Here is a 56,807-nt window from a genome sequence, read left to right on the forward strand (position 1 = left end):
CCGTGCGCCGCACCGGCGCTCGCCGCCGCTCGCGCGAGCCAGCGGTCCGCCGCCGCCTCCGCGGCCCCCAGCGCCCGCTCCCACGCCGCCAGCCACGCCTCCGCCGCGCCGTCCCCGCCGGCGGCCCCGCCCGCGCGCAGCGCCGCCGCTTGCTCTCGGCCGCGGCGCATCGCTTTCCGCGCCTCCGCCGCCAATCTTCTCCGGGCTGCATCCTCCGCAACCGCTCGAATCAATGCAAAAACCTCCCGTCAATCCCGTAATCTGCAGGCTACAGATAACGTATTCGACGGGAGGTCGGCCTATGTCGCTAGTTAGGGGAGCGCCCGCTGCAGGAACGCGCTCGCCCGGTCGACGTAATCCGTTTTCACCTTGCGGTACACGAGCTCGTGGGTCGCGTTCGGCACGAGCCAAAACTCGGATTTCGGATGCGCCGCGGTCTGATTCATCGCGATGTCGCGTATGATTTCGTACGGCGAGCGCTCGTCTAGCGTGCCGTGAATGAACAGCGTCGGAATTTCGTATGCGGTGTTCTTGATTTCTTGGTAAGGCACTTCGTTCATGCCGGAGCCGTTGACCAGCGGGTACAGCCAGCGCAGCATCGTCAAGGACGGCTCCCGCGGCAAATCGGCGTATTGCTTCAAGTTATGATACAGCGTATCCGGCTCGAGGACGAACGTGCTGTCCAAAATCATCGCGTCGATCTCCTCGCTCCGCAGGGCGGCTTGGAGCGCGGTGCCCGCGCCCATCGAGAAGCCCCATACGACGACGTCTTCGGCGCCGCGGGAGCGCGCATATCGGACGGCGCCGAGCAGGTCGTCCGACTCCCTCGCGCCGCCGGTCACGACGCGGTCGTCGTTATATACATACCCGTAATCGAACATAAGGGCGTTATAGCCGAGGTCGTGAGCGAGGCGCGCGAGCTCGTAAATCGGCACCCAAATTTCTTCCCGGTTGCCGCCGTATCCGTGCGAGAATACGATCGTTCGGTCGGACGATGCGGCGGCGGGTATGTACCAGCCTTCCAAGATGTCGCGACCGTTCTCCGCGAAGAACGAAACGTCCTCGTACGGCAATTGAAGGGTGAGCGTCGGATTGGATTGGATCGGCGCGACGTCGGGACGGGCCAAGATCCACGCGATATAGGCGTACAGTACGACGACCCCGGTGAAAGCGATCAACAGGATTGCGAGCGCGAGGCCCGCGAGCGAGGAGGCGAGATTGCGGCGGCGTTTCCCTCGTTCGAGCGCAAGGGAGCCGGCGACGTTCGTCAATGGACTGGAAGCGCTTTCGTAGGAAGCGGAAGAAAGAGACGACGACGTTGTTGCGATCGGTTCCATGTGCCGACCCTCCTCTTAACGTTAATACGGTTAAATTTATAGTACGCACGAGCAAACCGGCGGTCAATGGCTTTGTCTGAATTGTAAGACTGTTGTAAAACGGCTGTAACATAGGACTGGAAGATCATGGCCAAAGGCGCAAGATTCAAGTCTTTACGCCCGAGATTCTCGTGGTATACTTAAAATATGAAAAAGAGTTTCACTCCACGGAACGATAGCCGACGACGGGGGATCTGTGATGGAGGACGGGAAATTAACGGTTCGCGCGGTCGAGCGCGCGTTGGATATATTGTTGGTGTTTACCGAGCACACGAGCCTCGGTTTGACGGAAATCGCCGATAAGGTAGGCTTGCATAAGAGCACTGTGCACCGGCTGCTGGCTTCGCTGGAAGGGAAGGGGTTTCTCATCCGAGACGCCGGAACGGAGAAGTACCGGCTCGGATTTCGGGTTTGGGAGCTGTCCGCGCAGCTGGCGGGGCAATCGGACGATCCGGGCGCGCTGGTGCTCCCGGAGATGGAGCGGCTGCGCGATTTGGTAGGCGAGACGATCAGTTTGTATATTCGCGAGGGCAACGAGCGCATTCGCATCCAGGCGGTGCAGAGCCACCACGCGATTCGCCGGGTCGCTCCGGTCGGGGCGAGAATGCCGCTGTATGTCGGGGCGTCGAGCAAGGTGTTGCTCGCGTTCGAGGACGAGCGCGTGCGCGACGCGCTGCTCCGCTCGCCGGACTGGCCGGCGTCGATCGACCAGGCGTCTTTCCTGCGGGGGCTGGAGGATATCCGCGCTCAAGGCTATGCGACCAGCGTCGAGGAACGGGAGCCGGGAGCGGCGGCCGTGGCGGCGCCCATCCTGACGGGGAAGGGGCGGCTGGCGGCCGCGCTGGCGGTGTCCGGTCCCTCGAACCGGCTGACGCTGGAGATGATGCGCGAAATCGCGCCGCAGGTCATGGAAGCGGCAAGACGCATGGGCACGATGATGAAATAGCGATCACGGGAGCGAGCGGCGTCCATTGGGACGCCGCTTTTATTATGTGGTTTAGTTGCGCATTGCAACTAAGTAGTTGTATAATTCAACTATCACGATGACTCGGAGATGATCTTCATGAGCGATACACTGCAGCAGCTGGTGGCCGAATTCGTCCGCAGCTTCGGGCTGCACGACGGCGAGACAACGCCCTGCGGCAAACCGATCCCGGTGTCCGAGGCGCATGCGCTCGCGGAGCTGTCGGGCGGCGAAGGCCTCAGCCAGAACGAACTCGCGCGCCGCTTGCAGCTCGAGAAGAGCACCGTCAGCCGGCTTGTCGCCTCGATGGAGCGCCGCGGCTGGCTGGAGCGGCGGACGGACGGCGCCGATTCCCGCGTTCGCCGGCTGTACTTGTCCCCGGCGGGCCGAAGGGTGGCGGGCGAAGTCGAGGCGGCGCGGCGGGACAAGTTCCGGAGGCTCGCCGGTTATCTCGGAGCCGATGAAATGCAGTCCGTCGAAACAGGGCTGCGAAGCCTGCTGACGGCGCTGCGGAAAGAGAAGGAGGAAGGAAACGATGATCGGAACGAAGATGAAAGTTGATGTGCGCATGGCCGTCTTGGCCGCCGCGCTGAGCGCGCTGCTGGCCGGCTGCGCCTCCGCAGGGGGGACGGAGCCGGCTGCGAGCGGGGCGGACGCTGCGGCTCCGTACGCCGGCTACGAGACCCGCGAAATCGCGGCGTTGGCGCCAGAGCGAGTAGAATCGCTGCTCGCCGGCGGCGGGGCGGGCTACGCGCTCGCGGCTGAGGTGAACGGCTATCCGGGCCCGAAGCACGTGCTCGACTTCGCCGAGAAGCTCGAGCTGACGGCGGAGCAGCGGGCCGCGACGGAAGCGATGTACGGCGAGATGAAGGAGCGGGCGACGGAGCTCGGACGCCGCATCGTTGAGCTGGAGCGGGAGCTCGACCGCGCGTTCAAGAGCGGCGAGGCGAGCGAGGAGGAGCTGGCGAGGCTGACGGCGGACATCGCCGAGACGGAGGGACGGCTCCGGTACGTGCATCTCGAGACGCATCTGCGGATGCGGGAGGCGTTAACGGCGGAGCAGACGACGACGTACAACGAGCTGCGCGGCTACGCCGGCGATGGCGCAGGCCATGAAGGACATGGCGGCGAGCACCAAGCGCATTAGCCCTTGGCGCGGCGGTCGGCGGGGAACAGCACAAATGTCGAGCGGTCGGCCGGCAAGAGCGCAAAAAGTGTGCAATCATGGCGGTCGGCTGCGTCGGCGCGGGGAACAGCGCTCGATCGTCCCAATGACGGCCGGCGGGAACGCGCTCTCTCGGCAGCATCTATTCATTTCTGCGCACAAAAAACGCCCGGCTTCGAGTCTTAAGCTCGAAGTCGGGCGTTGTTCGTTTTACAAAATTCGTTACGCCATCAGCTGACGGAGAACCGTCTGCAGGATGCCGCCGTTGCGATAGTAGTCAACATCGACCATGGAGTCGAGGCGCACGATCGCGTCGAAGGAGAACTGCGAACCGTCGGTGCGAGTCGCCGTCACTTTTACCGTTTGACCCGGCTTCACGTCGTTGCTGAGGCCCTCGATGTCGAACGTTTCCGTGCCGTCGATGCCGAGCGTCTTCCAGCTTTGGCCTTCGACGAATTGCAGCGGGAGAACGCCCATGCCGACGAGGTTGGAGCGGTGAATCCGCTCGAAGCTCTCCGCGATGACCGCTTTCGCGCCGAGCAGGAACGTGCCCTTCGCCGCCCAGTCGCGGGAGGAGCCTGTGCCGTACTCTTTGCCTGCGATGACGACGGTCGGCGTGCCGTCCGCTTGGTACTTCATCGCCGCGTCGTAGATCGGCATTACTTCGTCCGTCGGCAGATACTTCGTTACGCCGCCTTCCGTGCCCGGAGCGACTTGGTTCCGGATGCGGATGTTCGCGAACGTGCCGCGCATCATGACTTCGTGGTTGCCGCGGCGCGAGCCGTACGAGTTGAAGTCTTCCTTCTTCACGCCGTGCTCGATCAGATACTTGCCCGCCGGCGAGTCAGCCTTAATGCTGCCCGCAGGCGAGATGTGGTCCGTCGTGACGGAGTCGCCGAGCAGCGCCAGCGTCTTCGCGCCGCGGACGTCGACGATGTCGTCCAGCTGCTCGCCGAGGTTCGTGAAGAACGGCGGGTTCTGGATGTACGTCGACTTGTCGTCCCACTCGTACAGTTCGCCTTCGGCGACCGGGATCTCGTTCCAGCGCGGGTTCGCGCGGAATACGTCGCTGTACTTCGCGGCGTAGATGCCCGGATTCATCGCGGCGTTGATCGTGTCCATGATTTCCTGGGACGACGGCCAAATGTCTTTCAGGTATACCGGCTGACCGTCCTTATCCGTGCCGATCGGCTCGGAGGAGAGGTCGATGTCGACCGTGCCCGCGAGCGCGTATGCGACGACGAGCGGCGGCGAAGCGAGGTAGTTCGCTTTGACGGCCGGGTGGACGCGGCCTTCGAAGTTCCGGTTGCCGGACAGGACGGATGCGACCGTCAGATCGTTATCCGTAATCGCGGCTTGGACTTCGTCCGGCAGCGGGCCGGAGTTGCCGATACACGTCGCGCAGCCGTAACCTGCGACGTGGAAGCCGAGCGCCTCGAGCGGCTCGACGAGACCGGCGTTCTTCAGGTACTCCGTAACGACCAGGGAACCCGGCGTCAGGGAGCTCTTCACGTAGCCCGGCTTCGTGAGGCCGCGCTCGACGGCTTTCTTCGCGAGCAAGCCCGCGCCGACCATAACGCTCGGGTTGGACGTGTTCGTGCAGGACGTGATCGCCGCGATGACGACCGCGCCGTTCTTCATTTGGGAAACGGAGCCGTCCGGATGCTTCACGTCGACGACTTCGGCGAGCTTCTCTTCGGAGAGGCCGTAGCCGCCTTTGTCGACCGGCGTGCGCACGATCGTGTTGTACGTTTCCTTCATCGCCGTCAGCTCGATGCGGTCCTGCGGACGCTTCGGGCCGGCGAGCGACGGAACGACGGTGCCGAGGTCGAGCTCGATCGTGTCGGTGAACACCGGATCCGGCGTGTCGTCCGTACGGAACATGCCTTGAGCTTTGTAGTACGCTTCGACGAGCGCGACTTGCTCTTCCGAGCGCGCCGTGCCGCGGAGGTAGTTCAGCGTTTCTGCGTCGACCGGGAAGAAGCCGATCGTCGCGCCGTATTCCGGCGCCATGTTAGCGACCGTTGCGCGGTCCGCAAGCGTAATGGAGCTGAGGCCGGAACCGTAGAATTCTACGAATTTGCCGACGACGCCTTTTTTACGCAGCATTTGGGTAACAGTCAGCGCGAGGTCGGTCGCCGTAGCGCCTTCCGCGAGCTTGCCCGTCAGCTTGAAGCCGATGACGTCCGGCGTGACGAAGTAGAGCGGTTGGCCGAGCATGCCGGCTTCCGCCTCGATGCCGCCGACGCCCCAGCCGACGACGCCGAGACCGTTGATCATCGTCGTGTGGGAGTCCGTGCCGACCAGGGAATCCGGGAATACTTCGACTTCGCCGTCGACGTTCTTCGTCGCCGCTACGGAAGCGAGGTACTCGAGGTTAACCTGGTGGACGATCCCTGTGCCCGGAGGCACCGCGCGGAAGTTATCGAACGCGGTTTGCGCCCAGCGCAGGAAGCGGTAGCGCTCTTCGTTGCGCTCGAATTCGACCTTCTGGTTGTATTCGAGAGCGTTCGTCGTGCCGAAAGCGTCGACCATGACCGAGTGGTCGATGACGAGGTCTACCGGTACGAGCGGGTTGATTTTCTTCGGGTCGCCGCCCTTTTTCTTCACGGTGTCGCGCATCGCCGCGAGGTCGACGACGACCGGAACGCCGGTGAAGTCCTGCAGTACGATACGGGACGGAATGAACGGAATTTCTTTGTTGTTGTCTTTGTTCGAAGCCCAGTTCGCGATTTGAGCGACATGCTCTTCCGTAATCGCGCGGCCGTCGAATTGACGAATCGCCGCTTCGAGCAACACCTTGATCGAGAACGGCAGCTTGGAGACGTCGCCGAATTTCGCTTCCAGATCGCTCAGCGAGTAGTACTGATATTGGCTGGAGCCGACGGAAAGCGTTTTGCGTACGCCGTAATGGTCGCGTTTCGCCATAATGTACAACCCATCCTCTCTGCACAAAATATTCTGCCCTCACGAAACCCAGTCGCATTTGCGGAACCTTTTCCCGACGGAAGAAACGATGTACATTCGCTTGTTTGTTCCACTAGATGAAACTCGATTTCATTATTGCATCTATAGTTAGTATAGCCTCTCGGGGCTTGTTGGTAAAGGGTTAAATTTCCCTCATGAAGCGCCTTCCCGGCGCATATACATGTCGATACAGCATGGTGCGTCCCGGCAGCCGAACTATATTTTTTTCACGTTGGAGGCACATTCATGAGTTGGAAACCTATATTGTATGAATATGTAAACGGCGCGAACGTTCGAGAGGCGGAAGGGGCGGCGACCGGCGCTTTGCTGCCCTCAGGCGAAAGGAGCAGGCTGAAGCGGGTGCAGGCCGCTTACGCCGAACGCGGCGCCAGGCTGCTGGATTGCGAAACGAGACTAACTCTCCGCCGGGTCCGGGAGGGCGAACGGGAAACGGTGGCCGACATCGACATGCGGCGGACGCTGCGTTTTCGCACGCGCGGCGTCGAGCACTGCGAGGAGCGCGTCGACCGGGAGCGGGTGACGCTGCAGCGCGGACCGGACAACGCGTGGGCCGTCGTGCGGGCGGAGCCGATTCTGCAAGAGCGGCGGACGGGCGGCGCCCCCGCTGCGGTCTTCGGGAGCGATGGCGCCGCACCTTCGCTGCGCGCCGCGCCGCTGCTGAACGAGCGGGTGCTCGTGCGCGGGTCGGCGGCGCCCTTCGAGCGAGCCGGGGCGTACGACCGCGAAGCGGCGCGCGCTTACGCGGAGCGGCACTGGAACGATCCGAATCCGGCGTTCATTCACTTCGACGTCGATTGCACGAACTACGTCTCCCAGTGCCTCTATGCAGGGGGAGCGCCAATGAACTATACTGGGGTGAGGGAGTCGGGCTGGTGGTACCGGGGCCGTTCCGGCGGCCGCGAGCTGTGGAGCTACAGCTGGAGCGTGGCGCACGCGCTTCATTGGTATTTGTCGGCGAGCCGGCGGGATGGGCTTGCCGCGGAGACGGTTTCCTCGGCCGCGGAGCTGACGATCGGCGATGTGATTTGCTACGATTTCGACGGCGACGGCCGGTTCGAGCACAGCGTTATCGTGACCGGCGCGGACGGCGCGGGCATGCCGCTCGTCAACGCGCATACGACGAACAGCCGCGCCCGGTATTGGGATTACCGGGACTCCTACGCTTGGACGGATCGAACCGCGTATCGGTTTTTCCGCATCCGGGATGCGTTTTAGCAAGCTATCAAGAGAAACGACGGAGGTTTCCATGAACAAGAAGATTCGAGTCGGCATCATCTACGGGGGGAAATCGGGAGAACACGACGTATCGCTCTCCACCGCCAAAGCGGTGATCGGCGAATTCGATTTCGATAAATACGAGGTGTTTCCTTTTTATATTACGAAGCAAGGCGAATGGCGGGCGGGCGCCCAGCTGCTCGCGCCGGTCGACGATAAGAAGCGCCTGACGTTCGAGAACGGCGCCGTCGTGGGCGAAAATTCGAGCGCGCTGACGCCGCTGTTCGGTGCTCTGACCGGCTCGACCGCCGCCGCTTCGGCGCCGGCCGTCTCCGCCGCGGCCGCAGCCCCCAAAGAGGTCCTTGTCGCCGCGGCCGGCGGCGCCGTCGACGCGCATGAGGTGGACGTCGTGTTCCCGCTGCTGCACGGCACGTTCGGCGAGGACGGCACGATCCAAGGGATGCTGGAAATGCTCAACATCCCGTACGTCGGCGCGGGCGTGCTCGCCTCCGCGGTCGGCATGGATAAAGTCGCGATGAAAAAAATGTTCGCCTCCGAAGGGCTGCCGCAGTGCGTGTACCGCTATTTCACCCGCAGCCAGTGGGAGCGCGACCGCTCTTATTACTTAATGGAAATCGAAATGTCGCTCGGCTACCCGTGCTTCGTAAAGCCTGCGAATCTCGGCTCGTCGGTCGGCGTGTCCAAGGCGCGCAACCGCGAGGAGCTGATCGAGGCGGTGCGCGAGGCGCTCCAGTTCGATCGCAAGGTGATCGTGGAGGAATTCGTCGACGCCCGCGAAATCGAGGTGAGCGTGCTCGGCAACGATCAGCCTCGTGCGTCCGTTCCGGGGGAAATCGCTTCCTCGAGCGAGTTCTACGATTATAAAGCGAAGTACATCGACGGGAAGTCGGTCATGACGATTCCGGCGGACATTCCGCTCGAGACGGCGCAGGAAGCGCAGGAGCTCGCCATTCGCGCGTTCCAGGCGATCGACGGCACCGGGCTGTCGCGCGTCGACTTCTTCCTGAAGAAGGACGACGGGAAGCTCCTGCTCAACGAGATCAACACGCTTCCGGGCTTCACGCCGTTCTCGATGTATCCGCTGTTGTGGAAAGAGAGCGGGCTTACGTACCGCGAGCTGCTCGACGAGCTGATCCGGCTCGCGATCGAGCGCCATCAGGAGAAGCAGAGCATCAAATACGGTCTGGACGACTAAGCGCGTCCGCCTTCGGGCGGCGCGTTTTTATTTTGTTTCGGGAGAGCGGTCGGCAGGGGCGGATGGCGGGCAGTAGGCGCAAAAATGCGGCTATTTGGCGTTTGGTGGGGCGGCTGGCGGGCAGTAGGCGCAAAAATGCGGCTATTTGGTGTTTGATGGGGCGGCTGGCGGGCAGTAGGCGCAAAAATGCGGCTATTTGGCGTTTGATGAGGCGGGTTGCGGGCAGTAGGCGCAAAAATGCGGCGAATTCACGGCAGGCAGGCTAGTTCGTGGTCCGTTTGGGAACAATACCCTTCAACGAAATCCGGCAAACAGGAGGTACCCCGTCGTATGATCGTCCGTTTCGGCTATGTCGCGATGTCCGTCCATATCAAAAACGCGTCGCCGTCCAAAACGATGACCGCCACGCTGTTCCAGACGATTCCCGACCGCGAAGCCGCCGTCCGCAAGCTCGAGCGCATCGCCGCCGAAAACCTGCACAACACGCTCCGCCTGCTGAAGCACAACAGGGCGGAAGGCATCAAGCTTTACCGCCTCTCCTCGAAGCTGATCCCGCTGCTGACGCACGAGATGCTGGAAGGGTGGGACCCGCTCGACGCGCTCGAGGAAGACTTCCGGCGGCTCGGCGACTACGCCAAGACGAACGGCATGCGCCTCAGCTTCCATCCCGATCACTTCACGGTGCTGAGCACCCCGCGCAAGGACGTGCTCCAGAAATCGGAGAAAGACCTCGATTGGCACGTCTCAATGCTCGAGCGCATGGGGCTCGACGAGCGATACAAGTGCAACATCCATATCGGAGGCACCTACGGCAACAAAGAGAAAGCGTACGAGCGCTTCCTCCGCCAATTCGCGGCGATGCCGGATCGGCTGCGGCATCGGATCACGCTGGAGAACGACGACAAGACGTTCACCGCCAAGGAAACGTTGGCAGCGTGCCAAGCGGTCGGCGTGCCCATGGTGCTCGACGTGCACCACCATGCCGTCAACAACGAGGGGGAGCGGATCGTCGAGCTGTGGGAGGACATTCAGCGCACGTGGCTGACGGAGAAGGCGCGCGCGGAAGCGGCGCTGCGGACGGCCGGGGGAGCGGCGGACAGAAGCGAAGGGGCGGCGCTCGTGCCGGAGCGGGAGCCGGTCGGCGCCTACGCAGCCGCAGCTTCCTCCGGCGGCGATGCGCATGCCGCCGCAATCGCAGCGCCCGCGTTCGCCGCGGAGGCCGCAGGCGAGCCGACGCTGACGGACGAGCTGCTCGCGCCGAAAATCCACGTATCCAGTCCGAAAAGCGACAAAGACCCGAGAGGCCACGCCGATTACGTCGATGCGGACGGCTTCTTCGCCTTCTTGCGCGACATCGCGCCGATGACGCCTCGTCTCGACGTCATGATCGAAGCGAAAATGAAAGACGACGCCTTGTTCCGCCTCGTCGAAGAGATCGCCGCGAAGCCCGGCGTGCGCCGCCTCGGAGGCGCGATCGTCGAACTGTAACCGGGGGCGAAAAATTAGCGAGATTCGACATGTTTCATTCTTGCTTTTCCCGAGAAGTTGGGGTACGTTGGAAGACAGGTGAAAAGCTTGTACATGAAAGGGAGTCGAACCGAATGGAACCGTTGTTGCAAGGAAAAACTATACTCGTTATGGGCGTCGCCAACGATCGGAGCATCGCTTGGGCGATCGCGCAATCGCTGGCCGGCCAAGGGGCTCGGCTCATTTTCACATATGAGAACGAACGCGTCGAAGAGCGCGTGAAGAAGCTGGCGGATACGATCCCGAACTCTACGGTGCTCCCGTGCAATGTGGCGGTGGACGAAGAGATCGACAATCTCGCTTCGCTCATCAAAGACCAGTTCGGCGTCATCCACGGCCTCGTGCACAGCATCGCGTTCGCGAAGACGGAAGAGCTCGAGGGCATGTACGTCGACACGTCCCGCGCCGGATTCGCGCTCGCGCATGACATCAGCGCGTATTCGCTCGTCGCGGTCGCCCAGCGCATCCATCCGCTCATGACCGAAGGCGGCAGCATCATGACGATGACGTACCTCGGCGCGGAGCGCGCGATGAAAAACTACAACGTCATGGGCGTGGCGAAAGCGGCGCTCGAAGCGAGCGTTCGCTACCTCGCGGCGGATCTCGGCCCGTCGAACATCCGGGTCAACGCGATCTCCGCAGGTCCGATCCGCACGCTCGCGGCGAAGGGCATCAGCGGCTTCAACTCGATCCTGAAGCAGGTCGAGGAGAAGGCGCCGCTGCGCCGCACGACCGAGCAAGCCGAAGTAGGCGACACGGCGCTGTTCCTGATGAGCCATTTGTCGCGCGGCATTACCGGCGAAGTCATCTACGTGGACAACGGTTATCATATCGTAGGGGTATAATCTACGGCCGGCGTCGGCTCCAGGCCGGTGTCCCGAAGGCCCGTCGTCGATTAGGCGACGGCCTTTTTTTTTCGTTTAAGGGGCATCCGTGCGAAACTGTCGGCCCGGCCCATACGTATAATTTGGATAAGCAATCGAAGGGGAGAGAACAGGAGCCGATGAGCAATCACGAACGGGAGACGTACACCGTCACCGGGAAATCGTTCACTGCGGTCGCCGTGAACATGGCGGCGAAAGCGGGCGAATATATGAAAAGCAAGCTCGGCCAAGCGACGGACGTGCGCGTGAAAACGTCGCCGCACGATCTCGTGACCGAAGTGGACAAGGGAACGGAAATTTTGATCCGCAAAATCATTCATACGTATTTTCCGACGCACGACATACTGGGGGAAGAAGGCGTAGAGCCCGGCGCGGAAGCGTCGAGGCTGGCGCTGGAAGCGGTGAAAGACCGCGAGTACGTTTGGATCGTCGATCCGATCGACGGGACGACGAATTTCATTCACGGCCTGCCGTTCTATTCGGTATCGATCGCGCTGGCGCATCGCGGCGAAGTCATCGTCGGCGTCGTGTACGACCCGTCTCGAGACGAATTGTTCGTCGCCGAGAAAGGGAAGGGCGCGTACGTGCACGGCAAGCGCATTCAGGTGTCGCCGGAGGAAGAGCTGGCGGGCAGCCTCGTCGCGACGGGCTTCCCGACCGACCGCCAACACGTGCTGCCGCTCGCGCTGAAGCAGATCGAGTCCGTAGCGCCGCGGGTGCGCAACATCCGGGCCGGCGGCTCGGCGGCGCTGCATCTCGCGTACGTCGCCGCGGGACGCCTCACCGGGTTCTGGGAGGCGAACTTGAACGCATGGGACATCGCCGCGGGCATGCTGCTCGTGCAGGAGGCCGGCGGGAAAGTGACGGACATGAACGGGGAGCCGTACGGCCTGCACGTGCGGGACGTCGCCGCGACGAACGGCCGCATTCACGACGATCTGATCGCCGCCATTCGGTAATGGGCCATAGGAGCGAGGAGGTCGGCTCGAACGGCCGCAGCCCGAATCGCTTCGCCCGAACGCAAAGCGAACGAAACGAAAGCCCTAGCTTCCATCGGAAGCCAGGGCTTTCTGTATTCAGGATGAAACGCCGCCGCCTCTGCAGCGGTATTAAGTATAAACAAACTTTATCGGAGGGAATTCAAGAGATGAAGAAACGATCGATTCTCGGAGCGATGTTGCTGGCGTTCGCGCTGCTTACGGGATGCTCCGTGCTGGAGGGCGCGAATACGGCGTTGGAACAGGCGAATACGACGCTGTCGTACGCGGCCGAGGCGGGAGCGTTCATCAACGACGCCAACCGGTTCGCGGAGCAGGTGCCGCAGCTCGCCGAGCAGGCGCTGGCAAACCCGGAGACGCTCGAGCAACTGCGCGGCGAAATGCAGTCGATGCAAGAACGCATCGCCGCGTTCGCCTCGCTGCAGGCGCCCGAGTTCGCCGCAGACATCCACCGGCAGCTGACCGAGACGAACGAGATCGTACGCGCGCAGCTCGAGCAGTACGTGCAGCAGATCGACGCACAGACGATCGATCTCGCGGCGCTGGCGAACGCGCCGGTGCTGGAGACGATCCGGGGCATGACGGATCTGCTTAACGCGCTGGAGCAGCTGGGGCAATGACGGGCCGGGTCAGGCGACGGGGCTCCGGCGTACGGAACGAAGCGGCTTCGGTCCTCCGAAACCGACTGGTTATAAAAACGTTTGCTGTTCCGGCGGAGATTCGGTAAATTAAATAAATACACTTATAACAGTCGTCGGAGGAACGTTGAAGATGGAACGAACATTTGCCAAAACGATTTCGCGGGCGAAGTCGTCCGCCGTGCGGGAGATTTTGAAATTAACGCAAAATTCGAAGGTGCTCTCTTTCGCAGGCGGCTTGCCGGCGGAAGACTCGTTCCCGGCGGAGGCGATTCGCGAAGCGTACGAGCGCGTATTCGCTCGGGGAGCGGGCGCGCTGCAGTACGGGTTGACCGAAGGGGTGCTCGCGCTGCGGGAGTGGCTGACCGAGTTTCTTCGCGCGAAAGGGGTCGAGACGTCCCCGGACAAGCTGCTGGTGACGACCGGCTCGCAGCAGGCGATCGACCTCGCGTTCCGCGTCATGATCGATCCGGGCGATTATGTGCTCGTCGAGCGCCCGACGTACCTCGCCGCGCTGCAGGCGCTGTCGCTCGCGGACGGCCGGGTGGCGGAGGTCGATTCCGACGCCGAGGGGATGTTGCCGGACGATCTCGAAGCGAAGCTTCGGGAGTTTCGCCCGAAAATCGTATACGTGACGCCGACGTTCTCCAACCCGGGCGGCAAGCTCTGGTCGGACGAACGCCGCCGCGCGCTCGCGGAGCTCGCTCGCCGCTACGGGGCGCTCGTCATCGAGGACGATCCGTACGGCGACATCCGGTTCGATCCGAATCTCCGCGTGACGACGCTCTACGAAACGGACGCCGCGCTCGGAGGCGAAGGCAACGCGCTGTATCTCGGCTCGTTCTCCAAGACGGTGGCGCCCGCGCTGCGCACCGGCTTCGCCGCAGGCCCCGAGGACGTTATTAGAATGATGGAGAAGGCGAAGCAGGCGTCCGACCTGCATTCGAGCGGCGTCGACCAGCTGGCGCTGTACGAGCTCGTCACCCAATGGGATCTCGCAGGGCATATTCGTTCGATCTCGGCGATGTACCGAGAGCGGATGGAAAGGCTGACTGCGCACATGACGGGCGCTCCGTGGGAGCTGCTTCGCTGGAACCGGCCGCAGGGCGGCATGTTCCTGTGGGCGACGCTGCCCGAGTCGTGGGTCGCCGTCGATCTGTTGAAGCTCGCGGTCGAGGAAGGCGCCGCCTTCGTGCCCGGCGAACCGTTCTACGCCGGCGAGCCGGCGCGCAACACGCTGCGCATCAATTTCACACATACGCCGCCCGCGCTCGTGCCCGAAGGTCTCGAACGGCTGGCGCGCGCCATCCAGCGGTACGCCCAAGGCTAAAGGCCTAGTATAGGGTGCCGTCCCTCCGTCAACACTGGGTAAAAAAAGACGGAGGCGACGGCATTTTGTCTATCGATGAAAAGAAAAAGCTATTGAATTACGGCAGTCTGCTGCTCGGCATCGGGCTCGCGGGCGCGTTCGACGGCGTCGTGTTCCACCAGCTGCTGCAGTGGCACAGCGTGTATATGCACACGCACCGGCACGGACAAATCGTCAGCGATGGTTTGTTCCACGGCATTACGACCGTTGCGCTCGCGATCGGGGCCATCCTGCTGTGGCGCGCCGGCGCGCCGGGCGGCGTGAGACGAGGCAAGCGGCTGCTGCTCGGCGGGGCGTTGCTCGGCGCCGGCGGCTTCAACGTGATCGAGGGCCTCATCAACCATCATCTGCTGCAAATTCATCACGTGAAGCCCGGCGATCCGAACGAGCTGCTGTACGATCTCGCGTTCCTCGCATCCGGCGCGCTGCTCGCCGCGATCGGGGAGGCGCTGAGACGCAGCGCGAACGAAGAACGGCGCGCCGCCCAGGCGTAAGCCGGGCGACGCGCCGTATCCAGCGCAGTTATGATTGTGCTTCCCGCGTTTCGCGGGCGATCGGGGACAAGCCGACGGCCGCGGCGCCGAGCGTCTGCAGGGCGGTTTTGACGACGACCTGGCCGGCGATCGCGTAGCCGACCGCTTCCCACGGCAGGAAGCCGGCGCCGATCGGCGACAGGCCGACGACGACGAACAAGGCGCTGTCGATGATGCCGCCGACGAGGCCGCTGTAGAACACGCGCCAGCCGAGCGGGAGCCGGAGGCGGGTGTAAATTTCCGTGTCGGCCGTCTCCGACACGAGGAACGTGAGCGCGGAGGCGAACACGATCCACAGCGTGTCGCCGAGCGCCGCCGACGTGGCCGCGGACAGCGCCAGCGCGGTCAGGATGGCCGCGTACGTGCGGCCGCGGCCGATGGCGCGCTGCACGAAATCGCGCAGCACGAACGCGGCGCCGATGAGCAGCGAGCCGGCCGGCACGAGCAGCGGTCCGAGCGCGAGCGGAGCGAACGAGGCGGTGACGACGTTGGCGACGACGATGGACGATAGGTAGAGCAATATCACGACCGCTTTCATCGGTTATCCACCTTCTCCGGGTACATATCGTGGTTCATCAGCCGATGCTCGGCCATCGCCTCGTATTTCGTGCCCGGCTTTCCCCAATTGCAGTACGGATCGATCGATATGCCGCCGCGCGGCGTAAATTTGCCCCACACCTCGATATAGCGCGGCTGCATCGCATCGATCAAGTCGTTCATAATGATGTTGACGCAATCCTCATGAAAATCCCCATGGTTGCGGAAGCTGAACAAATACAGCTTCAGCGACTTGCTCTCCACCATTTTCACGTCCGGAATGTAGCTGATATAAATCGTAGCGAAGTCCGGCTGCCCGGTCACGGGGCACAGGCTCGTGAATTCGGGGCAGTTGAATTTAACGAAATAATCCCGGTACGGATGTTTATTGTCGAACGTTTCGAGCAGCTTCGGGTCGTACGAGAAGCTGTACGTCGTTCCTTGATTGCCTAGGAGCGTAACATCTTTCATTTCTTCTTGCTGTCTTCCGGCATGCATAAAAAAATCTCCTCCCTTTTCTCCGGCACGCGCCGATACGGAAAAGAAGACGAGATTTCGAGAACATTCCTTCTAGTTCGTGCAAAACGAAGCGAGCGCAGAACAGTAGAGCGTTCTGCACCAATCTTAGTTTTTTATAGAGGGAGTTCGCGAACCTCTCCCGACGCCGCGGCGCCGGATTTCTTCTTTGGATTGTCAGTGATGACTATAACAGGTCGGCGGACGGTTTTCAATCGGTTTTTCGCTGGGGCGGGCCGCTCGCGGGCGCGATTTTTGATGGTAACGGAGGAAACGGCTGCCGAAGCCGCTGGTTCGGCGAACTTTTTTGCATTGACTTTATGAAAATGTCGTACATATAATTGCTACAGCAATTAAAATATTCCGAGGGGAAGATTCGCTTTGTTGGACGATTCGATCGGCTTTCTGTTAAGCCGCACGACGCGCAAGCTGACCCAGCGCCTCAACGCTCGATTCGAGCCGTACGGCGTAACGACCGAGCAGTTCGCGGTGCTGCAGCGCCTCGCCGAGCGGGACGGCGTCAGCCAGAAGGAGCTCGCCGCAAGGGTCGAGAAGGACCAGACGAACGTGACGCGGATTTTGGACCAATTGGAGCGGAAACGTCTGGTCGTTCGCGAACGCAGCGAGGAGGATCGCCGCTCGTTCGTCCTCCGGATCACCGACCAAGGGCGGACGCTTAGCGAGGCGCTCGCCCCCGTGGAGCGGGAGACGATTCGCGAAGCGCTGGGCGGCCTGTCGGACGAACGGATCGCCGCGCTTCGGGACGCGTTGAATCAGATTTGGAGCAACGCGTGCCGCCGCCGGAACGCTGCAGGGGAGGAGTGCCGCGATGCTTGAGGATCGAACGCCGCTGTGGACGCGCAGCTTTCTTGCGGTCTGTCTCAGCAGCTTTTTTGTTTTCTTAACGTTCTATATTTTGGCGGTGACGCTGCCGCTGTTCGTCACGGGCGAGCTCGGGGCGCCGGAGGAGCGCATCGGGCTCGTCATGACCGCGTTCATCGTTTCCACCGTTTGCGTTCGGCCGCTGGCGGGGCGATGGATGGACCAATACGACCGGAAAAAAATATTCGCGGGCTCGCTGCTGCTGTTCTTCGTCTGCACGGCGGCGTACCACGCGATTCATTCGTTCTGGCCGCTGATCGCGCTCCGGTTCGTGCACGGGATCGGCTTCGGTCTCGCGGCGACCGCCGGCGGAGCGGCGGCCGCCGATCTCGTGCCGGAGCGGCGCAAGGGCGAAGGCATCGGCTATTACAGCTTGTTCATGAGCCTTGCCATGGTCGTCGGCCCGTTCATCGGCCTCACCGTCGCGAACCGATATTCGCCGACGTCGCTGTTCGCGCTGTGCGGCGTCTTCTCCGCGCTGGCGCTGCTCTGCGGCCTCGCGCTGCGGCTGCCGGAGCGGCGCAAGCCGGCTCCGGGAGACGCCCCGGCGTCGGGCCTTCGCCGGTACTTCGAGCCGGCCGCGCTGCCGGTGTCCGGCACGGCCGCGCTGCTCGCGTTCGCGTACGGGGCTATCACGACGTTCCTGTCGGTGTACGCGGTCGATTTGGGCTACGCTTCGTACGCGAGTTACTTCTTCGCCGTGTTCGCCGCGGCGATCGTCTTCTCCCGCCCGGCGACCGGGCGGTGGTTCGACCGCTTCGGCGCGAACGCGCTCGTGTACCCGGGCGTCGCGCTGTTCGCCGGCGGTATGATTTGGCTCAGCGCGGTGCAGTCGCCGGCGGCGTTCCTGCTCTCCGGCGCGGTCGTCGGCCTCGGCTTCGGCGCGCTGCTGCCGAGCCTGCAGACGCTGGCCGTGCAGTCCGCGCCGAGACATCGGGCCGGCATCGCGACCGGCACGTTCTTCGTCCTGTTCGACTCCGGCTACGGGATCGGTTCGTATGTGCTGGGCGTCGCCGCCGCTCACGCCGGCTACCGCGGCATGTATTTGATCGGCGGGCTCGTCGTCGCGTGCATGGCGGGCGTATACTATGTGTGGGTGCATCGTCGATCGCAGCGCGGAAGCCGCTTATCGGCGGCGCCCGCGAAGCCGAATAACACGCAGGAGGGATTTTGATGGAGCAGCGGAACATCGCGCGGCGGGGCATCGCCGCCATGTGGAAGGCGGAGGCCGAGCCGCGGGGCGGCTCGCATCTGAAAGCCGCGCCCGTGCTGCCGCCGGGCAGATGGCAGGAATTCGATCCGTTCCTCCTCATGATGGAGGATTGGTTTCAGGCGGGGACGTTCGACTTCCACCCGCATCGCGGCTTCGAGACGGTCACGTACGTCATCGAAGGGCGGCTGAAGCATGAGGACAGCTTCGGCGGCTACGGCATTCTCGAGCCCGGCGACGTCCAATGGATGACCGCGGGCAGCGGCATCATTCATTCCGAGGACCCGCTGCCGGGAGAGACGGTCCACAGCCTGCAGCTGTGGCTGAACTTGCCGAAGGCGGAGAAAATGACGCCGCCGCGATATCAAGACCTGAAGGCGTCCGCCATGCCGGTACGGCGGGAAGCCGGCGCGGTCGTGCGCGTCTTCTCGGGCTCGTCCGGCGGCGTCGCGGCGGAGACGAAGAACGTCGTGCCGGTCACGTTCGTCGACATCTCGCTCGAAGCCGGCGCGTCCGTCTCGCAAGATTTGCCGGGCGATTACAACGGCTTTATCTACGTGCTCGAGGGCCGCGGGCGGTTCGGCGCCGAGGAGACGCCCGCTGAAGCGGGGCATGTGCTCCGGCTCGGCGGGGCGGGAGGCGCCGCCGAGAGCGAAGCGACGCTGCGCGCGGACGAGCCGCTGCGGGCGGTGCTGTTCGCCGGGCGGCCGATCGGCGAGCCGGTCGTGCAGCACGGCCCGTTCGTCATGACGACGGCCGGCGACATCAAGCTCGCGATCGAAGATTATCACGCGGGCAAATTCGGCCGCCCGAAGCGCCGATAACCGCATGACAAAGCCAGCCGCCGGGAATCGGCGGCTGGCTTCGTTATGGCGCGGCGATTTATTCGATCCACTGCACGACTTCGTCCATCGCGCGCCTCGTTTTGGCGCGCTGGGGGTCGCGGGCGCGGTAGCCGAAGGCAACCATGCACGAGAGGCCGAAGTCTTCCCCTTCGAGGATGCCCGCCTCGCGAAGAATGCCCTCGACGGCGTCTTTGTCGAACCCTTCGATCGGGCACGAGTCGATGCCGATCATCGCCGCCGACGTCATCATGTTGCCGAGGGCGATATACGTTTGGCGGCTGGCCCATTCGAACACGGCTCGCTCGTTGTCGATCAGCTTGAAATCCGAGGCAAGGAACGTCTCAAGACGTTTCTGGAAGCCGCCGAACGCGTCGTCGGGCATCTTTTGCACGTCTTTTTTCAAATACGCGACATACTCGGCATCCGGCAGGAAGTTCCGCTTCGTCCGCGAAAACAAGAGCACGAGGTGACTCGCCGTCGGAATGCTTTTCTGCCCTCCCCACGTTACCGGCAGCAGACGGTTCCGAATGTCGGCGTTTTGCAGCACGACGAAGCGCCACGGCTCGAAGCCGAAGGAGCTGGGGGACAACCGGCCCGTTTCGAGAATGAAGCGAAAATCGTCTTCCGCGATCGTGCGGTTCGGGTCGAATTCTTTGCAGGCATGACGAAAATGGTAAGCGTCCAGTATTCGCTGTTGATCCACGTTTCTCTCTTCCTCCGTCCGCGTTATGGGTGTTCCATTGTATTATACCGCTGCGACGTCTTTGTCCCAAGCGGGAGGGAGGTTGTTTCCTAATGAAAAACGGCCCGAAATGTGCTACCATACGATGAAAAATCTAAAAGAGAGATACGGGTAGGAGACGAAACGGAGATGAAGGGGAAAGGCGCATCGGAAACCCGGCCGCTTGGGGCTGCGGGTTCTATGAGTTTGTTTATGTTAACGTGGCCCATTTTCCTGGAGATGACGCTGTTCACGCTCATGGGCAGCGCGGACACGTTCATGCTGAGCGGCGTGTCGGATTCAGCGGTGTCCGGCGTCGGCGCGGCGAATCAATTTATTTTCGTCACCATTTTGCTGATGGAGGTCGTGGCGCACGGAGCGGCGATCGTCGTGTCGCAGTACCTCGGCTCGCGCAAACCGGCGGAGGCGTCGCGCATCGCGGGGATCGCGATTTCGCTCAACGTAGGCGCGGGTCTCGCGATCAGCGCCGGGTACTTGCTGTTCGGGGACGCGCTGCTGCGCTCCATGAATTTGCGGGGCGACGTGCTGGCCCATGCGCAGACGTATCTCGCCATCGTCGGCGGGACGCTGGTGCTGCAGGCGGCCATTAATACGATGGCCAGCCTTATCCGCGTCCACGGTTATACGCGGGAGTCGATGTTCGTGTCGCTCGGCATGAACGTGCTGAACGTGATCGGTAACTATGCGCTCATCTTCGGCCATTTCGGCGCCCCCGAGCTCGGCGTGGCGGGCGCGGCCGCGTCGACCGTATTGAGCCGGGCCGTCGCGGCGGCGGTGTTCTTGTGGATGCTGTACCGCATCATGGAGGTGCGCATCCGGCCGCGGGACTACGTCTCTTTCTCGAAGGACTATATCGGCAAAATCGCGCGCGTCGGCGTTCCGTCGGCGGTCGAGCAAGTGACGTACCACGTTTGCCAGACGGTGTTCTTGTATTATGTGACGTATCTCGGAGCGATGGAGCTGGCCGCGCGGCAGTATGCGATCAACATCACGCAGTTTATTTACTTGTTCGCGGCCGCCATCGCGATGGGGACGGCGATCCTCGTCGGACGGTTGATCGGCGCGGGGCGCGCCGACGAGGCGTACAGCCGGGTGCTGCGAAGCTTGAAGTGGGGGCTCGGATTTACGGCGGCGGTCTGCTGCCTCGCGGTGGCGCTGCGGACGCCGATCGTCGAGCTGTTCACGGACGACCGGGGCATCGTCGCAATCGCGTCCCAAGTCATCCTGTGCAGCTTGTTGATCGAGCCGGGGCGCGTGTTCAATTTGGTGCTGATCAACGGCCTGCGCGCCGCGGGGGACGCCCAAATTTCCGTTTACATGGGCTTCGTGTCCATGGTCGGGGTAAGTTTGCCGCTCGGGTACGTGCTGACGTTCGAAGCGGGGCTCGGCCTCGTCGGCGTGTTCCTGGCGATCGCCGCGGACGAGTGGCTGCGCGGCATCGTCATGCTGTATCGCTGGCGCAGCCGGGCGTGGCAGGGGAAGGCGCTCGTTGCGCAGCCGGCGACGGACGCCGCCGCGACGTAGCGCGGTACGGCCGCTTGCCGCGGTTCCGGCGCTGTGTCGCGGCTCGTGCGCGGAGATGTGTAGCCCCTACCCTTGTTATGGGAAGGGGCTACGCATATTAAGGGCATGGAGTATTCATCATGCCCCGGGTACCGCCGCCGCAGCGCGACTTGGGCGCGGAGATGTGTAGCCCCTACCCTTGTTATGGGAAGGGGCTACACATAATAAGGGCATGAAGTACTCATCATGCCCGGGGCTTGCCGCCGCAGCGCGAGACGGGAAGCAGGGACGAAAGCGCCGGACGGCTCTCGCGAGGAGCCGTTCCGGCGCTTTGTTCGTTATTCGCCGATCATCGGACGAATCGCCCGCGCGAGCGGCTCCCGCAAGCCGTCGAAGCGGTCGAGCGCGGCGGCGCCGCCGTCGATGAAGCCTCGCAGCTTGTCGGCGTCGTCGACGCCGTCCCGATATCGGCCGAGGAAATGAAGGAACACGTCGAGCCGGCGCAGCCGGAGGAGCAGCGGGATCGCCTCCGCCTCGCTCGCCGACAGGCGAGACGCGGCGCCGTAGCCGGCGGCGAATTCGGCGGCGAGCTCGGCCGTCTCCGCCGCGCCGCGATCCCCGTTCAGCAGGTCGGACAGGCAGACGGCCGCTTCCATGACGCGCAGGTCGCGCGTGACGAATTCGAAGTCGAGCACGGCGGCGGCTTCGCCGTCCGGCCGAACGAGCATGTTCGACGCGTTCAAATCGCCGTGCACGAGCTGGTGCGGCAAGCTTCGCAGCGCGGGGAGCGAGCGGCGGATGCGCTCGAGCTCCTGCCCGAGGCGCGCGAGCGGAGCAGCGCAGCCTTGGAACGTCGCCGGCGGCGCCGCGCAAAACCGCTCCACCGCTTCGGTCGGGCAGAGCGGGTGCGCCGCGTCGAGCTCATAGTACGGCGGGTACGCCGGGCGCAGGCCGACGCGAACGCCGCGCAGCGCCTCGCTCAAGGCGCCCGCGGCGCGTCCGAGCCCGCGCGCGGCGCCCGGGCGCGTCGGATCGGGGCGCGCGCCGTCGATATGCCGGAACAGCGCGGCGAGCCGGCCGTCTTCGAGCCGGACGCAGACGCCCTCCGGCGCGGGCACCGGCTCCGGCACGCGGAACGGGAGCGGCCGGCGGGCGAGCGCCGTCAGCACCGCCAGCTCGAAGCCGACTTTCTCCTCGTCTCGGTGCGTCTCGTACACGCGCAGCACGTACAGCGCCCCCTGCCTCTCCACGTACCGCGTCGTATTGTTCATTCCGCTCGGGCCCCCGCGCGCGGTCAGGCGCTCGCCGGGGAAAAAACGCGCCAGCGCCTCCCGCGCGGCGGCATCGGCGTCCGTCACGGCGGAAGCGCCCCAAGCCTCTTGCCATTCGTCGTTCATAAAATTATCGAGCCCTCCGGTGCAAAGCATGATGCTACGATCATACCACGTCCGCCTCGGGGCCGGAACCCGGCAAGCGGCGAACGGTCTTTCGTTTCGCGGGAAAGCGTACTACAATGGGGAAAGATGGAAGGGGGCGCCGGAATGCCCAAAGCCGATAACATGCTTTCGATTCTATGGCTGCTGAAAACCCGCCGGCGCGTCACGGCGAAGCAGCTCGCGGAAGCGCTCGAAATTCACGTTCGCTCCGTCTATCGGTACATCGACGCGCTGTGCGCGAGCGGGGTGCCGATCGTTGCGGAATCGGGGCCGAACGGAGGCTACACGCTGCTGCCGTCGTTCCGGGAATCGCCGCTCTTCTTCGATCTCGAAGAGCAGAAGGCGCTGGTGCAGGCGGCCGTCTTCGCGAAGCAGGCGGGCTACCCGCACGAAGCGGCGCTGGAGCGAGCCGTCGGCAAGCTGAAGAGGTATGCGACCGCGGAGCAGCGGGATACGCTAGACCGGCACGCCGCCGACATCGACGTCATCAGCGCATCCGCCGATGATACCGTTCGCGAGACGCTTCGCGTCGTCGAGGAGGCGATACAACGGTCCGAATCCGTGGACATCGAGTACGAGAAAGGATACGGCGGGCCGACGTCCGCCCGCCGCATCGACCCGTACGGCCTCGTCGTATGGCGGAGCCGATGGTACGTTGTCGCGCATTGCCGTCTGCGCGATGAAGTCCGAAGCTTCCGGGCGGATCGGATCCGGTCGTGCGTGCCGTCGGCGGCGACGTTCGCCCGGCCCGAGGGGTTTTCGGCGCGGCGGTATTTCATGCAGTTTCTGCTGCCGAAGCAGGGCGATGACGAGGCGGAGGAGCTCGTCGAATTCAAGCTGCGCGGCGATCGCCGCGCGATCGACGATCTTTGCCTGCATTGGTTGTTCGCCCCGGCGCTCGTCGAGCGGACGGCGGAGGAAGCGACGTTCCGGATGGATCGGCAATGGGTGCGACACTACGTCCCGTACACGCTGATCGCTTTCGGGACGTCGATCGCGGCGGCGGAGCCGCCGGCGCTCGTCGACGCGATGCTGGAGGTGCTGGAGCGGCTGCGGCCCCATTACGAAGCGATGAGAAAACGCTGACCGTATTTGTCAGTGTTCCTCCTGTACGATGTTGCTATCACGAATGGGAGGCAAGCTGCATGCAACTGAGGCAATTTCGATTGATCGCGGAGCGTTTTTCGGTCAGCGCGGCATTTTACAAGGAGATCATGGGGTTTCCGGCGCTTTGGCTGGTGGAGGAGGAGCAGTACGCGCTGTTCGACACTGGGGACGTCAAGCTGGAAGTCGTAGGACGCGGCGCCATGGCGGAGGCGCTCGGCGCGGGGGCGGACGCGTTCGCGTCGGGCCGTTTCGGGTCCGCGCTGCTCAACATCGAAACGGAGGACGTGGACGCGGCGTACGTGCGGCTGCTGCGCAGAGGAGCCGAGCCGGCGAAGGAGCCGGCGGACAGACGCGCGTGGGGCGTGCGCGTCGCTTACATTCGCGATCCGGACGGCCATTTGATCGAGCTGTACCGGAAGCTGCCGAAAGAGGAGGCTGCGGAATGACGAATCGTGTGCTGAAGCATTTCGAATATCACGTTTGGGCGAACGAGCAACTGTTCCGCGGGTTGGAATCGCTGCCCGATGCGGTGTGGACGAGCCCCGTCGAAGGCTCGTTCCCGACGGTGCAGGCGACGCTCGCGCATATGTACGCGATGGAGCGCACGTGGCGGTACGTGCTGTCGAGGGACCGGACGTTCGAGCAGATCGCCGCTTCGGTTCCGGAGTGGCTGGCGCAAGCGGCTAACGCGAGAGCGGCCGAAGTCGAGCGGCTGTTCCGAGAGTCGGCGGATGACTACCGAAGCCTGCTGGGCGAATTGCCCGATCCGGACGCCTCCGCGGAGTACGAGCACCCGCGTCTCGGCATTCTGCGCGCGTCGCCGGCCGAGCTCGTCGCGCATGTCGTCAACCACGGCACGCATCACCGCGGGGGCGTCGCGCAGGCGCTGCGGCAGCTCGGGCACGCCGCTCCGCCTCTCGATTACGTGTATTATTTATACTGGCTGCAAAAAGGATGAATGACGCATGAAGGAACAAGCGACGATCGACGATTTCCTGCGGCTCGATATTCGGATCGGCACGGTGCTGTCCGCGGAGCCGTTCCCGGAGGCGCGGAAGCCGGCGATCAAATTGGAAATCGATTTCGGACCGCTCGGCGTGAAACGCTCTTCGGCGCAAATCACGAAGCGGTACGATCCGGAAGCGCTCGTCGGCAGGCAGGTGGCGGCCATCGTCAACTTCCCGCCGCGCCGCATCGCCGGCTTCGTGTCGGAGGTGCTCGTGCTCGGCGGCGTGCCGGAGGAAGGGGACGTCGCGCTGCTGCGTCCCGACGAGCCGGTGCCGAACGGCACGCCGATCGCGTGAGGCAAGGCCGCCGGGGGCGAACAAGCCCCCGGTTTTTTTGTTGAAGTTAATTATTATAAAACTAAGGAACCTATGAAAAAGGGGAGGATTATGCTATAATTTTTAGCAGCTTGTGGCAAATCAAATAGGGGGCTTCCTATGCCAACACCGATGCAGAATGCATTATTGGATGTCCTGTTCCTGATTGCTCCGGTGCTTTTCCTTCAATTAATCGATGACCGTCCCTTTTTTTATAGATTTAAACGCGCCATCTCCTTTGCGGCCGCCGCCGCGATCGCTGCGGCATGCATATTGTTCCCGATTCGCATCTCCCCTGCGTATTCGCTCGATTTTTCTTGGATCCCTCTCCTGCTGACCCATCTGTACATGGGATACGCCCTCAGCGTGCCGCTGTGCGCCGCCGCGGCAATATTTCGTTACGCGTTGGACGGGCATGTTCTCGCGGCCCTTGCCGTCTGCGCCGTGCTGCTCGTGCCCCCTCGCTGGTTCGAGCGCATGCCGTGGGCCGTTCGCTCGAAGGCCGTCGTCGCCGCAGCGTTGACGCTGCTGCATTCGTCGGCGCTTGCGGCCGCTTCGGGCTATGGGGACGAGCTACCGGCGCTGCTCTCCGTCATCGCGATCCAAGCGGCCGCCGCGGCGGGCATGACGGCGATCATCGAGCTGTGGACGATCAACGACCGTTCTCGGAAGAGCGGATTTTGGCAGCTTTCTGAACGATTGGAAAAATATAATTTGGTGAGCCAGCTCGCGGCTAGCGTATCCCATGAGGTGCGCAACCCGCTGACGGTGACCAAAGGGGTGCTGCAGTTGATGAAATCGGGAGGAATCGGGGAGAAGGATCGGGAGAAATTTTACGACCTGGCGTTGGAAGAGCTGGAGCGTGCGCAAACGATGATCACCGAGTACTTGACGTTCGCCAAGCACGAGCCGTCCGCCTCGCTCGATCAGCGGTTCGATCCGGCCGATGACTTGCGCCATATCGTAAACGTTATCACTCCGTACGCCCTTATTCACTCGGTCCAGCTGGAGACGTCGTTCGAACAGAAGCTGTGGACGTACGGCAACGTCGGCAAATACCGGCAGTGCATTATTAACCTGTGCAAAAACGCGATCGAAGCGATGCCTCAGGGCGGCCTGCTCCGCGTCGAGCTGAAGCGCTCGCCGGGCAAAGCGGAGTCGCTGCTCGTCATCCAAGACGAAGGCGTCGGCATGAACGAAGCCCAGCTCGACCGCATCGGCATGCCTTACGAAACGACGAAGCAGGACGGCACGGGGTTGGGGCTGGCCGTCGTGTTCCGCACCGTCGCGGATATGGGCGGACGTATTCGTTTCGCGAGCTCCCCAGGGCAAGGGACGACGGTCACCGTCCATTTGCCGCTCTGCGAAGCCGAATCGAAGGACGACGGCCGCGAGATGGCCTGCGTTTGACGTTCAGCCGTCCCGATCCGGCCGCGTGGCGCGCTCCAGTTCCGCGAGAAGGGCGAACGCTTCTTCGTTGTTCGCGCCGCACATCTCCTCCGAGGCGTGCAGCTCGCGGCACACCTTCGGGCGCTCGGGCTTGCCGAACAGCTTGCACCGGCGCTGATCGTCCAGCTGCACGCAAGGCACGCCCGCGGGCTTCCCGTCCGGCATGCCCGGTATGGGCGAGGAGATCGAAACGACGATGCAGCAGGCGGCGCATCCGATACGGCATTCCATGGCGCGGCCTCCTTCCGTACGTGTGTTGTGCACCTATCTTATCATATGGATTGCGTCTTGTATCCCGGGGATCGTTGGACTATGCTGAACGTAGAGCATGGATATTTTCGGGAAGGTTGGGACGACGTTGTTCATGAAATGGGACGGGCATACGCATACGCAATTTTGCAAGCACGGGAGCGACCGGCCGCTGCGGGAATACGCGGCGCGGGCGGCGGCGCTCGGATTCGAGCGGTACTCGGTCACCGAGCATCCGCCGCTGCCGGACGGGTGGATTGACGACCCCGTCCTGACGCCGGAGCTCGCGATGGACCGCTCGGAGCTTCCGGCCTACCTCGCCGAGGCGAAGGCCGTGAAGCGGGAATTCGAAGGAACGCTCGACATCGCGGTCGGTCTCGAAATGGATTATTTGTACGGCAAGGAATCGTTCACGGAGGACGTGCTCGCCGAGGCGGCTTCGGATCTCGAGGACGTCATCGTGTCCGTGCATTATTTGCCGGGCCGCGGCGGGATGCGCTGCGTCGATTACAAGCCGGAGGATTTCCAAGACAATCTGCTCTCGTACTACGGCTCGATGGAGAAGGTGACCGACGTGTATTACGATCACGTGGAGCTGGCGGTGCGCAGCGCGGCCGGCTGGCGGTGGCGGAAGCGGCTCGGTCACGTGAATCTGATCGAGAAATTCCGCACGGCGCTGCCTCCGATCGACGAGGCGCACATCCGCGAGCGGCTGGAACGGCTGCTGCCGCTCCTCGTCGAGTGCGGCGTGGGCCTCGACGTGAACGCCGCCGGCCTGCGGAAGCCGACGTGCGGCAAGGCGTACGTGCCGGAATGGTATATGGCCGCCTGTGCGGCGCAGGGCGTCGAGCTGGTGTTCGGTTCGGACGCGCATCGGCCGGACGAGGCCGGAAGCGGCTGGGAATGGTACGAGCAAGCGATGAAGAAGGTTCGGGCGTAATGTCCGGGCCTTCTTTTTTTTATGCGCGGAAAAGCATCGAGCCCGTAGGGGACAGTCCATGCTGCCTGGACGGCTGTCACATACACATATAGAGAGTGGAGGGATTTTTTCTGGAAGGGGGAAGCGCGATGCTCACGGTTGGACCGATTAGCGCGGCCAACGGGTATCCGGTCTGGTACAAAGACGAGAACGGGCTGCGTCTTCAGCTGAATACGGATCCGAACGATCCGTACAGCGGCATTACGCCGGCCGATTTGCCGAACCCGTCGGCGCCGGTGTCGTTTCCGGACAACTTCCCGTCGGAGTCGTTTTATTTTTCGGCCGAGGCCGAAATGGAGACAGGGACCGGCGGTCGGGCGCGGCTCGTGCTGGCGCTCGAAGCGGCGTTCGTGAACGAGGTGCCGACGCCGGGGGAACAAATCGTGTTCGGACGGGTGCGCGTACGCGCGAGAGAGCTGATTCCGGGAGCGGTGTATACGGTGTATCATCCGTACGGGGTCGAGACGTTCGAGGCGGATGACGAGGGCGAGATCAATTTCACCGAGGATATCGGGGATATGGACGGAGGCGGCTTCGAGCAGGCCGGCAACAGCCGGATACACCCGTTCCTTCGGTGGGATCCCGCGGTCGCCCCGGCGCCGCCGCCCGGGTATATCGGCGATCCGAACGTGCTTCATCGCATCGTAGGCAGCCCTGTGGGCCGGAACTATTTCCGCATCGAAGGTCCCGACATCGGCGTCGGTTCGCCGGACCGCGTGTCGGACGACGCGATCGAGACGCGGCTGTTCGCCGTGCTCGGCACAATTTCGACGATCGCCGGCGTCGATATCGTTCGCGCGTCGTATACGCGGACCGAAGCGTCCGGAGGGCTGCTCGACGTGTTCGCGTCGACCGACACGACGCCGCAGCAGCTCGTCGTGAGCGGTCCCGGTTTCGATCCGACGGTGATGCAGGGAGGTCAGGGGGAATATTTGGCGCATATCGCCTTCGATGGCGGCGTGCCGAACGAAATTACGGTGACGAACGTCGGCGACCAGCCTCCAAGTGTGAAAACGGCCGAGCCGGCCGATTTGCTGACGGGTACCGCCGTGTACGATTTGGATACGTCGGAGCTGACGGTGACGGGCTCGTCCAGCGATACGTTCGGCGCCCCGACGCTGACGGCGGTCGGCTTCGCCAGCTTCCCGTCGGGCGGAACGCTCGTGCGGACGCTGCCGGACGGGGTGCCGGCGAGCGTCGAAATCACGTCCGAAGCGGGGGGAAGCATCGAAATCCCGGTGTATGTGGAAGGCAACCCGTTCGAGCCGATCGGAGTGTCGGCGGACGCGGGGCCGGACCAGACGGTGCTGATCAACAGGACGGTAACGCTCGACGGCACGGGGTCGACCGGTCCGATCGCGTCCTACGCATGGACGCAGGTCGCCGGCCCGGCGGTCACGCTGTCGGACGCGGACGAAGCGATCGCCTCGTTCGCGGCGCCGGGGACCGCGGCTTCGCTCGAGTTCGCTTTGACCGTTACCGGTCCCGGCGGACCGTCCGTCGATACGACGGCCGTTCAAGTCGTGACGTCCGCGCCGGCGCCGATCGCGAACGCAGGTCCGGACCAGACAGTGCGGCAAGGAACCGTCGTCACCCTGCAGGGCAGCTCGAACGTGTCCCCGGTTAGCTTCGAATGGGAGCAGATCGCCGGTCCGGCCGTGACGCTGAATGGCGCGGATACGCCGAACCCGACGTTCACGTTTCCGAAGCAGCCGCTGCCGCTCCGGTTCCGTCTGACGGTCACGGGCCCCGGCGGCTCCTCGTCGGATACGGTGCAAATTTCGGCGCTGCCCGACGCATTGACGGTAACGAGGGCCGAGTACCGGATCGGCGACGCGGAGTGGCGCGTCGAAGGGACCACCGACGTACCCGGACCGGGCGTTTCGATTACGATTCATATCGGTTCCTCGACGGCGGGACCTGTGCTGGCCGTCGCGGAGGCGGACCCGCTTGGCGAGTGGGGCTACCGGGATGAAGGGGCCGCGCCGCAGCCGGACGACGCGAGAACGGTCACCCTGCGCTCCAGTTCGGGCGGACGGCTGACGGCGGTGCCGCTCACGGTTCGACAATAACGAGGAGAGGTGGTGGGTGCGATGACATGGAATGACTGCTGCTGCTGTTGCTGCTGCTGTTGCGGAGAAGGCGGCCGCGGTCCGCGGGGGCCGAAAGGCGATCCGGGACCGCCCGGCCCTCCCGGCCCTCCCGGCCCTCCCGGCCCCCCGGGGCCGGGAGGCGACCAAGCGTACGGGTCGGCCTTCTCGAGCTTCGCGGAGGCGGAGGCGGGAGCGCTGCCGCTGACGATCGCCGGACCGCTTCATGAGACGATCGACTTGTCGGGGCAGGGGCTCAAAGCGAATCGGGCCGGCATTTACTCGATCTCGTATCAGGTCGTCCTGGGGCAGTCCGTCCCCGGAGGGGTCGAGCTCGAGGCGCGCGTCAACGGCTCGATTGCCGTGCCTTCATCGATGTCGACGACCGGGACGGGGCTGACCGCCGGCGGGACGGCGCTGTTCTCGCTGCTTCCGGGGGACGTCGTCCGGCTGTACGCCGATCTGGAGGGAAGCGCGGCGTTCCGGATGATTCACCTGCAGCTTGTTCAGGTTGGTTAACGCGGCGGTCGTCCGTCTTCCGCGCATGACGGCGGACGACCATTTTGCCGCATCCCGGTGACTGTACCCTTCAAGGAAGATATAAACGGCATATGCTGGAAGAAATGACGGGAGAAAGGAGGGGGAGGAATGGGCGAAAAACATTCGCAGACCCGGGAGCGCCGGCTGTCCAAAAAGCTGCAGAAGCTGGCGGAACGGTACGACCGGTTGAAGAGGAACATGAAGCAGTTGAGAGGGGACGTAGTCAAGGCGATTCGGGACGACGCCGCGGACGGCGTTCTTCCGCCGGCGGAGCGGATTCTGCGAGGCGGCGAGCGCTTCGCGCCGGAGGACGATTTTCGCGTCGATCCGCGCAGCTTTTCGGCTGATCGAATCGACGGAGAACTGCATGCGGGCGGCTGCTGCATTCCCTTTTCCTCGGAAAAGTGCCTGAATCCCTTCCATTTGCGCCTTGGCCAGTTGAACCAAAACTTGAATTTTCAATTGTTCGGGTTGAAAGGCTGCCGCGTCGAGGTCGAGTACGAATGCCGCGGCGGCAACGACGAAGTAAAGGGCGTCGTCTGCGACGTCGGAACCGATTTTATCAGCGTGCTGAAGGATAACGGCGTCGTCGCGACGATCTTGAAAGAGCGAATTTGCAAAATCGATTGGAAGGATTCCTGCTGCAATCCGTGCTCCTGCCGGTGCCACCATGGGCACGACGGCGGGCATGGCCGCTGCAAGGAGTGCGGCTGTTCGTCGTAAGTTCCGACGGAAGTCATGCGGGGCGGCCGTTTCGGCCGTCCCGCCTTCGTTACATAGGCGCGGGCCGCCGCCCCGGCGGGCTCACGGACGTTCGCCGGCGGGAATATACAAGTAGGAGCGAACTACGCGCGCACCGAATAACACAGCATGCCGAAGCTGCCGTACGTCAGCAGCGTGCAGAACGCGACGAGCAGCGCCGGGTCGTTCGCCATGACGCCGAGCATCGGACCCATCATCCCGCTCATGATGCCGCTCGTCACGCCGGTGAGCACCGTTTGGTAATCGATGAGCGCCCCGAAGGCGGCGCCGGCGAGCACGGCCAGTACCGTCGTGATGACGGACACTTCCGTGAAGGAGGCCGGGTACAACGAGCCGAGCACCGCGCCGATCGCAATGCCGAGAATGCCGCCGGACGTCATCGCCATATTCATGCCCAGATGATAGCCGATCAAAAGTCTGGATTTATGTAAAAACCAAAACGCGGCGGCCGCCGCGAGCGCGTAGCTGGACAGCAGCGCCCAAAATAAAGGGACCACGAAACCCCGCCCTTCGCCGAAGAGTTTACTCTAACGTATGAGCGGTGAGGCGGGCGTATGTGCGTCGGGAGGAGGAGCGGCAGATGGAAAAGGAATACACGCATCGGCTGAGAGAGGAAAAGGGGTTTACGTCCCCTGCCAGCGGGCTTCCGTCGTTCGAGCTGAAAATGCTGCAGCAGCATATTCACGGCACGAATTTGCAGCGCCTCGGCGAGCGGCTGCCCCACCGAAAGAAAGAACTGATGCTCGTGAAGTTTCTGAAGCATCGGCGCAATCAGCCGGTGGAACTGTTTTACCGCGCGGGCGGGCGGACGCAGGGCGTCATCGGCAAAGCGGCGGGCGTCGGCCGCGATTTCGCGATGCTGACGACGCTGTTCGAACGGCTGTGGATCCCGTACGCCGCCGTCGAGTCGGCGCAAACGCCGTTCGGCTTGCCGGAGGTATCGGGCTCGCATCATCATATCGCGATGGACGACAGGCTGCGAGGGCAGCTGCTGCAGCGATTCGGCGAAACGGTGGCGAATCAAGAAACGCTGCGCCGGCAGTTTTTCGAGGAGTCGCTATGGCGGCACCTGCAGCGTTGGCGCGGCGCCCGCGTTAAGGTGCTCACGGACGATGCGGCGATCATCGGCACGCTTGCGAACGTGACGGCCGGGGAGCTGGTCGTGCGCGTTCGCACGCGGCCGTTCCGCGCCGCCGCCGACGTCGCGGTCCCGCTGAAGGACGTGCGGTGCATCCGGACGGCGCGCGCGCTGGCGACGCTGCTGGCGGGGCTGAGGCGGGGGCGTTGATCGGCGGCGGGGGGCGTACGCTTCGCGCGGAATGTCCGCCTCCCGGGCAAGGGCTGTGTCGGCGCCATGATGGGTAGCGAGGCGGCAAAACATGGGCAGGGTGTTCCCAAAAGAAGGGAATGCCCTGCCCTTGTTGGTTGCTCGGAGTCGGCGGATTGGCGGTTGGTTGGGCGGCGGAAATGCGACGAACCCCTCCGGATAATGCCGGAGGGGTTCGCTGCGCCGTCAATGCGGCTCTTCGTCATGCGGCTCTTCAGGATGCGGTTCTTCATGATCGTCGTGCTTGCCTGCGACAGGCTTCATCGGCTCCGAGTGAATCGTAAGGAAGCAGATGTCCGCCAGCGCGATGTCGACACACTCGAGTCGATCGTCCTCATCCTCTTTCTTGCGCGCTTCCAGCCGGATGCGGTCTTCCTTCGCATCGACGAGCGTGCCGCGCACGAACGCGTCTTCGAGATCGTCTCGGTCGAGCCGCACCGTGACGGGGCAGCCGACGAAGGCGAGCAGCTGCAGGAAGAGCGGCGCGCCGAGAAACCGGTTGAGCAGCTCCGGTCGGCACGCCACCGTTTCGCCGAAGCAGAGAACGAGATCCCGCCGCAGGCACGGATCGATGTCGAGCAGCGGTTCGCAAATCGCGGCTCGCATTCGCGAGGCGTGTTCGTCATGCTGCAGGGAGCAGAGCCGCGCGAACGGCACGAGCTTGCGCTCCCCGACCGCCTGCAGCTGAATAAAATCTCTGCCGGCGGTTTCCAGCATGCCGACGACTTCGACCGTGATGTGATTCTGGTCGGCGCCGCCGCAGTCGATCTCCGCTTTGACGAGCGCGCCGCACAGCGAGCGGAACCGAAGCCGAAGCTGCGTCAAGTTCTCGTCGTCCCGCGGGTTGCCGAGCGTGCGCAGCAGCCGGTTCGCTTCCTCGATGCATTCCCGCAGCCGGTCCAGTTCCTCCTGGGACAACCGGCTGTTCGGCGACCGGTAGCGGATCGTCCCCGTCGGGGACGCCTGCCCATGGACTTGCAATTTCACGTTTCATCCACCTCCCCGCCAAAGCCGTCGCGAACGAGCGGCGCGAGCTCTCCGTCGCAGTCGTCGCAGCCGTCGCGGACGATCGGCTCGAGCTCCCCGCAGCAGCCGTCGCGAACGAGCGGCGCCAGCAGCGGCGTCGGTTCGCCGAGGACGCGAAGGATGCCCCACACGCCGAGCTCGATGTCCCACCGGATGAGCCCGGAACGGTACATATAATCTCCCGGTCGTTCCAGCAAGCCGCCGGCGCCGAAATCGAGGAAGAAATCGTCCGCCGTGCCGATCGAAATTTCGCCGCGGAACGACGTCGTTTCCGAATTCATGTCGTCGACCGAACGGCGCCAGTGGTGGGCGTGAACGGTGAACGTGTGCGCGCGCGCCCGGTCGGCCGGGAAGACGAACCGAATGACGGTCGGATCGCCGGCGTACGCGAGGAAGACGGGCGTCGCCGGATCGCCGTGCACTTCGGAGCTGAACACCTTCGACACGTCCGGATTGCGGAGCAAACGGTGCCGGAACCGCTCGGCCCGATAGTTGAAGCCGCGGCTGCCTTGGTCCTCGAAGTCTTCGAGTTCAGCAGGCTCCTCAGCAATTTCGAACGCCGGCTCCGGATCGAGAATGAGTCGTCCGTTCTTGTCGACGAGCCGGATGCCGTCGTGCATGGCGAGCACGAATTCCCGATGCTCCCCGACCAGCGGGTTCGAAATAATCGCCTGCGTGCCGGTGCGGATCTCCTCGCGCGTAATCGGATCGAGATACCGGGAGCCCCGCGGCTCCGCGATGAATACGCCGAACGCGCCGTGATGCCGGTGGTTGCGCAGATCCGCCATATCCCATAGATTGCAAGCGCCGAAATCCTGATCGACATACCAGAGGTACGTGATCGATTCGCCCGGGCCGATCGTCTGGTCCGGGTTGAAGCCGACCGTTGCGCCATCGGAGCCTTGCACGTCGTAAACGACCATTTGCGGATGCATCGAAATGCGGTTCGACGGCGGGAACGGCGCCTCGACCGGCACGAACGGATAGCCGTGGACGATGTCGTTGTGGAACGGCTCGAACAAGCAGTTGTGCAGCGTCACCTCGATCAGCTCGCCGACGTTGCCGCGCAGAACGAGCGGCTCCGGGTTGAGCGCGCCGGACTTGATCGCTTCGACGTCCTCCGCCAGCGCGAATACGATGCCGTGCGGGTCGTGATCGCCGGCTTCGTTGTAAATAATCGGCGTCTGCAGAGCGAACACCTCGTACCGGCGAAGCGGCGCGTGCCGCGGCGCGGGCGGGCAGCCCGGACCTTCGGTGCGCGGCGGCGCCATGCCTGTCGGCTGCGGCAGCACGTTCCTCCGCGGCGGCGGCGGCGACGCGCGATCCGGCAGCGGCGGAAGGTGCGGCACCTCGAATTGATACGTTCGGATGAGCCCCCAGTTCCCCAGCCACACATCTTCGATCGAACCGAAATGGTACAGCATATCGAAATCGCCGTCGCCTTCGATGGCGAACTCGAGCGTATAATGCTCGGAAACGCCGATATGCTGCATCTGGACCAAATCGGAGTCCAAATCCCGGCGCTCTTGATTCCATCGCTGCCGATGGAGGTTGAAGGCGTGCGATTCCTCGTGCGCGCCGTCGAACAGCCGGATGCGGACCGAATCGCCGTTGTACGTCTCGAGGAGCGGCGTAACCGGATCGCCGTGGACGAACGAGCTGAAGACGTAAGCAGGGTCGCAATCCGGCTTCTTCAGCCGGAACTGCAGCGGCTCGTTCCGATAGTTGACCGCCATCACTCCTGGGTCTTCCATGGAGCTCGGGAACGGCGGCGGGTTGAGCGGACAGCCGTCCTTGTCGAACAGCAGCGCGAAGTCGTGTACGAACATCGTGATTTCCCGGAAGTCCGGAATGAGCGGGTTCGTAATGACGGCCTGCGTGCCGCTGCGAATCGGTTCGAGCGTCCGAGGATGAAGATGTCTCGACCCGCGCGCTTCGATGTTAATGCTGGCGAATACCCCGTGCAACTGATGCGAGTTCGCGAACAAATGGTCGTGAAAAAACGTGCCGCGCAGCTCGATTTCGGAAAACCATCGGTAGGTGATCGTTTGCCCGGGCAGCACCGAAGAATCGTAGTTCCATCCAACGTTGGCGCCGTCCGAGACGAGCACGTCGAACTTGACGAAGTGTACGTGCATGCCCGACTCGTACGTCCGCTCCACTAGTTGAAACGCGTTGCCGCCGATCGTCTCCGGCAGTTTGTTCGTGTAGTGTAGGGTGACGACCTCGCCCGCGTTCGCGAAAATGACGAGCGGCTCGGGCGCCTTGCGCCCGGCGAGCACATCCTCTTCGTCCTCGGCGAGCACGTACAAGCGGCCCTGCGGATCGTACCAGCCTTCTTTGTTGTAGACGATCGGCATTTGAATCAGCGAGATGTGGTATACGCGCTCCGGCGCATCGGGCGGTGCCGGGTTGACGAACACGGCCCCGGGCTTCGCGTTCGGATCGAACTGATTGATTTCGAGCTGCGTCGGCTCGCGGCCGCCTCGGATGCCGAGCGGCGGGCGCGGCGCTTTGAACCCGACGATTCCTGGGATAAAATTCGGAAACCCGGGACGCTCCGCCGTAGGGAGCGGGGGCAGCGGACGATCCGGCAGCGGCTGCAACGGCTCTATGGGCGTGCCGTTCGGATAACACTGGCTGCCGTCCTGCAGCGTGTTGAAGATGCGCTGCAGCCCCCACATGCCTTCCCCGAAATGCGGGTACAAGTGGCAGTGAATGATGACGTCGCCGAACGTGCCGTGCAGGCTGCCTGCGCCGTACAGCGGCGAGACGGTGTAGAACGTCTGCGGCCCGATCGACTGCGAGTCGATGATGTCAGAATCCTGGTCTTCGGGATCGAATTGCCATTGATGGACGTGATAATGAAACACATGCGTCTCCTGCACGCCGCCGTGAATGAGCCTCACCTTGACCGGGTCGCCGACATACGCTCTCAGAATCGGCGTCGACGGGTCCCCGAACACCCAAGAGTCGTGGTGGACCTCCTCGCCCTCGCAGTCCGGGCAGACGACGCCCTCTTGCACGAGGCGCATCCGGTTGCGCATCGGCTCCGCGCGGTAGTTGACGGCGTGCGTCGCTTCCGGCTGCAGCGTATGCGGGCTGATCGGCGCGTCGCCGGTAATATCGTCCACTTCCATTTCGTCGTGGAAAAACCAGGCATACTCCCGGTACGAAGGAAGAAACGGATTATGCACGTCCGCGTATAACCCGCTGCTGAGCGGCCCGCCCGTCACCGGGTCGGTCCACCACGAGCCGCGCGGCTCGGCGATGAGCGCGCCGAACAAGCCGTGGACGTTGCTCCCGGCTTCGGACGACAACGGGTTGCCGAGATCCGAGAAGAAATGGGTGCCTTCGAACAAAATGCTCCAGCGGTAGAGCTGCGTCCCCCCGGGCGGGCAGGGGGGCGCCGTCGAGTTGTCGTTGCAGCCGACCCAAGCGCCGTCGGACGTCTGGACGTCGTACTCGGCCCGCTGGATATGCATCGAGGCAGGGAACGGGAGCTGGTTTTCGAACAGCACCTCGACGTCGTCGCCGACGTTCGCGCGGATCGTCAGCGGCGCGACGAGATCGACGGGCGTGAACGGATGCTCCGCGACGAGCCGTCGGACGCGCTCCTCGTTCTCCTTCAGCACATACATCATCCCGTTCGGATCGTGTTCGCCGAACCGGTTCACGACGATGCGAATCGGGATGGCTACGATATGAAAGCATCGGCGCATCGCGCGGACCTCCTTTCGTTACGTGCGAATGTCCGGGATGCAGTGCTTCCCGTCTTCGATAAAGAACACGTGGACCGTGTCCAAATGAATGCGGAACAGTTCCCCGTCGAATTCGGCAATGTTGGTGAACTCCGTTTTCAAAAGCATAAAGTCGGCCTCGACGGCGAAAATTTCGCCCACGAACAGGAACGGAAAAGATTCTTGCAGCAAAATGACCCGTTTGCCGATGCTTTCTTGAAACACGCGGCTGACGACGGCGTTCCGAACCGCGGTGATGTCGGCGCTTTCGCCGAGGCCGAGCTGTTTGGCGTATTTTTTGTATTCCTTATGCATGGTCTCCCTCCTTTACGTTAACGGAATGCGCCGGTCGCAATCGAACGGGGTGAAGTGGGAGATGATTTCGATCGGAAAGCTGAGCGGCGTCGGGAAGCGGAAGAACGGGGCGTTCGTCATTTTGATGATGACCGGATGCAGCGTGATGTAGCCGTTCGTCACTTCCGATACCGTGCCGCAGAAGACGGGACGGAACGTTTGCCCCAAAATATTGAGCTGCTGCGCCGTCGTAACGATCAGCACGCATTGGCCTTTCATTTCGGCGAACATTTGATTTTCGGGCAGGATGGCCTCTTCGAAGTGCATGGGAATCCCCTCCTTCGTTTCTGTGCTAGCGCTGGTTTATCATATGGGGATTTTTGCCTGCGGACTGTACGGACGCCCCCGCCCGGTCCTTTTCCGCTGGCGCCGTTGTGCGGAAGTACATTTGCGGCGTAACGGAACAAGTATCCTTGTCTTCGGCGTTCCGGCCGACATAGGGTAGTACATCACCAGGAAAGGGGGGGTCAGTATGTCCAAATGCGGTTGTCATGGGCATCACGGGCATCATGGGCATCATGGTCACCACGGCCGCCACGGCCATCATCATGGGTGTCACAGTCATTTCCATTTCCATGGCCACGGCCACCACGGCCACGGCTGCGGCCACCACGGCCACGGCGGCTGCGGCTGCCACGGTCATTTTCCGATCCATTGCTCGCCGTTCGATCTGTGCGTCGATCGGCTGCGCGTGCGGCTGGCGCATCTGGGCGGTAACCTCGGCTTCGAGTTTCATCGCCATATCGGCTGCAAGGTAGAGATCGAGCATGAGTGCGGCGATGCCGTCGAAACGATTCAAGGGAAAATTTGCGGCGTCGGCGGCACGTTGGTGCACTTGAGGGTCAAAGACGAGGACGTCAAGGCGCGGTGCAAGAAAAAGGAAGAGCAGCACGTCGTCAGCATTCCGATTCATCATATTTGCAAAGTAAGATGGCTGCAGAACAAGTGCAATCCGTGCCACCACGGTTGCAAATGCGGCTGCTGCAAGGACCGTCATCACGACGACGACGATCACGAGGATTCGTAACTCTCTTGCTCTTCTTCTCCGGAAGGAGAGCTTTTTTTTGCGGCTTGGGGTAGGCGTTCGCCTGCGGAGCGGGCGGGAGCCGTGAATATACTGGAGTGGTTTCGAATCGAAAAGAAAGGACGATGCTCATGGAAGTGCTCGTCGTCATGCCGGAGCAGCTGCCGGTGCCGCCGATTTTGGGCGGGTCGGTCGAGTCGTGCACGCATAACGTGTTTCGCCGTATGGCGCGCACCGACACCGTCCGGATGATCAGCGTCGCTCATCCGCGTCTGCCGGCCGTCAGCCGGCTGGAGGGAGGCCGATATACGATTCACCGCATTCCTTACGCCAATCGGAGGAAGGCGTACTTGCGCGCCGCGGTGCGCAAAGCGAAGGCGCTGTCGTTCGATATTGTGCAAATCGAAAATCGGCCGACGTTCGTCGCCGCGTTCCGGAAGGCGTTCCCCCGGGCGACGATCGTATTGTCGCTGCATTCGCTGACGTTCATGTCGAAGCTCACGAAGAAAGAAGCGTACCGGGTGCTGCGGCAGACGGACGCCGTCGTGACGGTTGTATCGTTCCTCGCGGATGCGATGCGGAAGAAGTATCCGAAATACGCGCACAAATTTCATTCCGCCATCCTCGGCGTCGACACGGATCAATTCCGGCCGCGGTCGGACGAATACCGGCAGCGGCTTCGTAGGAAGTGGAAGGTGGACGGCGGGTTTAACGTGCTGTTCGTCGGACGGATCGTGCCGAAGAAAGGGCTGCACACGCTCGTGCGCGCGGTCGCGGAGGTGAAGCGCGCCGTTCCGCGGACGCGGCTCATCGCCGTCGGCGCGTCGTGGCCGGGGCGCAGCCGGCAAACCCCTTATATGCGCAAAGTACGGCGCCTGTCGGAGCGGCTGAAGGTGCCGATCCGGTTCACGGGCTACATCCCGCCGGCGAAGGTACATCAGGCGTATGCGCTGGGGGACGTTTTCGTTTGCCCGACGATGTACAAGGAAGGGTTCGCCACCGTCAATTCGGAGGCGATGGCGTCCGGGGTGCCCGTCGTCGCTTCCGACCGGGGCGGCATTCGCGAGGTGATCGAGCACGGGCGGACGGGGCTGCTCGTGAAGGCGTACCGCCGTCCGAGCGCGTTCGCCGGCTCTATCCTGCGGCTGCGCCGGGAGCCGCAGACGGCGCAGCGCCTCGCGGACGCGGCGAGACGGACGGCGGTGGAGCGGCTCAGCTGGAACCGCACCGTCGAGACGCTGCGGGCGTATTACGCGAAGTGGCGCGCGTAAACGAAGAAGCCGACTCGAGACGATGTCTCGAGTCGGCTTGTGCATTAGGCGATCGGCGCGCCGTCGCGGTATACCGCGGCCAGGTCCAGCTCCGGCGTCAGCAGGACGAGATCCGCGGCGGCGCCCGGCCGAATCGCGCCGATCTCGCCCTCGAGGCGAAGCTGCCGCGCGGCGTTCGCGCTGGCGAGGCGGCTCGCTTCGGGTACGGTGAGATTGGCGTGGCGGATGACGAAGCGGAACGCGTCGATCATCGTCAGCGTGCTGCCGGCGAGATTGCCGCCTTCGGTCAGCCGCGCGACGCCGCCCTCGACCGTCACGTCGAGGCCGCCGAGCGAAAAGCGGCCGTCTCCGAGGCCGGCGGCCGACATGGCGTCGGTGATCAGCAGCAGGTTGTTGTCGCTCTTCGCGCGGGTGAGCAGCTTCACGACGGCCGGATGCACGTGCACGCCGTCGGCGATCACTTCCGCCGCGATGCGCTCATCCGCGAGCACCGCGCCCGCCGTGCCCGGCTCCCGGTGGCGAAGCGGCGTCATCGCGTTGAATGTATGCACGGCTTGGTTGAGGCCGTTGTCGGCGGCGCGAACGATCTGATCGTACGTCGCGTCCGTGTGGCCGGCGGCGGCGATGATGCCGAGCCGGCGCAGCTCGCGGATGAGCTCGATCGCGCCGTCCGTCTCCGGAGCCAGCGTCAGCTGCTTCACGAGCCCCGGGAAGACGGACGTCCAATCGCGCAGCCAGTCCGCGTTCGGCGGGACGATATGGCTCGGGTTTTGCGCGCCGGGCCACTGCGGCGAGATGAACGGGCCCTCGAGATGGACGCCGAGCAGACGAGCCCCCCGCGGCGGCGCGTCCGCGATGTATTGCGCCGCGGTCCGCAGCACGCCGTCGATCGCGTCCTTCGACGCCGTCACCGTCGTCGCGAGCAGCGACGTCGTGCCGTGCCGGCCGTGGAAGGCGGCAATCGCTTCGAACGCCTCCGCCGTCGCGTCCATGAAATCGTGCCCGCCGCCGCCGTGGACGTGGACGTCGACGAAGCCCGGGACGATCCAGCCTGCGCCGAGGTCGACGTCGGCCGGCGCGGCGCCGGCGCGCTCGACGGCTGCGATGCGGCCGCCTTCGATGCGGACGACGCCGCCTTCGACGACGCCGTCCGGCGTCACGACGCGGCCGCGAATGCTCATAGCGCTCATGCGAAATGCCTCCCCGCCTCGGCGTCGACCATCACGACGAGATGCGGGTGCGTCTGCAGCAGGCTCGCCGGGCATTCCGTCGTAATTTCGCCCGTCAGCGCGCGGTGGACGATGTCCGCTTTGTCCGCGCCTTTCACGACGAGCAGAATCGTCTTCGCCTTCAATATCGAAGCGACGCCCATCGTAATCGCGTGCGTCGGCACATGAGCGACGGAGCCGAAGAAGCGCGCGTTCGCTTCCCGCGTCTGTTCGCTGAGCGCGACGACATGCGTGCCCGGCGCGAGCGACGCGTCCGGCTCGTTGAAGCCGATATGGCCGTTATGGCCGAGGCCGAGAATTTGCAGGTCGATCTGACCGCTCGCCTCGAGCAGCGCGTCGTATCGGGCGCATTCCGCCTCCGGGTCTTCGGCGATCCCGTTCGGAATATGCGTCCGCTCGGGATGGACGTCGATGCGTCCGAACAGATGCTCCTTCATGTAATACGCGTAGCTTTGCGGGTCGGTCGGCGGCAGGCCGACGTACTCGTCGAGGTTGAAGGTCGTGACCTGCTTGTAGCTGACCATGCCTTTGTCGTAAGCGCGGATCATTTCTTGATAAATGCCGATGGGCGTGCTGCCGGTCGCAAGACCGAGCACGGCGTTCGGCTTCGTCTGGACGAGCCCGGTGACGATGCCGGCGGCGGCTTCGTGCAGTTCGTCCTTCGTCGGGAATTTCAGCAGGTTCATAGCGTTACCTTCCTTTGTCCTTGCGAATTTTTTTCACGTTCAGGTACGTTTGCTCAAGCTTCGGCACGTACGTATCGAACCGGGCGCTGACGAGGCCGATGAACAGCACGTCGATGACGTGCAGCTGCGCGATGCGCGACGCCATGTCGCCGCGGCGCATGCCCTCCTCGAGCGACGAGGCGAACAGGGCGATGTCGGCCGCTCGGGAGAGAGCGTTCGAGCCGTACTTCGTCAGCGAGATCGCGACGGCGCCCTGCGCTTTGGCGCAGAGCAGCGCGTCCACCGTTTCCGGCGTTTCGCCCGAGTACGAAATCGCGAAGGCGACGTCGCCCGGGCCGAGATTGGAGGCAGACGTGATTTGCAGATGCGGATCGGAGAAGGCGCTCGCCTCTTTGCCGATGCGGATCAGCTTCTGATACGCGTCTTGGGCGACGATGCCGGACGTGGCGACGCCGTACAGGTCGATGCGCCTCGCCCGATCGAGCGCGTCTACCGCCCGCTGCAGCGCCGCGAAGTCGAGCAGACGCGTCGTGTCGGCGATCGAGCGCAGATGGTTCGCTTCGATCGCGGCGGCGATCCGGCGCAGCGAGTTGCCGGCGACGATGTCTTGGTAGGTCGGCTGCTGCTCGGCCGGCGCGGCCAGCTCCTCGGCGAGCTTGAGCTTGAAGCCGGAGAAGCCATCGAAGCGCATCGACCGGCAAAACCGCGTGATCGTCGCCGCGCTCGCGCCGGATCGCTCCGCAAGCTCGGTGATGCTCGAACGAGTCGCCTCCTGCGGATGTCCGAGAATATATTCCGCCAGCGTCCGTTCCTTCGGGTGCAGGTCCGGAAGCCGTTCGCGGATGGCGTGGAGAATGTTGGACATGGCGTTCCTCCGCAGTGTAATTATTAAAATATTTTTAATAAAACGGTTATAATCCATGAAAAATATTTTCGTCACTAATATCATATGCCATCTCGAGCAAACGCGCAAGGGCGCAACGGCGGCGGCGTTTCATACGTCCAGTATGTTATAAACCCAAAAGGGGGGATTGTATGCGTTTGCCATATCATCGACGGGCGTTGCTGCCGATCGCGGCGGTTCTCGCGGTTGCCGCGGCGGCGCTCGCGTATTGGTTTCTCTGGGATCGTCCGTTCATGGAAGGGGTGCGGCTGAATCCGTACCAAGTCGACGCGATCGAGATCGTCCGGAGAGGAGAGGGGCTGCTCCAACAAGAAATCATTACGATTCGGGACCCGGCATTGATCCGGAGGACGCTGGCGGAATGGCGGCGTGCGCCGTTTTTGCAGGAGTCATTTCCCCCGAAATGGGAGCATCTGCAAGGGTATCCGACGTTCGTACGCGTGCGGGACGGTGCATTCACCGAGCTGCATGCGGACGTCTATCCGGGAGGGTCGCACGAAGGCGACGCGGCGATGCTGGTGAACGACCGGTACCATTACCTCGTTCCGGAGCCGGTGCGCACGCTGCTGACGACGGATGTCGAACGTTTCGCCGCCGGAGGCCGACGCGTGGACGTCTTTTTGAACGGTTGGCGTCCGCTGGTCGTCTTGGAGGGCGAGCCGCATACCGCTTATTTCATGGAAGACGGCTGGGGGAGCGAGCTGCGCGCCGAGCCCGCCGCCTCTGTCACGGCCGCGCTTCCGGACAGCGTCCGTTATGGGGGGCCGAACAGCATTGCCCGGCTGCTAACGGAAGGGGCCGGGACGTTTCCGGCGGGGACGCCGATCTACGAAGCCGAAGGATACTTTTTTATTAGGGGCATGAAGGAATCGGATGTATGGGGTATGCTCCTGCCGGAAGGGCAGGCCGCGCATCGGCTCGAGCTCGATCAGGGGGAGGAGGTCGGGTATTGGGAGTCGTACGGCGTGCGGTACTTCGTCGTTCGCGGCGAGGGCGGGTACTCCGTCTTTGCCGCTCGGGACCCGAACGCGTCTTGCCGGCTGGTTTGGGATGAGCGGCAGCGTCGATTCATCTCGCCTTGCGGTGCGGTCGAATACGGCATCGACGGCCGGCCGTCCGAACCGGGCGCCGCGCCGATGATTCGCTGGCCGTCGCGCGAATGGAACGGCGTGCTGCTGTTCGAGTACGAGTAAACGAACAAACGACGGCGGCGGACCGCGCTTCTTCGCGAAGCGAGGTACCGCCGCCGTCGTCGTTGCAGGCATTCTAAACATTCGGTTCCGGGTCGGTCTTCGGCTTGACCGGGCATCCCTTGCAATACCTTCCGTCGGGCAAATGGTACCGGAGACAGCACATGCGCCGTACCGCCTTGCCGGTAAAGATGAACGGGTTGAAGCATTGGAGCTCCCCGAACAACTCTGGCGGCGCTTCCTGCCGGACGTAGCGGTAATCGTCCTCGATTCGCTCGCGCGTCTCCGGGTCGGCAGCTTCCTCGATCCATTTCCGGTAGAAATGATGCACGTACATCGAGCCGTTTTCCCAAAGCAGATCTTCCCGGACGCCCGTCGCCGCGTGCAAGCTCTTGAACACCAGGTTCCAGTTGTGGGCGAACAGGCGGATGACGGTCAGCTCCCGCAGCGATTCGCGCGCGGCGGGATCGAGCGCCGGCGCCGCCCGTCCGCCGCAGTGGACGGCGAACGGCGGGTCTCCGGGGAACAGCAGCATGACGTCCCGCAGCGAGGCGGAGCGGGCGATGCCGAGCACGCTGAACTCGTACAGGACGCCGACGAGGGAGCGGCAATACCATTTCGTGAATTGCGAGGCGGCGACGGCCGGCTTGTCGACGCGGAGCATGTCGGCGACGCGGTCGAGCAGCTTCGGCACGTGTTCCGCGGCGGCGAGCACCGGCCCGTGGAGCCGGTCGGGCGCCTCGACGTCCGGGGCCGTGTAATACCCGAGCTCGAGCAGCGCGTCGCCGCCCGCCTTAACCGCCGACATAGACGGGCTCCTTCTCCGCCGAGGCCGAGGCCGCGGCCGCGCCGGCGCGCGCGCCGACCGGGATGCACATCGGAGTGCCGTACACCGGGTCGGTCATCATCCGGCACTCCATGCCGAATACGTCGCGGATGAGCTTCTCGTCGACGATGTCGGCGGGCGCCCCTTCGGCGTACACAGCCCCGTTCGACACGGCGACGATGTTGTGCGCGTACCGGCAGGCGAGGTTAATATCGTGGAGCACCATCACGATCGTGCGCTGCTCGCGTTCGTTCAGGTCGGCGAGCAGCTCCAGCACTTCGATTTGGTGCGTCATATCCAAATACGTCGTCGGCTCGTCGAGCAGAATCGTCCCGGTCTGCTGCGCGAGCGTCATGGCGATCCAGGCGCGCTGGCGCTGGCCGCCGGAGAGCGAGTCCACGGGACGTTCGGCGAACGGCGCCATGCCGGTCGCCGCCAGCGCCTCGGCGACGGCCCGCTCATCCTCGCGCGACCACTGCTTCAGCCACGTTTGGTGCGGGTAACGCCCTTGTTTGACGAGCTGGAGCACCGTCAGCCCTTCCGGGGCGGCGGGACCTTGCGGCAAAATGGCGAGCCGCTTGGCGACTTCCTTCGTCGGCTGGGTGTAAATGTCCTTCCCGTCGAGCAGCACCGATCCGCCGTCGGGCCGAAGCAGCCGCGCGAGCGAGCGCAGCAGCGTCGACTTGCCGCAGCCGTTCTTGCCGATCAAGACGGTAATTCGGCGGCGCGGCACGGCGAGGTCGAGCCCGTCGATGACGGCGGCGCCTCCGTATCCGAGCGTCAGTCCTTTCGCGTCCATAGCGGTCATGATGCTTTCCTCCTCGTGAGCAGATAGATGAAGAACGGCGCGCCGACGGCGGCCGTGAACACCCCGGCCGGAATGTCGTTCGGCGGGAAGGCGGTGCGGCCGAGCGTATCGGCGACCAAGAGCAGCATGGCGCCGATGCAGGAGGATACCGGCAGGACGGCGCCGAACGACGGACCGACGAGGCGTCTCGCCATATGCGGCGCCATCAGCCCGATGAAGCCGATCGCGCCGACCTGCGAGACGGCGGCGCCGGCGAGCGCGGCGCTGACGAGCACGAGCGCGATGCGGTCGCGAGAGACGCGGGCGCCGACGCCGGCGGCGACGTCCTCGCCGAGCTCCTGCACGTTCGCTCTGCGGGCCAGCGCCCAAGCGGCGATGCCGATGCCGGCCGCCCAAGGCAGCAGCGCGAAGACGTTGTTCCACGAGCTGCCGTATACGCTGCCGGTCAGCCACGTGAACGCCTGGTTCGCCAGGTAATGCGGGCTGAGCACGATCAGGAACGACGACAGGGAAGCGGCGGCCGTCTGAAGCGCGACGCCGATCAGCACGAGCCGCAGCGGTGAAATGCCGCGCTTCCATGCGAGCGCGAACAGCAGCAGCGCGACGGCGGCCGCGCCGACGATCGCCGCGATCGAGAGGCCGGCGACGCCGGCGGCGCCTGACGTGACGACGAGCAGCGCGACGCCCGCGGCGGCCGCGCCGCCGGTGATGCCGATCATGTCCGGCGAGGCGAGCGAGTTGCGGGAGACGGCCTGCAGCAGCGCGCCCGATCCGGCGAGGCACGCGCCGGCGAGAATCGCCATCGCGGCGCGCGGCAGGCGGAACGAGTACAGCACCGTGCGGGTCGTGTCTTCGCCGAAGCCGAAGGCGCCCTTGACGACCTCTAGCGGCGGAATCCAGAGCGTGCCGACGCCCGCGCTGAGGCAGGCGAGAGCGAGCGTCGCCGCGGCGAGCGCGGCGGACCAAACGGAGGCGCGCTTGTCGGCGAGGAAGGAGAAGAGCCGGGTGCGAATCGTCAGTTGTTTATGAAGCTTCATTCAGACCCCTCCTTGCCACCCACACGAAGAACGGCACGCCGATCAGCGCCGTGACGATGCCGACCGGCAGCTCGTTCGGCATCGCGATGAAGCGGGCGCCGACGTCCGCGGCCAGCAGCAGCGCCGCGCCGAGGAGCGCGCAGTACGGCAGCAGCCAGCGGTGGTCGCTGCCCGCGGCGAAGCGCGCGAGATGCGGCACGATGATGCCGACGAAGGCGATCGGTCCGGCGACCGCGACCGACGCGCCGGCGAGCAGCACGACCGCCGCGGCCGAGGCGAGCTTCACCGCGGCGACCCGTTGGCCGAGCCCGCGGGCGACGTCCTCGCCGAGCGCCAGCGTGTTGAGCGCTCCGGCGACGGCGATGCAGACGAGCCAGCCGAGCGCCATATAAGGCAGAACGGGAAGCAGCATCGGCATTTCGCGTCCGGCGACGGAGCCGACGAGCCAGAACAAAATTTGGTCGAACGTGCGCCCGTTCACGAGCATGACGCCCTGCGTGATCGAAGCGGCGAACGCGGCGACGGCGGCGCCCGCCAAAGTGATCTTGACCGGAGAGGCGCCCTCCCGCCCGGCGGAGCCGAGCCCGTAGGCGGCGGCCGCCGCGAGCGCGGCGCCGACGAACGCCGCGCCGATGAACTCCGTCAGCGACGTCGCGCCGAAGAACGAAATCGCTACGATAATGAACAGCGCGGCCCCCGCATTAATGCCGAAAATATCGGGGGACGCCAGCGGGTTGCGCGTCACCGTCTGCAGCACCGCGCCGGCGGCGGCGAGCGCGGCGCCGACCGTCATCGCGACGAGCATGCGCGGCAGGCGCGTATTGCGAACGATAAGATGCTCCGCCGATCCGTCGAATGCGGCGAACGCTTGCCATACCGTCTGCAGGTCGGTGCTTCTGCTTCCATAGGATAATGAGAGAAAGCCGAGGAACAGGACGAGCAGAAGGCATCCGAATAATCCAAGTGCTTTATACATGGTTGGCCAATCCTTACGTCAAAATAAGATGGTCCTGCGCGTACAGATCAAATCATCAACAACATTAAGTAGAAATAAGTCTGTTCCCATTGTATGAGAACGATTCTCACATGTCAATGAAGCTGAGAATCATTTTCAAAAATTCCCTTGACATGCGCTTAGAACGTTTGTATATTGAGTTTTGTCGGCAAGAGATTGAGAATCATTATCACATATAAAGGGGTAGGGAAAACCGAATGAAACCAAATGCATCTCGTTTATCGATTACGTTAGTATTGTTGTTGGCGTTCGCGATGGCGCTTGCCGCTTGCGGCGGCGCAGGCGCGGACGGCGATTCAGCTGCCGGCGGGGAGCAAACCGATGGCGCGGCGAACGGCGCGGCGGAAGAGCCGGCGGGCGAAGAAGCGGCTGCGACGCGGACTTTCACGCATGCGATGGGCGACACGGACATTCCGACGAATCCGCAGCGCGTCGTCATTTTGTCGAACGAAGGAACGGAAGCGCTGCTGGCGCTCGGCGTGAAGCCGGTCGGCGCGGTGAAGTCGTGGACTGGCGATCCGTGGTACGACCACATTAAAGATCAAATGGAAGGCGTCACGAACGTCGGGGAAGAAGGCCAGCCGAACCTCGAAACGATTATCAGCCTCAAGCCGGACTTGATTATCGGCATCAAAATGCGTCATGAAGAGATCTACGACGAGCTGAGCGCGATTGCGCCGACGATTTTCGCGGAGACGCTGCGCGGCGACTGGCAGCAGAACTTCAAGATGTATGCGGACGCGCTCGGCAAAACGGCCGAAGGCGAAAAGGTGCTCTCCGATTGGAACGCTCGCGTCGCCGATCTGAGCGGCAAGCTGGGCGACAAGCTGTCGACGCAGGTGTCGATCGTGCGCTTCATGGCCGGCGATACGCGGATTTATTGGAAGGATACGTTCTCGGGCGTCATCTTGAAGCAAATCGGTCTGGCGCGTCCGCCAGCGCAGGATAAGGACGAATTCGCCGCTCGCGGCGTGACGAAGGAACGGATCGAGGAGATGGACGGCGACATCATGTTCTACTTCTCCTACGAAACCGGCGACGGCGGCGCGACGGCCGTCGAGCAGGATTGGGTGAACGATCCGCTCTGGCAGACGCTTGACGTCGTGAAGGCAGGCAAGGCGTACAAAGTGAGCGACACGATTTGGAACACGGCCGGCGGCGTCCTTGCGGCGAATCTGATGCTGGACGATCTGTACAAATATTTCGAAGTGCAGCAGTAACACCGAAAGAAAGCATCGACCGGTCACGCCGGACGATGCTTTTATTGCGTTTAGAACAAAAACGACAGCTGCACCGGCTCCTCCGTGGGCGGCTTCCTCGGGGCGGCCGTCGGCGCGCGGGACGCCTCGGCTCGCTCCGGCGCGCGCCGGTCGAGTCCGTGCCGTTCGGCGATCCGCTTCAGCCGGCTCTCCATCATGCCCGCGTAAGCGGCGTCGACGTACGTCTTCGCGTACAGACGGGCGTACCGCCCGACGAGGTCGGGGAAATGCTGATCGAGCGTTCGGAAATACCACGGCTTCACATCGGGCGAGAGGCGCAGCAGCGACGTCATCGCGAATGCCGCGTCGTGCGCCTTAAGCGCCGCGAACAGCTCGTTAAGCCCCGCCTCGTCGTCGGTGAGCAGCGGGAGAATCGGGGCGACGAACGCACCGGCCGGGAGCCCTTCGGACGCGAGCGCGCGAAGAGCGCGGAGGCGTTCGGCAGGCAGCGGCGTGGCCGGCTCAAGGCGTCGCGTCAGGGCCGCGTCCAGCGTATTGATGCTGATGTTGATCGAGATGAGATCGACCTGCTTCAGCACGTCGACATCCCGCAGGACGAGCGGCGAACGCGTCGTCACGGTCGTCGGGACGCCGTATTCGGCCAGCACGCTCAAGCATCGGCGGGTCTGCTCCGCCTTCGCTTCGATCGGCTGGTATGGATCCGTCGCGGTGCCGATCGCTACCGGGCCGACGAGCGGGCCGACATCCTCCGGACGGACGCCGTGCCGGCGGGCGAACGAGCGCAGCTGCGCCTCCAGCGCCTCCGCAGCGTTGTCCTTCACGATAATATGGTTTTGGAAATCGTCGGTCGGCTCCCTGCCGAGGAACGTCTGGAACGCTCTCGCATAGCAGAAGCTGCAGCCGTGCGCGCAGCCCCGATACGGGTTGAGCGACCATTCGAACGGCATGCGTTCGGATTTGACGCGATTTAAGACTTGTTTTGCGGAAACAAACTCGTACTGTTTGCCAGACACGGCGGCCACCCCTTTGTCGTATCGATTCCAGAATACGAACAAACGTTCTATATACGTTAATGTACCACAAGAAACTCCGGCGGAAAAGTCTTGAGCGCCCGATGGGACAATTTCCCGGCGGCGGAACCTTTCGTACGAAATCCAAGTTTATACGCCTACGGCCCGGAAGGGACGGTCTGGCTGCCATCAACGCCGAGTTTACGAATCAACGCAAAAATCCCCTGAGAGCGGCTGCTCCCAGGGGATTTGCATTTGTGACGATATGCGATTATTCCGTTGCGACCGACTGGTCCGCTTGCATCGTGACCGGCGAAATGCGGACGAAGTGAGCGTCGAGGTTTTCGAGCAGCTTCGCGACTTTCGCAGCGGCTTCCGCTTGGCCGGATTTCTCCAGCTCCTCGCGGTAGATGCCGAGCAGTTCGTTCAGGTCGGCGCGGCTCTTGTCGCCGAGCGCCGAGATGTTGACCTTCGCGCCCTTCGCGACGCGGCGCTTGATGGCCGCTTCGTCGAGGCCGAGTTCCGGCTGCAGGCGCTGGTAGATGACGCCGCCCGTCATACCGGCGCAAATCCATGGACCCGGATCGCCCATGACGACGGCGCGGCCGTTCGTCATGTACTCGAACGCGAAGCCTTTCAGGTTCGCGCGGCCTGCCATGTTGCCGAGCTCGTCGCGGATCGGCCCTTCCAGCTCGCCGCCGAAGATGATGTCGGCGCCCGAGAGGCGGATGCAAGCGCGGGAGTCCGCGTTGCCCTGTACGATGAAGGTACCCTTCTGCGCGCCGTAGGCGAACGATTTGCCGACGGAACCGTTGATGAACGTCTTATGCTTGCTTGGCGCCTTCAAGATGGCGATCTTGCCGCCGAACGCCATTTTGCCTACGCCGTCTTCCGCGCCGCCGTGTACGGTGATGTCGACGCCGCGCGCGTTGAACGCGCCGAGGCCGTTACCCGGTACCGAGCCGTCCGTCAGCTCGATCGAGACGTTCGGAAGCTGGTCGTAGCTGCCGTCGAAACGGTCGCGAACGCGGTTCGACGAGAAGCGCGAGCCGACGATGCGCGTTTCGGCGCTGATTTTGCTCCAGCGGTGCTGGATCGGCGCTTCGAAGCTCAGCTTGCTCGGGTACATCGTCGCTTCCGCGCCGACGGCCGCGAGTACCGGCTCTGCCGAAACAGCCGCTTCTTGCGCGGACTGCGAGATGAACTGGATCGGAGCCGGACGGAGCAATGCCGACAGGTCGATTTGCTCCAGCGCGTTCACCTGCTTCAGCAGGTCCGAACGGCCGACGAGATCCTGTGCGTTCTTGAAGCCGAGCGCCGCGACGACTTCGCGGATTTCTTCGCCCATGCCCGAGAACAGGCGGACGAGCGCGTCGACCGCGTTGTCGTATACCCGCGGCACGAAGCGGCGAAGGCCTTTCTCTTCGGCTTCTTCCATCGAGTCGATCTGCGTCGCGATGCCGACGTGGCACGTATCCAAGTGGCAGCCGCGGCACGTCGTACAGCCGATCGCCTGCATCGAGATGGAACCGAAGCCGCAGCGGTTCGCGCCGAGGAGCATCATTTTCACGACGTCCGTGCCGGACTTGAGGCCGCCGTCGGACCACAGCTCGACGCGGTGGCGAAGGCCGGCTTCGATCAAGGCGACGTGCGCCAGCTTCGTGCCGATTTCCGTCGGGAGGCCGACGTGCTGCAGCGAGTGGACGCGCGCCGCGCCGGTGCCGCCGTCGAAGCCGGACAGCGTGATGACGTCCGCGCCCGCTTTGGCGACGCCGACCGCGATCGTGCCGATGCCCGGAACGACCGGAACTTTGACGATGATTTTCGCTTGATGGTTGCTCGCTTCTTTCAGCTCGCTGATGATCTGCGCCAAGTCTTCGATCGAGTAAATGTCATGGTTGTTCGAAGGCGAGATCAAGTCGGAACCGATCGTCGCGTTCCGCGCCGCGGCGATTTTCGCCGTAACCTTGGAGCCCGGCAGGTGACCGCCTTCGCCCGGCTTCGCGCCTTGACCGATCTTGATTTCAAGGAACGCTACCGCGTTCGCCAGCTCGACGTTGACGCCGAAGCGTCCCGAAGCGACCTGCGCGCCGCGCGTCCGCTTGTAGCGGCCGAGCATATCCTTGATTTCGCCGCCTTCGCCGTTCATCGTGACCATGTTGAGGCGTTCGCCGGCTTCCGCATACGCGCGGAACGCCGTTTCGTTCTGCGAACCGAACGACATGGACGAGATGAGCATCGGCAGCGAGTGATCGCCTACGCCGATGTTGACGTCCTTCGGATCGAGCGGCTTGCGGCCTTCCGACGCAGCCTTATCGAAATCGAAACCGGCTACGTGGCGGATGCTGATTGGATTTTTCTGCTCTTCCTCTTGCAGCTTCGCGCGGTAGTCCGCGTACGGAGCCGCGCCCGAAGCTGCGTCGCCGAGAGCTTTCCACATCCGCTGGAAGAAGCGGAAGTTTTTGCCCGGCTTCGCCTTCGGATTGTTATTGTAGTCCTCGTAGCGAGCAGCCGCGTCCTGCTCGAGCTTCGCGAAGCCCGTGCCGGCCGTGTCGCTGCCAAGGTAGTTGACGATATCGAGCACTTCCGCGACCTCCGGCTGGAGACCGATGGAAGAGAAGAAACGCGTGTATCCGCGAAGCTCGTGCGTACCGATCGTCGAGATGACTTTCTCGAGACCTTTCTGCAGGGCCACGAACACCTTCTGCGCCGCAGGCGCGCCTTCTTTGGCCGACGCCGTCGCGAAGAGGGCGTACGGCGAAATCAGATCCGCGCCGAGGCCGCAGGCGACCGCGATGTCATGCAGGTTCCGCACGGATGCGGAGCGGAGCACGATGGCCGTTTGGCGGCGGAGGTTGTCGCCTTGGCCGAGCTTCACGCTCTTCAGCGCGATGTCGACGCGGGAAACCGCAAGGTGCGAGTCGACCCACAGGCGGTCGTTGCTGTTCGCTTCCGAGTCGTCGAGCACGAGCAAGCTCGCGCCGCCGCGAACGGCTGCGATCGCGTCTTCGGCCAGCTTATCGAGCGCGGCTTTCAGCGATTCGCCGCGGCCGAACGTGAGCGACAGCGTCGCGACGGAGCCGGACTTCGATTGCTCGAAGGCGGAGATGATTTGCTCGAGCGACGGTTGACCGATCGCTTGCAAGCTGCCTACGCCGTTGGAGCCTTCCAATACGAGCGGAGCCGGCAGTTCGATGCGGAGACGGCCGTCCAGCTCGCCGTAAATCGTCGGACGAGGGCCGAGCACGACGCGCGTGGAGAAGTGCTCCTGTTCGCGGTCGCGGTCGATCGCCGGGTTCGTGACGACGGCGACGCTCTCCTTAATATAGTCGGCGATGTTCTGGCGTTCCCAGTTGAGCGCCGCGAGCGGGCCGTCATGGCCGAGCGAGCGGATCGGCTCCGCGCCGGTTTCCGACATCGACTCGATCATTTGAATGCCTTCGCGATCCCAGCCCGCCGCCGAGTACAGCGCGTCCGTCACGACGACGTCGGCGTTCGGCTCGGCTTCCGGGAATTGGTTGTCGTAGAACAGCTGCTTGCGCAGACCGTTGAACTCGACGCGCTTCTTCGCGCGTTCGAGCACGATCGTTTGCAGCTCTTCGTACGGGATGACTTGCACATGCTCGCCGCGCGTCAGCACGACGCCGATTTTTTCGCCTGGGGCGATCGGTTTCGGATCGGCCACCATTTCGCCGACCGTGATGACGCCTTGCTCGGACGAGAAGTAGAGCGACGTTTCGCTTTCGACCATCCACAGCGGGCGGAGGCCGAGCGCGTCAACGCTGAATACGCACTCGTTGCCGTAGCGCGATACGATCGCTGCCGGACCTTGCGCGTAATGTCCCCAAATTTGGCGATAATACACGTAGAGGTCTTGCAGCTCCGGACGGAAGCCCTTCATTTCGTTGTGAATCGGTGGGAATACGAGCTCCATTGCTTCGAAATGCGAAAAACCGTGACGGTGGATGAACGTTTCGATCGTCCGGTTCATATCCTGCGAGTCGGAGCCGCCGTCGACGAGCGGAACGCCGATCATTTCGGCTTCGTAGCGCATCTTTTTGATCGTGTTGATTTCGCCGTTGTGGCCGAGCAGCGAGAACGGCTGTACGCGGAAGAAGCTCGACAGCGTGTTCGTCGAATAGCGGTTATGGCCGATCGTCACTTGCGCGGCGAACAACGGGTCTTGCGTATCTTTGAAGTATTTCGGCAAAATGCTCGCGGAGCCCATCACCTTGTAAGCGGCGGTTACGTTGCTCAGCGACGCTACATGCACGTTGTATTTGCTTTCGATGTCGACATGCAGCTCGAACAGATGGTCGGCGACATTGACGACTTCCTTCTCCGTGAGCGCCGCGACTTGCCAGAACGTCGGCTCGTCGTTGCGGCCGTTCGGGCCGAGGACGGAGCTGTTCGTTTGGTTTTCTTGCTCGAGCACGATCTTCACGCCGTACTGCGCGAACAGCTCGCGGATGCCCGCTTGCATGTCTGCGACGGAGATGTCGAGTTTGCGCGGCACGAAAATGTGCGCGATCGAGAAACGGTCGTCGAACGCCAGCTGACCGTCAAGGCCTGCTTGTTCGAGCTTGCTTTGCCACAGAGCGCGCGGGATGTCGGTCAGAATGCCGCAGCCGTCGCCTTCTCCGTCGATAAAGCCGGAGCGGTGCTCCATTTTTACGAGGGCGTCGATCGTCTTTTGGATATTATCGCGGGACGGATGTCCGTTCTTCTCGATAATGCAAATGACGCCGCAGCTGTCGTGCTCTTCGAGCAGCAGCTGTTGGAACAAACCTTCATTCTTCATTGCTTGATTCATGCGTTCGGTCAGAATTCTGACCCTCACCTCCTATGAGTATGGGTTCGGGTATGCATAAATATGCAAACGCGCTGAATATCAGCGCTGGTCCTTCGCGGCAAAGGTAGACAACGGAGCGGGGCGATTGCCAGAAACGGAATACGAGGCGTATGGCAACATCGCGAAGGAACCCGCGAAAAATGAAGGAAAAACGCGCCACCGCCGGAGAGTAAAAGTAGATATAGAATAACACGAATTTAACATGGCGACAATAAAGAAAAGGATGTCAAACGGGTTGTAAGCGTTTTTTTAATGTATAAAAATATTTATAGCGGTGAATAATCATATTTTTTAACCGATGGTCTTTTCTTTTGGCCTAGAAGCGGCCTCTACTCTTGATTTATATCATTAAAAGAGCAATATTTCACCATGTAGATTCAGACAATTTCGCCCCGGCGACGGTGAAACGTCGTCCGGGGCGAATGTATGATTATGAAAGTTTTGCGAATACGCGGCCGGCGGCGGCGATCGTCGCCTCGACGTCTTCTTCGGTATGGGCGGTCGTCAGGAACCAAGCTTCGTATTTCGACGGCGCGAGCAGGACGCCTTCGTCGAGCATACCTTTGAAGAACCGGCCGAACGCTTCGCCGTCCGTGTCCTGCGCCTCGTCGTAGTTCGTGACCGGGTGGCTGCAGAAGTGCGTAGAGAACGCGCCGCGCACTCGATTGATCGTGAGCGGCACGCGGTGCGACGCCGCGGCTTGCGCGAGGCCGTCGGTCAGCCTGCGCGCGAGGGCGTCGAGCCGCTCGTACGTGCCGGGGCGGCGCAGCTCGGCGACGCAGGCGAAGCCCGCGGCCACGCTGAGCGGGTTGCCGGCGTGCGTGCCCGCTTGGTATGCCGGGCCGAGCGGCGCGACCTGCTCCATGATGTCCGCGCGGCCGCCGTAGGCGCCGATCGGCAGGCCGCCGCCGATGATTTTGCCGAGCGCGGTCAGGTCCGGCGCGATCGCGGCGACTTCTTGCGCGTTGGCGCCTTCGAGGAAGGTGGACGCGGCGCCCCAATGGAAGCGGAACGCGCTGATCACCTCGTCGTAAATGACGAGCGCGCCCGCTTCGTGCGCCAGCTTGCACAACCCTTCGAGGAAGCCGGGCTTCGGCTGCACGATGCCGAAGTTGCCGACGATCGGCTCGACAAGCACGGCGGCGGTTTCGGCGCCCCAGCGCTCTAACGCTTGCTTGAGCCCGTCGAGGTCGTTGAACGGCACCGTGATCACCTGCTCGGCGACGCCCTGCGGCACGCCGGCGCTGTCCGGCACGCCGAGCGTCGACGGGCCGGAGCCGGCCGCGACGAGCACGAGGTCGGAATGACCGTGGTAGCAGCCGGCGAATTTGATGATTTTCGTCCGGCCGGTGAAGGCGCGCGCGACGCGGATCGTCGTCATGACCGCCTCGGTGCCGGAGTTCGTAAAGCGCACTTTATCTAATGAAGGAATAGCTTCTTTCAGCAGCTTCGAAAACTCGATTTCGAGCTCGGTCGGCGTGCCGTACAAGGTGCCGGCTTCGGCGGCGCGGCGGATGGCTTCGGTGACGGCCGGGTGCGCGTGGCCGAGGATGATCGGGCCGTACGCCGCTAGGTAGTCGATGTAGCGGTTGCCGTCGGCGTCCCAGAAGTGGGCGCCTTGGCCGCGCTTCATGAACACGGGGGCGCCGCCGCCGACGGCTTTGAACGAGCGCGACGGGCTGTTGACGCCGCCGACGATATGCTTGAGCGCTTCTTGGTAGAGAGCTTCGGAGTTGGTACGGTTCATCGGTGAAACACACCTTTCGGTTTATGTATGGCGGCCTCCCCTTCGGCCGGGGGTTGGGCCGAATGGTGGGGCGGATAAGGGACAAGTGTTCGTTACGGCCGGCGATGGCGGTCCGCGGCGGGCGAATAAGGGACAAATGTTCGTTAGAGCCGGCAATGACGGTCCGCGGTGGGCAAATAAGAGACAAATGTTCGTTAGAGCCGGCAATGACGGTCCGCGGCAGGCGAATAAGTGACAAATGTTCGTTAGAGCCGGCAATGACGGTCCGCGGCGGGCGAATAAGGGACAAATGTTCGTTAGAGCCGGCGATGGCGGTCCGCGGTGGGCAAATAAGAGACAAATGTTCGTTAGAGCTCGCGTTTACGGTCCGCGGCGGGCTAATAAGGGACAAATGTTCGTTAGAGCTTGCCCTGTGATCCCGCGGTCTCGGTCCGCCGAGGGCGAATAGCCGCAAAACTGCGGCTAAAGGCCGCGCGCCCGGTCCGCCGAGGGCGAATAG

At 63.4% G+C, this 56,807-nt stretch carries 51 protein-coding genes, 1 pseudogene and 1 riboswitch; of the genes and pseudogenes, 29 read left to right on the plus strand and 23 right to left on the minus strand.

The window, feature by feature from the left end; genetic code table 11:
- Positions 1-233: pseudogene (locus tag VE009_RS00825) on the minus strand (hypothetical protein); the annotation flags it as partial.
- Positions 234-311: 78 nt separating this feature from the next.
- Positions 312-1,337, minus strand: a complete 1,026-nt coding sequence (locus tag VE009_RS00830; RefSeq protein WP_325005487.1) for an alpha/beta hydrolase — start codon at positions 1,335-1,337, stop codon at positions 312-314.
- A 238-nt stretch (positions 1,338-1,575) separates the two neighbouring features.
- Between VE009_RS00830 and VE009_RS00835 the strand changes: the two genes are divergently transcribed.
- The 3 genes from VE009_RS00835 to VE009_RS00845 all read left to right on the plus strand — a co-directional run bounded on the left by VE009_RS00835 (position 1,576) and on the right by VE009_RS00845 (position 3,487).
- Positions 1,576-2,322, plus strand: coding sequence for an IclR family transcriptional regulator (locus tag VE009_RS00835; RefSeq protein ID WP_325005488.1), 747 nt, complete (start codon positions 1,576-1,578; stop codon positions 2,320-2,322).
- Positions 2,323-2,439: 117 nt separating this feature from the next.
- Positions 2,440-2,901: a MarR family winged helix-turn-helix transcriptional regulator gene (locus VE009_RS00840; RefSeq protein WP_325005489.1), complete on the plus strand. Its 462-nt coding sequence runs from the start codon at positions 2,440-2,442 to the stop codon at positions 2,899-2,901.
- The gene (locus VE009_RS00845; protein ID WP_325005490.1) at positions 2,876-3,487 is read left to right on the plus strand and encodes a Spy/CpxP family protein refolding chaperone; all 612 of its coding nucleotides are present in this window, start codon (positions 2,876-2,878) and stop codon (positions 3,485-3,487) included. The genes VE009_RS00840 and VE009_RS00845 overlap by 26 nt, the downstream gene beginning before the upstream one ends.
- 240 nt (positions 3,488-3,727) lie before the next feature.
- On the opposite strand, the gene acnA is transcribed toward VE009_RS00845, so the two are convergent.
- Entirely contained in the window at positions 3,728-6,433 is a 2,706-nt protein-coding gene (acnA, locus tag VE009_RS00850) for an aconitate hydratase AcnA (RefSeq protein ID WP_325005491.1), read from the minus strand.
- A gap of 285 nt (positions 6,434-6,718) precedes the next feature.
- On the opposite strand from acnA, the gene VE009_RS00855 reads away from it, so the two are divergent.
- The 8 genes from VE009_RS00855 (at position 6,719) to VE009_RS00890 (ending at position 14,834) form a co-directional block, all read left to right on the plus strand.
- On the plus strand, positions 6,719-7,708 hold the full coding sequence (locus tag VE009_RS00855) for an amidase domain-containing protein (protein WP_325005492.1): 990 nt from the start codon (positions 6,719-6,721) through the stop codon (positions 7,706-7,708).
- A gap of 31 nt (positions 7,709-7,739) precedes the next feature.
- Positions 7,740-8,924: a D-alanine--D-alanine ligase gene (locus VE009_RS00860; protein WP_325005493.1), complete on the plus strand. Its 1,185-nt coding sequence runs from the start codon at positions 7,740-7,742 to the stop codon at positions 8,922-8,924.
- A gap of 330 nt (positions 8,925-9,254) precedes the next feature.
- A complete protein-coding gene (uvsE, locus tag VE009_RS00865; RefSeq protein ID WP_325005494.1) occupies positions 9,255-10,412 on the plus strand; it encodes a UV DNA damage repair endonuclease UvsE in 1,158 nt (385 codons plus the stop codon).
- A 113-nt stretch (positions 10,413-10,525) separates the two neighbouring features.
- Entirely contained in the window at positions 10,526-11,296 is a 771-nt protein-coding gene (gene fabI, locus VE009_RS00870; protein WP_325005495.1) for an enoyl-ACP reductase FabI, read from the plus strand.
- A 158-nt stretch (positions 11,297-11,454) separates the two neighbouring features.
- Complete coding sequence (locus VE009_RS00875) at positions 11,455-12,294, plus strand: inositol monophosphatase family protein (protein ID WP_325005496.1); 840 nt, start codon at positions 11,455-11,457, stop codon at positions 12,292-12,294.
- Between the two features lie 188 nt (positions 12,295-12,482).
- Positions 12,483-12,953 (plus strand): DUF6376 family protein, encoded by a 471-nt coding sequence (locus VE009_RS00880; protein ID WP_325005497.1) that lies wholly within the window; start codon positions 12,483-12,485, stop codon positions 12,951-12,953.
- Positions 12,954-13,104: 151 nt separating this feature from the next.
- Positions 13,105-14,301: a PLP-dependent aminotransferase family protein gene (locus tag VE009_RS00885; protein ID WP_325005498.1), complete on the plus strand. Its 1,197-nt coding sequence runs from the start codon at positions 13,105-13,107 to the stop codon at positions 14,299-14,301.
- A gap of 65 nt (positions 14,302-14,366) precedes the next feature.
- Positions 14,367-14,834: a DUF2243 domain-containing protein gene (locus VE009_RS00890; RefSeq protein ID WP_325005499.1), complete on the plus strand. Its 468-nt coding sequence runs from the start codon at positions 14,367-14,369 to the stop codon at positions 14,832-14,834.
- 28 nt (positions 14,835-14,862) lie between these two features.
- Here the strand turns inward: VE009_RS00890 and VE009_RS00895 are convergent, their stop codons facing one another.
- A complete protein-coding gene (locus tag VE009_RS00895) occupies positions 14,863-15,411 on the minus strand; it encodes a VUT family protein (protein ID WP_325005500.1) in 549 nt (182 codons plus the stop codon).
- Positions 15,408-15,908 carry a preQ(1) synthase gene (gene queF / locus VE009_RS00900; protein ID WP_325005501.1) on the minus strand — a complete coding sequence of 167 codons (501 nt, stop codon included), beginning with the start codon at positions 15,906-15,908 and terminating at the stop codon, positions 15,408-15,410. The genes VE009_RS00895 and queF overlap by 4 nt, the downstream gene beginning before the upstream one ends.
- Positions 15,909-16,033: 125 nt before the next feature.
- Positions 16,034-16,072, minus strand: a riboswitch (PreQ1 riboswitch).
- 235 nt (positions 16,073-16,307) lie between these two features.
- Here queF and VE009_RS00905 point away from each other — a divergent pair.
- Genes VE009_RS00905 through VE009_RS00915 form a run of 3 tightly spaced genes read left to right on the plus strand, consistent with a single transcriptional unit; the run spans position 16,308 to position 18,842 of the window.
- The gene (locus VE009_RS00905) at positions 16,308-16,763 is read left to right on the plus strand and encodes a MarR family transcriptional regulator (RefSeq protein ID WP_325005502.1); all 456 of its coding nucleotides are present in this window, start codon (positions 16,308-16,310) and stop codon (positions 16,761-16,763) included.
- Entirely contained in the window at positions 16,756-17,982 is a 1,227-nt protein-coding gene (locus tag VE009_RS00910) for an MFS transporter (protein WP_325005503.1), read from the plus strand. The genes VE009_RS00905 and VE009_RS00910 overlap by 8 nt, the downstream gene beginning before the upstream one ends.
- A 38-nt stretch (positions 17,983-18,020) precedes the next feature.
- Positions 18,021-18,842: a pirin family protein gene (locus VE009_RS00915; protein ID WP_325005547.1), complete on the plus strand. Its 822-nt coding sequence runs from the start codon at positions 18,021-18,023 to the stop codon at positions 18,840-18,842.
- 58 nt (positions 18,843-18,900) lie between these two features.
- Here VE009_RS00915 and VE009_RS00920 read toward each other — a convergent pair whose 3' ends face one another.
- Positions 18,901-19,566, minus strand: a complete 666-nt coding sequence (locus VE009_RS00920) for an NAD(P)H-dependent oxidoreductase (protein WP_325005504.1) — start codon at positions 19,564-19,566, stop codon at positions 18,901-18,903.
- A 231-nt stretch (positions 19,567-19,797) separates the two neighbouring features.
- On the opposite strand from VE009_RS00920, the gene VE009_RS00925 reads away from it, so the two are divergent.
- The gene (locus VE009_RS00925; protein WP_325005505.1) at positions 19,798-21,129 is read left to right on the plus strand and encodes an MATE family efflux transporter; all 1,332 of its coding nucleotides are present in this window, start codon (positions 19,798-19,800) and stop codon (positions 21,127-21,129) included.
- A 317-nt stretch (positions 21,130-21,446) separates the two neighbouring features.
- Here the strand turns inward: VE009_RS00925 and VE009_RS00930 are convergent, their stop codons facing one another.
- Positions 21,447-22,505, minus strand: a complete 1,059-nt coding sequence (locus VE009_RS00930; RefSeq protein ID WP_325005506.1) for a phosphotransferase — start codon at positions 22,503-22,505, stop codon at positions 21,447-21,449.
- A 144-nt stretch (positions 22,506-22,649) separates the two neighbouring features.
- Here VE009_RS00930 and VE009_RS00935 point away from each other — a divergent pair, with 144 nt between their 5' ends.
- The 5 genes from VE009_RS00935 to VE009_RS00955 all read left to right on the plus strand — a co-directional run bounded on the left by VE009_RS00935 (position 22,650) and on the right by VE009_RS00955 (position 26,383).
- Positions 22,650-23,630, plus strand: coding sequence for a YafY family protein (locus VE009_RS00935; protein ID WP_325005507.1), 981 nt, complete (start codon positions 22,650-22,652; stop codon positions 23,628-23,630).
- Between the two features lie 59 nt (positions 23,631-23,689).
- On the plus strand, positions 23,690-24,097 hold the full coding sequence (locus VE009_RS00940) for a VOC family protein (protein ID WP_325005508.1): 408 nt from the start codon (positions 23,690-23,692) through the stop codon (positions 24,095-24,097).
- Positions 24,094-24,609, plus strand: coding sequence for a DinB family protein (locus VE009_RS00945; protein WP_325005509.1), 516 nt, complete (start codon positions 24,094-24,096; stop codon positions 24,607-24,609). The genes VE009_RS00940 and VE009_RS00945 overlap by 4 nt, the downstream gene beginning before the upstream one ends.
- A gap of 7 nt (positions 24,610-24,616) precedes the next feature.
- On the plus strand, positions 24,617-24,955 hold the full coding sequence (gene csaA / locus VE009_RS00950) for a chaperone CsaA (RefSeq protein WP_325005510.1): 339 nt from the start codon (positions 24,617-24,619) through the stop codon (positions 24,953-24,955).
- A 138-nt stretch (positions 24,956-25,093) separates the two neighbouring features.
- Positions 25,094-26,383 carry a HAMP domain-containing sensor histidine kinase gene (locus VE009_RS00955; RefSeq protein WP_325005511.1) on the plus strand — a complete coding sequence of 430 codons (1,290 nt, stop codon included), beginning with the start codon at positions 25,094-25,096 and terminating at the stop codon, positions 26,381-26,383.
- A 3-nt stretch (positions 26,384-26,386) separates the two neighbouring features.
- Here the strand turns inward: VE009_RS00955 and VE009_RS00960 are convergent, their stop codons facing one another.
- Positions 26,387-26,653, minus strand: coding sequence for a YkgJ family cysteine cluster protein (locus VE009_RS00960; RefSeq protein ID WP_325005512.1), 267 nt, complete (start codon positions 26,651-26,653; stop codon positions 26,387-26,389).
- 133 nt (positions 26,654-26,786) lie between these two features.
- Here VE009_RS00960 and hisJ point away from each other — a divergent pair, with 133 nt between their 5' ends.
- The 4 genes from hisJ (at position 26,787) to VE009_RS00980 (ending at position 31,003) form a co-directional block, all read left to right on the plus strand.
- Entirely contained in the window at positions 26,787-27,611 is an 825-nt protein-coding gene (gene hisJ, locus VE009_RS00965) for a histidinol-phosphatase HisJ (RefSeq protein ID WP_325005548.1), read from the plus strand.
- Positions 27,612-27,739: 128 nt separating this feature from the next.
- Complete coding sequence (locus tag VE009_RS00970) at positions 27,740-29,722, plus strand: PKD domain-containing protein (RefSeq protein ID WP_325005513.1); 1,983 nt, start codon at positions 27,740-27,742, stop codon at positions 29,720-29,722.
- A gap of 21 nt (positions 29,723-29,743) precedes the next feature.
- The gene (locus VE009_RS00975; RefSeq protein WP_325005514.1) at positions 29,744-30,259 is read left to right on the plus strand and encodes a hypothetical protein; all 516 of its coding nucleotides are present in this window, start codon (positions 29,744-29,746) and stop codon (positions 30,257-30,259) included.
- Positions 30,260-30,388: 129 nt separating this feature from the next.
- The gene (locus tag VE009_RS00980; RefSeq protein ID WP_325005515.1) at positions 30,389-31,003 is read left to right on the plus strand and encodes a hypothetical protein; all 615 of its coding nucleotides are present in this window, start codon (positions 30,389-30,391) and stop codon (positions 31,001-31,003) included.
- A gap of 122 nt (positions 31,004-31,125) precedes the next feature.
- Here VE009_RS00980 and VE009_RS00985 read toward each other — a convergent pair whose 3' ends face one another.
- The gene (locus VE009_RS00985; protein ID WP_325005516.1) at positions 31,126-31,539 is read right to left on the minus strand and encodes a hypothetical protein; all 414 of its coding nucleotides are present in this window, start codon (positions 31,537-31,539) and stop codon (positions 31,126-31,128) included.
- Between the two features lie 83 nt (positions 31,540-31,622).
- Here VE009_RS00985 and VE009_RS00990 point away from each other — a divergent pair, with 83 nt between their 5' ends.
- Positions 31,623-32,330: a hypothetical protein gene (locus VE009_RS00990; protein WP_325005517.1), complete on the plus strand. Its 708-nt coding sequence runs from the start codon at positions 31,623-31,625 to the stop codon at positions 32,328-32,330.
- A 225-nt stretch (positions 32,331-32,555) separates the two neighbouring features.
- Here the strand turns inward: VE009_RS00990 and VE009_RS00995 are convergent, their stop codons facing one another.
- From VE009_RS00995 to VE009_RS01010, 4 genes are read right to left on the minus strand one after another with little or no spacing between them, the layout of a single operon-like run.
- Positions 32,556-33,356 (minus strand): hypothetical protein, encoded by an 801-nt coding sequence (locus tag VE009_RS00995; RefSeq protein ID WP_325005518.1) that lies wholly within the window; start codon positions 33,354-33,356, stop codon positions 32,556-32,558.
- Complete coding sequence (locus VE009_RS01000) at positions 33,353-37,117, minus strand: multicopper oxidase domain-containing protein (RefSeq protein WP_325005519.1); 3,765 nt, start codon at positions 37,115-37,117, stop codon at positions 33,353-33,355. The genes VE009_RS00995 and VE009_RS01000 overlap by 4 nt, the downstream gene beginning before the upstream one ends.
- Positions 37,118-37,135: 18 nt before the next feature.
- Positions 37,136-37,450 (minus strand): hypothetical protein, encoded by a 315-nt coding sequence (locus VE009_RS01005; protein WP_325005520.1) that lies wholly within the window; start codon positions 37,448-37,450, stop codon positions 37,136-37,138.
- Positions 37,451-37,462: 12 nt separating this feature from the next.
- Complete coding sequence (locus VE009_RS01010; RefSeq protein WP_325005521.1) at positions 37,463-37,756, minus strand: hypothetical protein; 294 nt, start codon at positions 37,754-37,756, stop codon at positions 37,463-37,465.
- 205 nt (positions 37,757-37,961) lie between these two features.
- Here VE009_RS01010 and VE009_RS01015 point away from each other — a divergent pair, with 205 nt between their 5' ends.
- A complete protein-coding gene (locus VE009_RS01015; protein WP_325005522.1) occupies positions 37,962-38,516 on the plus strand; it encodes a hypothetical protein in 555 nt (184 codons plus the stop codon).
- Between the two features lie 128 nt (positions 38,517-38,644).
- Positions 38,645-39,784, plus strand: a complete 1,140-nt coding sequence (locus tag VE009_RS01020; protein ID WP_325005523.1) for a glycosyltransferase family 4 protein — start codon at positions 38,645-38,647, stop codon at positions 39,782-39,784.
- 44 nt (positions 39,785-39,828) lie between these two features.
- Here the strand turns inward: VE009_RS01020 and nagA are convergent, their stop codons facing one another.
- From nagA to VE009_RS01035, 3 genes are read right to left on the minus strand one after another with little or no spacing between them, the layout of a single operon-like run.
- On the minus strand, positions 39,829-40,974 hold the full coding sequence (nagA, locus tag VE009_RS01025; RefSeq protein WP_325005524.1) for an N-acetylglucosamine-6-phosphate deacetylase: 1,146 nt from the start codon (positions 40,972-40,974) through the stop codon (positions 39,829-39,831).
- Entirely contained in the window at positions 40,971-41,699 is a 729-nt protein-coding gene (gene nagB / locus VE009_RS01030) for a glucosamine-6-phosphate deaminase (RefSeq protein ID WP_325005525.1), read from the minus strand. The genes nagA and nagB overlap by 4 nt, the downstream gene beginning before the upstream one ends.
- 4 nt (positions 41,700-41,703) lie before the next feature.
- Positions 41,704-42,564: a MurR/RpiR family transcriptional regulator gene (locus tag VE009_RS01035; RefSeq protein ID WP_325005526.1), complete on the minus strand. Its 861-nt coding sequence runs from the start codon at positions 42,562-42,564 to the stop codon at positions 41,704-41,706.
- 176 nt (positions 42,565-42,740) lie between these two features.
- Here VE009_RS01035 and VE009_RS01040 point away from each other — a divergent pair, with 176 nt between their 5' ends.
- The gene (locus VE009_RS01040) at positions 42,741-43,796 is read left to right on the plus strand and encodes a hypothetical protein (protein WP_325005527.1); all 1,056 of its coding nucleotides are present in this window, start codon (positions 42,741-42,743) and stop codon (positions 43,794-43,796) included.
- Between the two features lie 73 nt (positions 43,797-43,869).
- On the opposite strand, the gene VE009_RS01045 is transcribed toward VE009_RS01040, so the two are convergent.
- From VE009_RS01045 to VE009_RS01060, 4 genes are read right to left on the minus strand one after another with little or no spacing between them, the layout of a single operon-like run.
- A complete protein-coding gene (locus VE009_RS01045) occupies positions 43,870-44,601 on the minus strand; it encodes an IucA/IucC family C-terminal-domain containing protein (protein ID WP_325005528.1) in 732 nt (243 codons plus the stop codon).
- Positions 44,588-45,427 (minus strand): ABC transporter ATP-binding protein, encoded by an 840-nt coding sequence (locus VE009_RS01050; RefSeq protein ID WP_325005529.1) that lies wholly within the window; start codon positions 45,425-45,427, stop codon positions 44,588-44,590. Before VE009_RS01050 ends, VE009_RS01045 begins: the two co-directional genes overlap by 14 nt.
- Positions 45,424-46,464 (minus strand): iron ABC transporter permease, encoded by a 1,041-nt coding sequence (locus tag VE009_RS01055; RefSeq protein ID WP_325005530.1) that lies wholly within the window; start codon positions 46,462-46,464, stop codon positions 45,424-45,426. Before VE009_RS01055 ends, VE009_RS01050 begins: the two co-directional genes overlap by 4 nt.
- Positions 46,451-47,440, minus strand: coding sequence for an iron ABC transporter permease (locus VE009_RS01060; RefSeq protein ID WP_325005531.1), 990 nt, complete (start codon positions 47,438-47,440; stop codon positions 46,451-46,453). The genes VE009_RS01055 and VE009_RS01060 overlap by 14 nt, the downstream gene beginning before the upstream one ends.
- Positions 47,441-47,676: 236 nt before the next feature.
- On the opposite strand from VE009_RS01060, the gene VE009_RS01065 reads away from it, so the two are divergent.
- Positions 47,677-48,699 (plus strand): iron-siderophore ABC transporter substrate-binding protein, encoded by a 1,023-nt coding sequence (locus tag VE009_RS01065; protein WP_325005532.1) that lies wholly within the window; start codon positions 47,677-47,679, stop codon positions 48,697-48,699.
- 50 nt (positions 48,700-48,749) lie between these two features.
- Here the strand turns inward: VE009_RS01065 and VE009_RS01070 are convergent, their stop codons facing one another.
- The 3 genes from VE009_RS01070 to VE009_RS01080 form a co-directional block, all read right to left on the minus strand.
- Entirely contained in the window at positions 48,750-49,712 is a 963-nt protein-coding gene (locus tag VE009_RS01070) for an SPL family radical SAM protein (RefSeq protein WP_325005533.1), read from the minus strand.
- 268 nt (positions 49,713-49,980) lie between these two features.
- Complete coding sequence (locus tag VE009_RS01075; protein ID WP_325005534.1) at positions 49,981-54,522, minus strand: glutamate synthase-related protein; 4,542 nt, start codon at positions 54,520-54,522, stop codon at positions 49,981-49,983.
- Between the two features lie 469 nt (positions 54,523-54,991).
- Positions 54,992-56,308, minus strand: coding sequence for a glutamate-1-semialdehyde 2,1-aminomutase (locus tag VE009_RS01080; RefSeq protein ID WP_325005535.1), 1,317 nt, complete (start codon positions 56,306-56,308; stop codon positions 54,992-54,994).
- Between the last annotated feature and the right edge of the window lie 499 nt (positions 56,309-56,807).

The organism is Paenibacillus sp., assembly GCF_035645195.1.
Lineage (GTDB): Bacteria > Bacillota > Bacilli > Paenibacillales > YIM-B00363 > Paenibacillus_AE.

Excerpts from the sequence above, each read along its gene's own strand:
- VE009_RS00830 (WP_325005487.1), bottom strand. The coding sequence starts at position 1,337 with ATGGAACCGATCGCAACAACGTCGTCGTCTCTTTCTTCCGCTTCCTAC.
- VE009_RS00835 (WP_325005488.1), top strand. The coding sequence starts at position 1,576 with ATGGAGGACGGGAAATTAACGGTTCGCGCGGTCGAGCGCGCGTTGGAT.
- VE009_RS00840 (WP_325005489.1), top strand. The coding sequence starts at position 2,440 with ATGAGCGATACACTGCAGCAGCTGGTGGCCGAATTCGTCCGCAGCTTC.
- VE009_RS00845 (WP_325005490.1), top strand. The coding sequence starts at position 2,876 with ATGATCGGAACGAAGATGAAAGTTGATGTGCGCATGGCCGTCTTGGCC.
- acnA (WP_325005491.1), bottom strand. The coding sequence starts at position 6,433 with ATGGCGAAACGCGACCATTACGGCGTACGCAAAACGCTTTCCGTCGGC.
- VE009_RS00855 (WP_325005492.1), top strand. The coding sequence starts at position 6,719 with ATGAGTTGGAAACCTATATTGTATGAATATGTAAACGGCGCGAACGTT.
- VE009_RS00860 (WP_325005493.1), top strand. The coding sequence starts at position 7,740 with ATGAACAAGAAGATTCGAGTCGGCATCATCTACGGGGGGAAATCGGGA.
- uvsE (WP_325005494.1), top strand. The coding sequence starts at position 9,255 with ATGATCGTCCGTTTCGGCTATGTCGCGATGTCCGTCCATATCAAAAAC.
- fabI (WP_325005495.1), top strand. The coding sequence starts at position 10,526 with ATGGAACCGTTGTTGCAAGGAAAAACTATACTCGTTATGGGCGTCGCC.
- VE009_RS00875 (WP_325005496.1), top strand. The coding sequence starts at position 11,455 with ATGAGCAATCACGAACGGGAGACGTACACCGTCACCGGGAAATCGTTC.
- VE009_RS00880 (WP_325005497.1), top strand. The coding sequence starts at position 12,483 with ATGAAGAAACGATCGATTCTCGGAGCGATGTTGCTGGCGTTCGCGCTG.
- VE009_RS00885 (WP_325005498.1), top strand. The coding sequence starts at position 13,105 with ATGGAACGAACATTTGCCAAAACGATTTCGCGGGCGAAGTCGTCCGCC.
- VE009_RS00895 (WP_325005500.1), bottom strand. The coding sequence starts at position 15,411 with ATGAAAGCGGTCGTGATATTGCTCTACCTATCGTCCATCGTCGTCGCC.
- queF (WP_325005501.1), bottom strand. The coding sequence starts at position 15,908 with ATGCATGCCGGAAGACAGCAAGAAGAAATGAAAGATGTTACGCTCCTA.
- VE009_RS00910 (WP_325005503.1), top strand. The coding sequence starts at position 16,756 with ATGCTTGAGGATCGAACGCCGCTGTGGACGCGCAGCTTTCTTGCGGTC.
- VE009_RS00915 (WP_325005547.1), top strand. The coding sequence starts at position 18,021 with ATGTGGAAGGCGGAGGCCGAGCCGCGGGGCGGCTCGCATCTGAAAGCC.
- VE009_RS00925 (WP_325005505.1), top strand. The coding sequence starts at position 19,798 with ATGTTAACGTGGCCCATTTTCCTGGAGATGACGCTGTTCACGCTCATG.
- VE009_RS00930 (WP_325005506.1), bottom strand. The coding sequence starts at position 22,505 with ATGAACGACGAATGGCAAGAGGCTTGGGGCGCTTCCGCCGTGACGGAC.
- VE009_RS00935 (WP_325005507.1), top strand. The coding sequence starts at position 22,650 with ATGCCCAAAGCCGATAACATGCTTTCGATTCTATGGCTGCTGAAAACC.
- VE009_RS00940 (WP_325005508.1), top strand. The coding sequence starts at position 23,690 with ATGCAACTGAGGCAATTTCGATTGATCGCGGAGCGTTTTTCGGTCAGC.
- VE009_RS00945 (WP_325005509.1), top strand. The coding sequence starts at position 24,094 with ATGACGAATCGTGTGCTGAAGCATTTCGAATATCACGTTTGGGCGAAC.
- csaA (WP_325005510.1), top strand. The coding sequence starts at position 24,617 with ATGAAGGAACAAGCGACGATCGACGATTTCCTGCGGCTCGATATTCGG.
- VE009_RS00955 (WP_325005511.1), top strand. The coding sequence starts at position 25,094 with ATGCCAACACCGATGCAGAATGCATTATTGGATGTCCTGTTCCTGATT.
- VE009_RS00960 (WP_325005512.1), bottom strand. The coding sequence starts at position 26,653 with ATGGAATGCCGTATCGGATGCGCCGCCTGCTGCATCGTCGTTTCGATC.
- hisJ (WP_325005548.1), top strand. The coding sequence starts at position 26,787 with ATGAAATGGGACGGGCATACGCATACGCAATTTTGCAAGCACGGGAGC.
- VE009_RS00970 (WP_325005513.1), top strand. The coding sequence starts at position 27,740 with ATGCTCACGGTTGGACCGATTAGCGCGGCCAACGGGTATCCGGTCTGG.
- VE009_RS00975 (WP_325005514.1), top strand. The coding sequence starts at position 29,744 with ATGACATGGAATGACTGCTGCTGCTGTTGCTGCTGCTGTTGCGGAGAA.
- VE009_RS00980 (WP_325005515.1), top strand. The coding sequence starts at position 30,389 with ATGGGCGAAAAACATTCGCAGACCCGGGAGCGCCGGCTGTCCAAAAAG.
- VE009_RS00990 (WP_325005517.1), top strand. The coding sequence starts at position 31,623 with ATGGAAAAGGAATACACGCATCGGCTGAGAGAGGAAAAGGGGTTTACG.
- VE009_RS01000 (WP_325005519.1), bottom strand. The coding sequence starts at position 37,117 with ATGCGCCGATGCTTTCATATCGTAGCCATCCCGATTCGCATCGTCGTG.
- VE009_RS01005 (WP_325005520.1), bottom strand. The coding sequence starts at position 37,450 with ATGCATAAGGAATACAAAAAATACGCCAAACAGCTCGGCCTCGGCGAA.
- VE009_RS01010 (WP_325005521.1), bottom strand. The coding sequence starts at position 37,756 with ATGCACTTCGAAGAGGCCATCCTGCCCGAAAATCAAATGTTCGCCGAA.
- VE009_RS01015 (WP_325005522.1), top strand. The coding sequence starts at position 37,962 with ATGTCCAAATGCGGTTGTCATGGGCATCACGGGCATCATGGGCATCAT.
- VE009_RS01020 (WP_325005523.1), top strand. The coding sequence starts at position 38,645 with ATGGAAGTGCTCGTCGTCATGCCGGAGCAGCTGCCGGTGCCGCCGATT.
- nagA (WP_325005524.1), bottom strand. The coding sequence starts at position 40,974 with ATGAGCGCTATGAGCATTCGCGGCCGCGTCGTGACGCCGGACGGCGTC.
- nagB (WP_325005525.1), bottom strand. The coding sequence starts at position 41,699 with ATGAACCTGCTGAAATTCCCGACGAAGGACGAACTGCACGAAGCCGCC.
- VE009_RS01035 (WP_325005526.1), bottom strand. The coding sequence starts at position 42,564 with ATGTCCAACATTCTCCACGCCATCCGCGAACGGCTTCCGGACCTGCAC.
- VE009_RS01045 (WP_325005528.1), bottom strand. The coding sequence starts at position 44,601 with ATGTCGGCGGTTAAGGCGGGCGGCGACGCGCTGCTCGAGCTCGGGTAT.
- VE009_RS01050 (WP_325005529.1), bottom strand. The coding sequence starts at position 45,427 with ATGACCGCTATGGACGCGAAAGGACTGACGCTCGGATACGGAGGCGCC.
- VE009_RS01055 (WP_325005530.1), bottom strand. The coding sequence starts at position 46,464 with ATGAAGCTTCATAAACAACTGACGATTCGCACCCGGCTCTTCTCCTTC.
- VE009_RS01060 (WP_325005531.1), bottom strand. The coding sequence starts at position 47,440 with ATGTATAAAGCACTTGGATTATTCGGATGCCTTCTGCTCGTCCTGTTC.
- VE009_RS01065 (WP_325005532.1), top strand. The coding sequence starts at position 47,677 with ATGAAACCAAATGCATCTCGTTTATCGATTACGTTAGTATTGTTGTTG.
- VE009_RS01075 (WP_325005534.1), bottom strand. The coding sequence starts at position 54,522 with ATGAATCAAGCAATGAAGAATGAAGGTTTGTTCCAACAGCTGCTGCTC.
- VE009_RS01080 (WP_325005535.1), bottom strand. The coding sequence starts at position 56,308 with ATGAACCGTACCAACTCCGAAGCTCTCTACCAAGAAGCGCTCAAGCAT.